Origin of the sequence: Roseobacter sp. HKCCA0434 (assembly GCF_032464675.1) — a bacterium.
In the GTDB taxonomy this organism is placed as follows: domain Bacteria; phylum Pseudomonadota; class Alphaproteobacteria; order Rhodobacterales; family Rhodobacteraceae; genus Pontivivens.
This window is the reverse complement of the sequence record NZ_JAWDKL010000008.1, coordinates 1-54,828: the sequence shown is the minus strand read 5'-3', so window position 1 is coordinate 54,828 and position 54,828 is coordinate 1. Positions and strand designations below refer to the sequence as shown.

At 68.3% G+C, this 54,828-nt stretch carries 58 protein-coding genes and 2 tRNA genes (1 of these 60 only partly in view); 32 read left to right on the top strand and 28 right to left on the bottom strand.

Going from position 1 to position 54,828, the window contains the following annotated elements; genetic code table 11:
- The 4 genes in view from RX333_RS07000 to RX333_RS06985 are tightly spaced (each overlapping or abutting the next) and all read left to right on the top strand, a layout consistent with a single transcriptional unit that may run on beyond the window.
- On the top strand, window positions 1–213 hold the final stretch of the coding sequence (locus tag RX333_RS07000) for a calcium-binding protein (RefSeq protein ID WP_316014210.1). The gene continues 225 nt to the left of window position 1, outside the view; 213 of the gene's 438 nt are visible here — the last part of the coding sequence; its start codon lies off the left edge, out of view; its stop codon occupies window positions 211–213.
- A complete protein-coding gene (locus RX333_RS06995) occupies window positions 210–854 on the top strand; it encodes an RNA polymerase sigma factor (protein ID WP_316014273.1) in 645 nt (214 codons plus the stop codon). Before RX333_RS07000 ends, RX333_RS06995 begins: the two co-directional genes overlap by 4 nt.
- The gene (locus tag RX333_RS06990) at window positions 851–1,225 is read left to right on the top strand and encodes a hypothetical protein (RefSeq protein WP_316014209.1); all 375 of its coding nucleotides are present in this window, start codon (window positions 851–853) and stop codon (window positions 1,223–1,225) included. The genes RX333_RS06995 and RX333_RS06990 overlap by 4 nt, the downstream gene beginning before the upstream one ends.
- Window positions 1,222–1,671 carry a periplasmic heavy metal sensor gene (locus tag RX333_RS06985; protein ID WP_316014208.1) on the top strand — a complete coding sequence of 150 codons (450 nt, stop codon included), beginning with the start codon at window positions 1,222–1,224 and terminating at the stop codon, window positions 1,669–1,671. Before RX333_RS06990 ends, RX333_RS06985 begins: the two co-directional genes overlap by 4 nt.
- Before the next feature lie 36 nt (window positions 1,672–1,707).
- On the opposite strand, the gene RX333_RS06980 is transcribed toward RX333_RS06985, so the two are convergent.
- Window positions 1,708–3,123, bottom strand: coding sequence for a diguanylate cyclase (locus RX333_RS06980; RefSeq protein ID WP_316014207.1), 1,416 nt, complete (start codon window positions 3,121–3,123; stop codon window positions 1,708–1,710).
- A gap of 188 nt (window positions 3,124–3,311) precedes the next feature.
- Between RX333_RS06980 and RX333_RS06975 the strand changes: the two genes are divergently transcribed.
- Both RX333_RS06975 and RX333_RS06970 read left to right on the top strand, forming a co-directional pair.
- Window positions 3,312–3,590, top strand: a complete 279-nt coding sequence (locus RX333_RS06975; RefSeq protein ID WP_316014206.1) for a DUF3572 domain-containing protein — start codon at window positions 3,312–3,314, stop codon at window positions 3,588–3,590.
- A complete protein-coding gene (locus RX333_RS06970) occupies window positions 3,587–4,267 on the top strand; it encodes a hypothetical protein (RefSeq protein WP_316014205.1) in 681 nt (226 codons plus the stop codon). The genes RX333_RS06975 and RX333_RS06970 overlap by 4 nt, the downstream gene beginning before the upstream one ends.
- Here the strand turns inward: RX333_RS06970 and RX333_RS06965 are convergent.
- The 4 genes from RX333_RS06965 to RX333_RS06950 are packed head-to-tail and all read right to left on the bottom strand — an operon-like array spanning window position 4,221 to window position 6,910.
- Window positions 4,221–4,859: an SOS response-associated peptidase gene (locus tag RX333_RS06965; RefSeq protein WP_316014204.1), complete on the bottom strand. Its 639-nt coding sequence runs from the start codon at window positions 4,857–4,859 to the stop codon at window positions 4,221–4,223. The genes RX333_RS06970 and RX333_RS06965 overlap by 47 nt on opposite strands.
- A 1-nt stretch (window position 4,860) precedes the next feature.
- Window positions 4,861–5,385, bottom strand: a complete 525-nt coding sequence (locus RX333_RS06960) for a gamma carbonic anhydrase family protein (protein ID WP_316014203.1) — start codon at window positions 5,383–5,385, stop codon at window positions 4,861–4,863.
- Window positions 5,385–6,044 carry a guanylate kinase gene (gene gmk / locus RX333_RS06955; RefSeq protein WP_316014202.1) on the bottom strand — a complete coding sequence of 220 codons (660 nt, stop codon included), beginning with the start codon at window positions 6,042–6,044 and terminating at the stop codon, window positions 5,385–5,387. Before gmk ends, RX333_RS06960 begins: the two co-directional genes overlap by 1 nt.
- A gap of 8 nt (window positions 6,045–6,052) precedes the next feature.
- Entirely contained in the window at window positions 6,053–6,910 is an 858-nt protein-coding gene (locus RX333_RS06950; protein WP_316014201.1) for a YicC/YloC family endoribonuclease, read from the bottom strand.
- A gap of 146 nt (window positions 6,911–7,056) precedes the next feature.
- On the opposite strand from RX333_RS06950, the gene RX333_RS06945 reads away from it, so the two are divergent.
- Window positions 7,057–7,707 carry a PAS domain-containing protein gene (locus RX333_RS06945; RefSeq protein ID WP_316014200.1) on the top strand — a complete coding sequence of 217 codons (651 nt, stop codon included), beginning with the start codon at window positions 7,057–7,059 and terminating at the stop codon, window positions 7,705–7,707.
- Between the two features lie 3 nt (window positions 7,708–7,710).
- Here RX333_RS06945 and serB read toward each other — a convergent pair whose 3' ends face one another.
- Window positions 7,711–8,556 carry a phosphoserine phosphatase SerB gene (gene serB, locus RX333_RS06940; protein ID WP_316014199.1) on the bottom strand — a complete coding sequence of 282 codons (846 nt, stop codon included), beginning with the start codon at window positions 8,554–8,556 and terminating at the stop codon, window positions 7,711–7,713.
- A gap of 70 nt (window positions 8,557–8,626) precedes the next feature.
- Window positions 8,627–9,994: a class II 3-deoxy-7-phosphoheptulonate synthase gene (locus RX333_RS06935; protein WP_316014198.1), complete on the bottom strand. Its 1,368-nt coding sequence runs from the start codon at window positions 9,992–9,994 to the stop codon at window positions 8,627–8,629.
- 201 nt (window positions 9,995–10,195) lie between these two features.
- Between RX333_RS06935 and RX333_RS06930 the strand changes: the two genes are divergently transcribed.
- Both RX333_RS06930 and RX333_RS06925 read left to right on the top strand, forming a co-directional pair.
- Window positions 10,196–11,167 carry a GlxA family transcriptional regulator gene (locus RX333_RS06930; protein ID WP_316014197.1) on the top strand — a complete coding sequence of 324 codons (972 nt, stop codon included), beginning with the start codon at window positions 10,196–10,198 and terminating at the stop codon, window positions 11,165–11,167.
- On the top strand, window positions 11,164–11,760 hold the full coding sequence (locus RX333_RS06925; RefSeq protein WP_316014196.1) for a pyridoxamine 5'-phosphate oxidase family protein: 597 nt from the start codon (window positions 11,164–11,166) through the stop codon (window positions 11,758–11,760). The genes RX333_RS06930 and RX333_RS06925 overlap by 4 nt, the downstream gene beginning before the upstream one ends.
- A gap of 266 nt (window positions 11,761–12,026) precedes the next feature.
- Here the strand turns inward: RX333_RS06925 and RX333_RS06920 are convergent, their stop codons facing one another.
- The 4 genes from RX333_RS06920 to RX333_RS06905 all read right to left on the bottom strand — a co-directional run bounded on the left by RX333_RS06920 (window position 12,027) and on the right by RX333_RS06905 (window position 14,064).
- Window positions 12,027–12,758 carry a hypothetical protein gene (locus tag RX333_RS06920; protein ID WP_316014195.1) on the bottom strand — a complete coding sequence of 244 codons (732 nt, stop codon included), beginning with the start codon at window positions 12,756–12,758 and terminating at the stop codon, window positions 12,027–12,029.
- Between the two features lie 246 nt (window positions 12,759–13,004).
- Window positions 13,005–13,081: transfer RNA gene (locus RX333_RS06915), tRNA-Pro, on the bottom strand.
- Window positions 13,082–13,124: 43 nt separating this feature from the next.
- Window positions 13,125–13,592 (bottom strand): DUF192 domain-containing protein, encoded by a 468-nt coding sequence (locus RX333_RS06910; RefSeq protein WP_316014194.1) that lies wholly within the window; start codon window positions 13,590–13,592, stop codon window positions 13,125–13,127.
- Complete coding sequence (locus RX333_RS06905) at window positions 13,579–14,064, bottom strand: cold shock domain-containing protein (RefSeq protein ID WP_316014193.1); 486 nt, start codon at window positions 14,062–14,064, stop codon at window positions 13,579–13,581. Before RX333_RS06905 ends, RX333_RS06910 begins: the two co-directional genes overlap by 14 nt.
- A 212-nt stretch (window positions 14,065–14,276) precedes the next feature.
- On the opposite strand from RX333_RS06905, the gene RX333_RS06900 reads away from it, so the two are divergent.
- Window positions 14,277–15,119 carry a hypothetical protein gene (locus RX333_RS06900; RefSeq protein ID WP_316014192.1) on the top strand — a complete coding sequence of 281 codons (843 nt, stop codon included), beginning with the start codon at window positions 14,277–14,279 and terminating at the stop codon, window positions 15,117–15,119.
- A 22-nt stretch (window positions 15,120–15,141) separates the two neighbouring features.
- On the opposite strand, the gene pdxH is transcribed toward RX333_RS06900, so the two are convergent.
- The gene (gene pdxH / locus RX333_RS06895; protein ID WP_316014191.1) at window positions 15,142–15,756 is read right to left on the bottom strand and encodes a pyridoxamine 5'-phosphate oxidase; all 615 of its coding nucleotides are present in this window, start codon (window positions 15,754–15,756) and stop codon (window positions 15,142–15,144) included.
- A 120-nt stretch (window positions 15,757–15,876) separates the two neighbouring features.
- Here pdxH and fabI point away from each other — a divergent pair, with 120 nt between their 5' ends.
- The 4 genes from fabI to RX333_RS06875 all read left to right on the top strand — a co-directional run bounded on the left by fabI (window position 15,877) and on the right by RX333_RS06875 (window position 19,060).
- Window positions 15,877–16,707: an enoyl-ACP reductase FabI gene (fabI, locus tag RX333_RS06890; protein WP_316014272.1), complete on the top strand. Its 831-nt coding sequence runs from the start codon at window positions 15,877–15,879 to the stop codon at window positions 16,705–16,707.
- 3 nt (window positions 16,708–16,710) lie between these two features.
- Window positions 16,711–17,217 carry a xanthine phosphoribosyltransferase gene (gpt, locus tag RX333_RS06885; RefSeq protein ID WP_316014190.1) on the top strand — a complete coding sequence of 169 codons (507 nt, stop codon included), beginning with the start codon at window positions 16,711–16,713 and terminating at the stop codon, window positions 17,215–17,217.
- Between the two features lie 2 nt (window positions 17,218–17,219).
- The gene (locus RX333_RS06880; protein ID WP_316014271.1) at window positions 17,220–17,678 is read left to right on the top strand and encodes a TerB family tellurite resistance protein; all 459 of its coding nucleotides are present in this window, start codon (window positions 17,220–17,222) and stop codon (window positions 17,676–17,678) included.
- Window positions 17,679–17,776: 98 nt separating this feature from the next.
- Window positions 17,777–19,060: an ABC transporter substrate-binding protein gene (locus RX333_RS06875; RefSeq protein ID WP_316014189.1), complete on the top strand. Its 1,284-nt coding sequence runs from the start codon at window positions 17,777–17,779 to the stop codon at window positions 19,058–19,060.
- A gap of 53 nt (window positions 19,061–19,113) precedes the next feature.
- Here the strand turns inward: RX333_RS06875 and choV are convergent, their stop codons facing one another.
- From choV to RX333_RS06855, 4 genes are all read right to left on the bottom strand, one after another.
- Window positions 19,114–20,142 carry a choline ABC transporter ATP-binding protein gene (gene choV / locus RX333_RS06870; RefSeq protein WP_316014188.1) on the bottom strand — a complete coding sequence of 343 codons (1,029 nt, stop codon included), beginning with the start codon at window positions 20,140–20,142 and terminating at the stop codon, window positions 19,114–19,116.
- Entirely contained in the window at window positions 20,139–20,975 is an 837-nt protein-coding gene (gene choW / locus RX333_RS06865) for a choline ABC transporter permease subunit (protein ID WP_316014187.1), read from the bottom strand. Before choW ends, choV begins: the two co-directional genes overlap by 4 nt.
- A 70-nt stretch (window positions 20,976–21,045) precedes the next feature.
- Window positions 21,046–21,975 (bottom strand): choline ABC transporter substrate-binding protein, encoded by a 930-nt coding sequence (gene choX / locus RX333_RS06860; RefSeq protein ID WP_316014186.1) that lies wholly within the window; start codon window positions 21,973–21,975, stop codon window positions 21,046–21,048.
- Between the two features lie 84 nt (window positions 21,976–22,059).
- Window positions 22,060–22,557, bottom strand: a complete 498-nt coding sequence (locus RX333_RS06855; protein ID WP_316014185.1) for a GNAT family N-acetyltransferase — start codon at window positions 22,555–22,557, stop codon at window positions 22,060–22,062.
- Between the two features lie 111 nt (window positions 22,558–22,668).
- On the opposite strand from RX333_RS06855, the gene RX333_RS06850 reads away from it, so the two are divergent.
- On the top strand, window positions 22,669–22,995 hold the full coding sequence (locus RX333_RS06850; protein WP_316014184.1) for a hypothetical protein: 327 nt from the start codon (window positions 22,669–22,671) through the stop codon (window positions 22,993–22,995).
- An 18-nt stretch (window positions 22,996–23,013) separates the two neighbouring features.
- Here RX333_RS06850 and RX333_RS06845 read toward each other — a convergent pair.
- Both RX333_RS06845 and RX333_RS06840 read right to left on the bottom strand, forming a co-directional pair.
- Window positions 23,014–23,089, bottom strand: a tRNA-Val gene (locus RX333_RS06845).
- A gap of 49 nt (window positions 23,090–23,138) precedes the next feature.
- On the bottom strand, window positions 23,139–23,801 hold the full coding sequence (locus RX333_RS06840; protein WP_316014183.1) for an HAD-IA family hydrolase: 663 nt from the start codon (window positions 23,799–23,801) through the stop codon (window positions 23,139–23,141).
- Window positions 23,802–23,927: 126 nt separating this feature from the next.
- Between RX333_RS06840 and glmU the strand changes: the two genes are divergently transcribed.
- From glmU to RX333_RS06820, 4 genes are read left to right on the top strand one after another with little or no spacing between them, the layout of a single operon-like run.
- Complete coding sequence (gene glmU, locus RX333_RS06835) at window positions 23,928–25,280, top strand: bifunctional UDP-N-acetylglucosamine diphosphorylase/glucosamine-1-phosphate N-acetyltransferase GlmU (protein WP_316014182.1); 1,353 nt, start codon at window positions 23,928–23,930, stop codon at window positions 25,278–25,280.
- Window positions 25,280–27,103, top strand: coding sequence for a glutamine--fructose-6-phosphate transaminase (isomerizing) (gene glmS / locus RX333_RS06830; RefSeq protein WP_316014181.1), 1,824 nt, complete (start codon window positions 25,280–25,282; stop codon window positions 27,101–27,103). The genes glmU and glmS overlap by 1 nt, the downstream gene beginning before the upstream one ends.
- A gap of 56 nt (window positions 27,104–27,159) precedes the next feature.
- Entirely contained in the window at window positions 27,160–27,651 is a 492-nt protein-coding gene (locus RX333_RS06825; protein WP_316014180.1) for a hypothetical protein, read from the top strand.
- Window positions 27,648–28,325: a DNA alkylation repair protein gene (locus RX333_RS06820; RefSeq protein ID WP_316014179.1), complete on the top strand. Its 678-nt coding sequence runs from the start codon at window positions 27,648–27,650 to the stop codon at window positions 28,323–28,325. The genes RX333_RS06825 and RX333_RS06820 overlap by 4 nt, the downstream gene beginning before the upstream one ends.
- A gap of 185 nt (window positions 28,326–28,510) precedes the next feature.
- On the opposite strand, the gene der is transcribed toward RX333_RS06820, so the two are convergent.
- The 3 genes from der to RX333_RS06805 form a co-directional block, all read right to left on the bottom strand.
- Window positions 28,511–29,932, bottom strand: a complete 1,422-nt coding sequence (gene der, locus RX333_RS06815; protein WP_316014178.1) for a ribosome biogenesis GTPase Der — start codon at window positions 29,930–29,932, stop codon at window positions 28,511–28,513.
- A gap of 92 nt (window positions 29,933–30,024) precedes the next feature.
- The gene (locus RX333_RS06810) at window positions 30,025–31,314 is read right to left on the bottom strand and encodes a PQQ-like beta-propeller repeat protein (protein WP_316014177.1); all 1,290 of its coding nucleotides are present in this window, start codon (window positions 31,312–31,314) and stop codon (window positions 30,025–30,027) included.
- Window positions 31,315–31,318: 4 nt separating this feature from the next.
- A complete protein-coding gene (locus RX333_RS06805; RefSeq protein WP_316014176.1) occupies window positions 31,319–31,990 on the bottom strand; it encodes a tetratricopeptide repeat protein in 672 nt (223 codons plus the stop codon).
- A 231-nt stretch (window positions 31,991–32,221) separates the two neighbouring features.
- On the opposite strand from RX333_RS06805, the gene RX333_RS06800 reads away from it, so the two are divergent.
- Both RX333_RS06800 and RX333_RS06795 read left to right on the top strand, forming a co-directional pair.
- Window positions 32,222–33,337 (top strand): efflux RND transporter periplasmic adaptor subunit, encoded by a 1,116-nt coding sequence (locus RX333_RS06800; protein WP_316014175.1) that lies wholly within the window; start codon window positions 32,222–32,224, stop codon window positions 33,335–33,337.
- A complete protein-coding gene (locus RX333_RS06795; protein ID WP_316014174.1) occupies window positions 33,334–36,933 on the top strand; it encodes an efflux RND transporter permease subunit in 3,600 nt (1,199 codons plus the stop codon). Before RX333_RS06800 ends, RX333_RS06795 begins: the two co-directional genes overlap by 4 nt.
- A gap of 77 nt (window positions 36,934–37,010) precedes the next feature.
- On the opposite strand, the gene RX333_RS06790 is transcribed toward RX333_RS06795, so the two are convergent.
- From RX333_RS06790 to RX333_RS06775, 4 genes are all read right to left on the bottom strand, one after another.
- Window positions 37,011–37,541 carry a peptidylprolyl isomerase gene (locus tag RX333_RS06790; RefSeq protein WP_410056057.1) on the bottom strand — a complete coding sequence of 177 codons (531 nt, stop codon included), beginning with the start codon at window positions 37,539–37,541 and terminating at the stop codon, window positions 37,011–37,013.
- Window positions 37,541–38,023, bottom strand: coding sequence for a peptidylprolyl isomerase (locus tag RX333_RS06785; RefSeq protein WP_410056056.1), 483 nt, complete (start codon window positions 38,021–38,023; stop codon window positions 37,541–37,543). Before RX333_RS06785 ends, RX333_RS06790 begins: the two co-directional genes overlap by 1 nt.
- Before the next feature lie 90 nt (window positions 38,024–38,113).
- Complete coding sequence (gene coaD, locus RX333_RS06780) at window positions 38,114–38,608, bottom strand: pantetheine-phosphate adenylyltransferase (protein WP_316014171.1); 495 nt, start codon at window positions 38,606–38,608, stop codon at window positions 38,114–38,116.
- A gap of 91 nt (window positions 38,609–38,699) precedes the next feature.
- Window positions 38,700–39,134: a CBS domain-containing protein gene (locus RX333_RS06775; protein ID WP_316014170.1), complete on the bottom strand. Its 435-nt coding sequence runs from the start codon at window positions 39,132–39,134 to the stop codon at window positions 38,700–38,702.
- A 126-nt stretch (window positions 39,135–39,260) separates the two neighbouring features.
- On the opposite strand from RX333_RS06775, the gene RX333_RS06770 reads away from it, so the two are divergent.
- The gene (locus RX333_RS06770; protein WP_316014169.1) at window positions 39,261–39,560 is read left to right on the top strand and encodes a hypothetical protein; all 300 of its coding nucleotides are present in this window, start codon (window positions 39,261–39,263) and stop codon (window positions 39,558–39,560) included.
- Window positions 39,561–39,591: 31 nt separating this feature from the next.
- Here RX333_RS06770 and uvrA read toward each other — a convergent pair whose 3' ends face one another.
- Window positions 39,592–42,468 carry an excinuclease ABC subunit UvrA gene (gene uvrA, locus RX333_RS06765; protein ID WP_316014168.1) on the bottom strand — a complete coding sequence of 959 codons (2,877 nt, stop codon included), beginning with the start codon at window positions 42,466–42,468 and terminating at the stop codon, window positions 39,592–39,594.
- A 267-nt stretch (window positions 42,469–42,735) separates the two neighbouring features.
- On the opposite strand from uvrA, the gene RX333_RS06760 reads away from it, so the two are divergent.
- From RX333_RS06760 to gluQRS, 9 genes are all read left to right on the top strand, one after another.
- Window positions 42,736–43,350 (top strand): rhodanese-like domain-containing protein, encoded by a 615-nt coding sequence (locus tag RX333_RS06760; RefSeq protein WP_316014167.1) that lies wholly within the window; start codon window positions 42,736–42,738, stop codon window positions 43,348–43,350.
- A gap of 4 nt (window positions 43,351–43,354) precedes the next feature.
- Complete coding sequence (locus RX333_RS06755) at window positions 43,355–44,185, top strand: LysM peptidoglycan-binding domain-containing protein (RefSeq protein WP_316014166.1); 831 nt, start codon at window positions 43,355–43,357, stop codon at window positions 44,183–44,185.
- A 108-nt stretch (window positions 44,186–44,293) separates the two neighbouring features.
- Window positions 44,294–44,803: a single-stranded DNA-binding protein gene (ssb, locus tag RX333_RS06750; RefSeq protein ID WP_316014165.1), complete on the top strand. Its 510-nt coding sequence runs from the start codon at window positions 44,294–44,296 to the stop codon at window positions 44,801–44,803.
- Window positions 44,804–44,898: 95 nt separating this feature from the next.
- Complete coding sequence (locus tag RX333_RS06745; RefSeq protein WP_316014164.1) at window positions 44,899–46,101, top strand: AI-2E family transporter; 1,203 nt, start codon at window positions 44,899–44,901, stop codon at window positions 46,099–46,101.
- 160 nt (window positions 46,102–46,261) lie between these two features.
- Window positions 46,262–48,937: a DNA gyrase subunit A gene (gyrA, locus tag RX333_RS06740; RefSeq protein ID WP_410056055.1), complete on the top strand. Its 2,676-nt coding sequence runs from the start codon at window positions 46,262–46,264 to the stop codon at window positions 48,935–48,937.
- Window positions 48,918–49,313 carry a DoxX family protein gene (locus RX333_RS06735; RefSeq protein WP_316014162.1) on the top strand — a complete coding sequence of 132 codons (396 nt, stop codon included), beginning with the start codon at window positions 48,918–48,920 and terminating at the stop codon, window positions 49,311–49,313. The genes gyrA and RX333_RS06735 overlap by 20 nt, the downstream gene beginning before the upstream one ends.
- A 66-nt stretch (window positions 49,314–49,379) precedes the next feature.
- Complete coding sequence (trmFO, locus tag RX333_RS06730) at window positions 49,380–50,753, top strand: methylenetetrahydrofolate--tRNA-(uracil(54)-C(5))-methyltransferase (FADH(2)-oxidizing) TrmFO (RefSeq protein WP_316014161.1); 1,374 nt, start codon at window positions 49,380–49,382, stop codon at window positions 50,751–50,753.
- Window positions 50,754–50,796: 43 nt separating this feature from the next.
- Window positions 50,797–51,402: a class I SAM-dependent DNA methyltransferase gene (locus RX333_RS06725; protein ID WP_316014160.1), complete on the top strand. Its 606-nt coding sequence runs from the start codon at window positions 50,797–50,799 to the stop codon at window positions 51,400–51,402.
- Window positions 51,383–52,252, top strand: a complete 870-nt coding sequence (gene gluQRS / locus RX333_RS06720; protein WP_316014159.1) for a tRNA glutamyl-Q(34) synthetase GluQRS — start codon at window positions 51,383–51,385, stop codon at window positions 52,250–52,252. Before RX333_RS06725 ends, gluQRS begins: the two co-directional genes overlap by 20 nt.
- A 24-nt stretch (window positions 52,253–52,276) precedes the next feature.
- On the opposite strand, the gene hisI is transcribed toward gluQRS, so the two are convergent.
- Window positions 52,277–52,639, bottom strand: a complete 363-nt coding sequence (gene hisI, locus RX333_RS06715; protein WP_316014158.1) for a phosphoribosyl-AMP cyclohydrolase — start codon at window positions 52,637–52,639, stop codon at window positions 52,277–52,279.
- A 67-nt stretch (window positions 52,640–52,706) separates the two neighbouring features.
- Here hisI and RX333_RS06710 point away from each other — a divergent pair, with 67 nt between their 5' ends.
- Window positions 52,707–53,171 (top strand): iron-sulfur cluster assembly scaffold protein, encoded by a 465-nt coding sequence (locus RX333_RS06710; RefSeq protein WP_316014157.1) that lies wholly within the window; start codon window positions 52,707–52,709, stop codon window positions 53,169–53,171.
- 317 nt (window positions 53,172–53,488) lie between these two features.
- Here the strand turns inward: RX333_RS06710 and recG are convergent.
- Window positions 53,489–54,828, bottom strand: a 1,340-nt coding sequence (gene recG / locus RX333_RS06705) for an ATP-dependent DNA helicase RecG (protein WP_316014156.1), incomplete at its 5' end; no start/stop codon positions are given.

Below are 54,828 nucleotides of genomic sequence, written 5' to 3'. Positions count from 1 at the left end.
CGCCGGGCCGAACGGGCCGCGCGGATGGTCGCGCGGGCGGATGCGGACGGCAGCGGCGGCATCAGCCTCGACGAGATGCCGGGCAGCGACCGGCGCGGGGACCGGTTCGAGCGGATCGACGCGAATGGCGATGGCGCGATCAGCCGTGAGGAGGCGGAGGAGGCCCGCGGGCATCGCCGCGGTCACCGCGATGGACGCCCCGGTCGCGGCTGACGCGCCGCACGACCGACTGGACGGACCGGCCCGCATGGCGCAGCCTGCGGGTCGGCCAATCGCGAGGCACGATGACCAAGGACGCCAGACTGGACGATGCCGACCTGATGGCGGGTTTCGCGGCGGGCGATCAGGCGGCGGCGCGCGAACTCGTCGCACGGCACCTGCCGCGGGCCCTGTCGGTGGCCTCGCGGATGCTCGGCGACGGGGCGGAGGCACAGGACGTGGCGCAGGAGGCAATGGTGAGACTGTTCCGCATCGCGACCGAGTGGCAGCCCGACCGGGCCCGCGTCGGGACCTGGCTCTACCGTGTCGTCTCGAACCTGGCCATAGACCGGCTGCGGTCCCGGCGGACCGAACCGCTCGACGCGGCGGACGAGCCGTCGGACGACGGTCCCGCCCCGGTGGACGGGTTGATGGCGCGGGACCGGGCCGCCGCCCTGCATCGGGGTCTGTCCCGCCTGCCCGAGCGGCAGCGGCTCGCCGTGACTCTGCGCCATATCGAGGAACTGCCCACCCCCGAGATCGCCGCGATCATGGACCTCTCGGTCGAGGCGGTGGAAAGTCTGCTGGCACGAGGCCGCCGCGCGTTGACACGTGAGCTCGCCCCGCACCGCGATGCGATAGGATTCGAAGGATGACGAAAGCTGACGACATCGGCAGCTCGCAGGATGACGGGCTCGACCTCTTCTTCGCGCAGGCGCGCGCCGCGCGGCCCGAACCTGGCGACGACCTCGTCGCGCGGGTTCTGGCCGAGGCGGGCGAGATCGGCGCGGAGCATGCGCGGAGGTCCGCACCGCCCGCGGCACCGCCTCGGTCACGGTGGCGCTGGCCGGCCTGGGCGGGGGATGTGCGGCTCGCCGGCGGCGCGCTCGCCGCGAGCCTGGCCTGCGGTCTCTGGATCGGCGCGACCGGGACGGTCGAGCTTCGGGGCTACGACGACCCCGTCGCGTCCGCCGACCTGCTGCCGGAACTCGAATACGCCTATCTCGATCTGGAGACCGCGCAATGACCTGGACCCGTATCGCGCTGATCGTCTCGCTGGCGGTCAATCTGCTGATCGTCGGCATCGTGGCGGGTGACCAGTTCCGCGACCGCGGTGCGCCGCGGATCCCGGTCACGCCGGACCTGCGCGCGACGATCGCCGCCTTGCCGCCGGCGATGCAGGACGACCTGCGCGCAGCCTTGCGCGAAGCGGTGCCCGACCGTCGAGAGATGGGGCGGGTGAGACGGCAGGAGGCGCGCGACTTCGCCCGCCTGATGCAGGCCGATGAGGTGGACCGCGCCGCGCTCGAGACCCTGCTCGCACGACGCAGCGCCGGGATGGACGCGATGCGCGCGCGCGTGCAGGAGCGACTGGTGGATGCGCTGGTCTCGCTCGACCGGGAGGAGCGGCTCGCCCTGCTCGATCGGCTTGCGCGGATGCGCGGCCCCCGAGACGGGCAAGAGGGCGGGTAGAGGTCGCTTGCACAGATCGGTGTGGCGGGTGCCGGATCACGCGGTGGGGGGCGCCTCCGCGTCCCAAGCGGTCCTGATGCAGTCGCGCCCGGCATCCTTGGCCCGGTAGAGCGCCAGATCGGCCTGGCGCATCAGGCTTTCGACCGTGTCCTCGCCGCGCTGCGCCACGGCGACACCGATCGACATCGAACACCGCACGGTTCGCCCCTGCCCGATGTCGTAGGCCGTTCCGGAGACCGCGACGCGGATACGCTCCGCCACCTCCATCGCGCCCGCCCGGTCCGCACCGGGAAGGGCCACGCAGAATTCCTCGCCCCCCAGCCGCACGACCACGTCGACACCCCGCACGTTTTCCTGCAGCCGCCTGGCGACCTGGTGCAGGACGCGATCCCCGGCCTCGTGCCCGTACCTGTCGTTCAGCGTCTTGAACCGGTCGAGGTCTAGGATCAGCACCGCGAGATCGGTGCCCTCCGCCTCCGCCTGGGCGAGCATGTTCTTGAGGTGGTGATCCGCGTAGCGACGGTTGTAGAGCCCGGTCAGCGGATCGATCGCCGCCATCCGAAGGCCGTCGCGCAGGTTGGAGCGCAACCGGTCGGAATAGAGCTTGCGCCGCAACTGGGTGCGCAGCCGCACGGTCATCTCGGTCGGATCGTGCGGGGCCACCAGATAGTCCCACGCACCCAGATCGAGCCCCTTCGCCGCCTGCCGCATGTTGACGTCCGCCATCGCCATTAGGATCGCCGAATGGCGCGTGGGCTGCCGTCGCGCAATGGTCGAGATGATCCGCAGCCCGTCGGAGCGAAGCCCACCACCGTGCTGCGGTGTCTCGTGGATCAGGAAGGCATCGGGGATATCGTCGGCCACGCGCCGGGCCACCTCCTGCTCGTCAATCGCGATGAGCGTCTGGACGGAGAGGTTGTCGCGGATCAGCGCGCTCCACCGGGTGCCGGTCTCCCGGTCGGGGGGCACGATCAGCACCGAATGGGCCGGGGTAAGATCAATATTGGTCAGCGTGGTCTCGTCCGGCTCCAGCCCCAATTCGCGCGTCGTCTCGGCCCGCAGCTGCAATTCGTCGATGACGAACTTCATCCGCATGAGGTTGCGCACGCGGGCGAACAGCGCGAGCTCGTGGATCGGCTTGACCAGGAAGTCATCGGCCCCGGCCTCGAGCGCGCGGATGCGGTCCGGCCCGTCCTCGACCGAGGTCATCATGATGATCGGCGTCAGGGCCGTCTGCGGATCGGACTTGAGCCGGCGGCACAGGTCGAACGCGTCCACGGTCGGCATCATGATGTCGATCAGCACCACCGAGGGGTGGTCCGTGCGGACGATGTCCACCGCCTCCTCGGCTGTGTCCGCCGTCAGAACGTCGTAATATGCCGATGCGAGCTTGGCGCGAATCATGGCGCGATTCGCGGCGATATCGTCGATCAGCAGAACCCGGCCGGACATCGGCCCTCCAGAATTACATCAAACATGATGAGTCGTGACTTCGTGACGACTCGAACTTACTTCCCGACGGATTACCTAGAGGTAAATAGAGGCAAGCTTGAGGCACTACAGAATTTACAATTATGAGAAGTCTTTCCTCGCCCTTGGGTTGAAATGCAATTTGGCATGAACTGGGCCGTTTCCCTATGATGAAAACCGATGCCGCCAAGGCCCTGGCGCAGGATGTCCTGCTGTGGCTCGCCGCCGACGAGGAGGCGCTGGTCGCCTTCCTCGGTTGGTCCGGCGCCGATCCCGCCGAGTTGCGCGCCAGGTCGGACGATCCCGATTTCCCCGGCTTCCTGCTCGACTTCCTCTTGCAGGACGAACGGGCGCTGGTCGCGTTCTGCGACCGGAACGGCCTCGCCTACGACATGCCGATGCGGGCGCGGGCCGCCCTGCCCGGTGGCGGCGACGTGCACTGGACATGAGCCTGCCGGACCTCACGCGCGAACAGCTCGATACGCTCGCGATCGACCGCGACCGCCCCCTGCTGGTGGTCGACGCGGACGAGGTGCTGGTGCACTTCCTGCGGCACTTCCGCGACTACGTGGACAATCGGGGTTGGCGGCTCGACCTCAGCGACTACCGGCTCGACAAGGCGTTGATCCGCCAGGGCGGGGAGGAGACGGCGAGCCGCGACGAGGGGCTCGCCCTGATCGACGCGTTCTTCGATGCGGAAGTGTCGAGGCAACAGATGATCCCCGGCGCGGCCGAGGCGCTGCGCAGCTTGTCGCGGCTTTCGCAGGTAGTGATCCTGACGAACCTGCCCCATCCGGCGCGGGCGGGACGGGTCGCCAACCTGTCCGGTCATGGCCTCGACTATCCGGTCGTGACCAACAGGGGCGGCAAGGGGCACGCGCTTTCGGAACTGGCCGCCCGCACGGATCGGGCGGTCGCCTTCGTCGACGACAGCGCCGTGCAGATCGAAAGCGTGGCACGGCATGCCCCCGCGGTCCGGCGCGTGCAGCTGATCGGATGCGACTGGGCGGCCCCCGCCCTGCCCCGCGCCCCGTCGGCCGAACTGTTCGCCTCGACCTGGGGCGACGCGGTGCCTTGGCTTACAGAAGCCTTGGACGCTCCGGCGGGGGTCCGCGGTCGGGGGTGACCTCCCACCAGCCATCGGGCGGCGGGCGCATCAGCGTGGCGGCGCCGTGGCCCGCCTCGCCGAGCCACAGGGCGTAATCCTCCGGCAGGATCGCGACCGGCAGGCGCGCGTGGATATGCGACAATGCCTCGGGCGCCGCACAGGTCACGATGGCGCAACTGGCGCGCGCGGCCCCCTCTTCATCGCACCAGACTTGCCAGATGCCCGCGAAGGCATGCAGCCCGCCCTCGGCTGGCGCCAGCCAGTGCACCCGCTTGCCGCGCCCCGGCACCGCCTGCCATTCGTAGAAGCCGGACATCGGGATCAGGCACCGCCGCTGACGGCAGGCTTCCGCGAAAGCCGGTTTCTGCGCGATGGTCTCGGACCGGGCGTTGATGATGAGCGGGCCGTCCTCGGGCCCCGCATACCAGTCGGGAACGAAACCCCAGCGCATCCGCCGGGCGGTCCGCTCCGCGCCGCCCAGCACCGTGGCGACCTCGGTGGTGGGGCGGATGTCGTCGGACGCCTCCAGCACCGCCGCCGCATCGCGATCGATTCCGTAGGCCTGCTGCGCCTCCGTCAGGGTGGGGTGCAGGGCGAACCGACCGCACATCTCAGTCGAGCGGGACGAGATCGGCGCGGAAGCGGCGCATGTTCTCGACGTAATGCGCGGCGGAGGCGGCGAGCATCTGCTCGCCGGCCGCGTCGATCTCGCGGACGATCTTGCCCGGTGCGCCCATGACCAGCGAGTTGTCCGGGATCTCCTTGCCTTCCGTGATCAGAGCGCCCGCTCCGATCAGGCAGTTGCGCCCGATCTTCGCGCCGTTGAGCACGGTCGCCCCCATGCCGATCAGGGAGTTGTCACCGATCGTGCAGCCATGCAGCATCGCCTTGTGCCCGATGGTGCAGCCGCGCCCGATGGTCAGCGGGAACCCCATGTCGGTGTGGAAAACGGCATTCTCCTGGACGTTCGTGTCCTCGCCCACCTCGATCCACTCGTTGTCGCCGCGCAGCACCGCGTTGAACCAGATGCCGACGCCGTCGAGCAGGCGGACCTTGCCGATGACCTGCGCGCCGGGCGCGACCCAGGTGTCGGGGGCGATGTCGGGGCGGGCGTCGCCGAGGGCGTAGACGGGCATCAGGTGATCTCCTTTATCTCGCCCGACATGATGCGCGCGCGCGCGGCGATATCGGGTCGGCGGGCACGGCGCAGGCGCTCGGCGGTCAGGATGGACTCCAACTCGCCATAACAAGTGTCCAGATCGTCGTTGATGAGGATGTAGTCGTATTCCGCCCAGTGGCTCATCTCGCGGCGCGCCTCGCGCATGCGTCGGGCGATGACCTCGGGCGCGTCCTGCGCGCGCTTGCGCAGGCGGACCTCCAGCTCCTCGATCGAGGGCGGCAGGATGAAGATCGAGATCGCGTCGCGTCCCATCGCGGAGTTGCGGATCTGCTGGCCACCCTGCCAGTCCACGTCGAACAGCACGTCGCGCCCTGCGTTGCAGGCCGAGCGGACGGGGCCGATCGGTGAGCCGTAGAGATTGCCGAAGACCTCGGCATGTTCCAGCATTTCGCCCGCCGCAATCATGCGCTCGAACTCGGCGCGGTCGCGGAAATAGTACTCGCGCCCGTCCTCCTCGCCCGGTCGCGGGGGCCGTGTGGTGGCGGAGATCGAGAAGGAGATGCCGTCATCCTGGCTCAGCAGCCTGCGCGACAGGGTGGACTTGCCCGCGCCCGAGGGCGAGGACAGGATCACCAGCATGCCCGTGCGGCCCGGTGCGGTGGCGGTCTGGGTCATGGCGGCCCTCACTCGACGTTCTGTACCTGCTCGCGCATCTGATCGATCGCGACCTTGAGATCAAGGGCGATCGCCGTCAGGGCCGTGTCGCCGGACTTGGAGGCGAGCGTGTTGGCCTCGCGGTTGAACTCCTGCATCAGGAAGTCGAGCTTGCGCCCCACGGGGCCGCCTGTCGCGACAAGCTCGCGCGCCGCGGCGACATGCGCATCGAGCCGGTCGAGTTCCTCCGTAACGTCCGCCTTGACGGCCAGCAACGCCAATTCCTGCTCCAGCCGGGCCGGGTCGGGCGCAGCCTGCATCACGGCTGCGACCCTGGCCGACAGCCCCACCGCCGTGCGTGTGGCGCGCGCCGTGGCGGTCTCGCGGGCTTGGGGCAGCAGCGCTTCGATCCGGTCGAGCGTATCGGTCAGTATCCGATCGAGCGCCGCGCCTTCCCGGCCGCGCGAGGCGACGAGATCGGCGACCAGACCGTCGATCTGCTTCGCGGCCTCGGCCACCCAGGCGGTATCCGGCCCGGACGCCTCGAACTGTCCGCGCAGGGCGAGGATATCCGTGGCGCGGATCGGGGCGAGATCGCGCCCCGCGCGGCGCGCAGCCTCCTCGACTACCGCGATCGCGGCGAGAGTCCGGTCCACCGCCGCGTCATCCGCCCCGGCCGCCTCCTGTCCCCGCGAATAGCGCAGCGAGATCGTGACCGCGCCACGCGCGACGGGGCCCTTTAGCGCCGTGCGCAGCGGCCCGTCGAGCGCATCGGCGGTATCGGGCAGACGCAGGCGCAGGTCGAGGCCGCGCGCGTTGACCGAGCGCGCCTCCCACACCCAGCTCATCGCCCCGTGAGAGCCGTCCCGCCGCGCGAATCCGGTCATCGAGCGCATCGTCTGTCCCCCACCTTCGTTAACCCTCATCGTTGAAAGATCGTCTAAAATGCGGTGAAAATGCTATCCGATGCCGGACGAGGTCACCACCCCGGCGGAAAGGAAGCGTATCGATGAGTGCACATGGGGACAAAAGCATGAGCGTTCGGCGACAGGAAATACTCGACGATCTCGCAATCTACTGGGAAGAGCTGCGCGCGGGCCGTCTCGCGCCACGGCGCAGCGATATCGACCCGGGCCGTTTCGGCCCGGCGCTCGAGCACATGTTCATCGTGGAGACGGTGGCAGGCGGGCCGATGCGCCTGCGGCTCGCGGGCGCGCAGCTTTGCGATGTGCTGGGCATGGAGGCGCGGGGGATGCCCGCGCACACCCTGTTCACCGAGGCAGCGCGTGGGCGGGCCGACGACCTTCTCGCGGAAGTGCTGGAGCATCCCGCTTGCATCGATCTCGCCCTGATCGCGCAGGGCGAGGACGAAGCCCGCATCGAGGGCGGCATGATGCTGCGTCCGCTCGCGGACGATTTCGGTGGGCTGACGCGGATCCTGGGCTGCCTGGTCATGGACGCGGCCCCCTTCTCCGGCCCGTTGCAGATGGAGATCGAGACCATCCGCATCGACACGCTCAGCGAGCGGCGGCGCAGGCACCAGCCCATGCATGGCTTTGCCGAGGCGCAGGCCTCGTTCTCGGGCCCGCACCTGCGCAGCGTGAACGGTGGATCGCCGAGGGGCGCGGACGAGCGCGCGCCGATCAGCCGCGCGCATCTCAGGGTCGTCAGCTCCCGCGACTGAGGGTCAGTCGCGGACCCAATCGCTCTGCGCGATGCCCTGCAGCATCAGCAGCGCCGTCAGGTCGGAGTAATCGAGCACCGCGTCTGCGCCATCGCGCAAGGCCGGTTTCGCCCGATAAGCCACACCCAGACCTGCCGCCGCCACCATCGCGAGGTCGTTTGCGCCATCCCCCACGGCGATGACATCCGCCGCCCCGAAGCCGCCTGCATCGGCCAGTTCCTCAAGGCTGTCGAGCTTCGCCTGACGCCCCAGGATCGGCGTGCCGACCTCGCCGGTCAGCCGGTCATTCTCGAAGATCAGCGTATTCGCCCGGTTGATCGCGAAGCCCGCCGCCGCCGCCACCCTCTCGGTGAAATAGGTGAACCCGCCCGAGACCAGCGCCGTCTGCGCGCCTCGTTCCGCCATCGTCCGCACCAAGATCCGCGCGCCGGGGTTCAGGGCGATCCGCTCGGCATAGCATTGTTCCAGCGCGTCGCGATGCAGGCCCTTTACCAGACCCACACGCTCCCGCAGCGCGGCCTCGAAATCGAGCTCGCCGCGCATGGCGCGCTCGGTGATATCGGCGACGCGCTCCTTCACGCCCGCGAAATCGGCGAGCTCGTCGATGCACTCGACCGGGATCATCGTACTGTCCATGTCCGCGATCAGCATCCGCTTCTCGCGGTTCTGGCTAGGCACGAAGTTCAGGTCCGCCCCCTCGACCGCCACGAAGATCGGCCCGGCGCAGGGGATCTCCACCCCCGTGGGGGCGAGCCTGCGCGGCTCCCCTGCTTCGGGGAGTTGCGCGGCCACATCGGCGGCAACCTGGTCGGCAATCTCGCGGGTCGAGGTCAGGACGGCGTGGAACATTCGAGGTCTCCGATACGGAAAGGCCCGGCCCCGCGCGAGGACCGGGCCTTGGTAGAGCGATGCGCCGCGATCAGACCGCGACGCGGTCCGCGCGCGGTGCATTCTCCAGCTCATGCGCGACGAGGAAGGCAAGCTCCAGCGACTGGCTGGCGTTGAGGCGCGGGTCGCAGGCCGTGTGGTAGCGGTCCGACAGGTCCTCGTCCGTCACGGCGCGCACGCCGCCGGTGCACTCGGTCACGTCCTGGCCGGTCATCTCGAAATGCACGCCGCCCGCATAGGTGCCCTCGGCCTTGTGGATCTCGAAGAACTCCCGCACCTCGGTCAGCACCGCGTCGAAGGGCCGGGTCTTGTAGCCCGAGGCCGACTTGATGGTGTTGCCGTGCATCGGGTCGCAGGACCAGACGACCTTGCGGCCCTCCCGCTCCACCGCGCGGATCAGGGCGGGCAGATGCTCGCCCACCTTGCCCGCGCCGAAGCGCGCGATCAGCGTCAGGCGGCCCGCATCGTTGTTCGGGTTCAGCCGGTCAATCAGGTCGATCAGCTCGTCCGGCTCCAGGCTCGGGCCGCATTTCAGGCCGATCGGGTTAATGACGCCGCGGCAGAACTCGACATGCGCGCCGTCGGGCTGGCGGGTGCGGTCGCCGATCCAGATCATGTGGCCCGATCCCGCGACCACCTGGCCGGAGGTCGAGTCGACGCGCGCCAGCGCCTCCTCGTATTCCAGCAGCAGCGCCTCGTGGCTGGTGTAGAAATCCACCCGGCCCAGCGCGTCCGTGTTGCCGGAGTTGACGCCCGCCGCCTCCATGAAGCTCAGCGCCTCGGAGATACGGTTGGCCATGTCGCGATACTCGGCCGCTTCCTCGCCGCCCGCGAAGCCCAGCGTCCACTCGTGCACGCGGTGCATGTCGGCGAAGCCGCCCTGGCTGAAGGCGCGCAGCAGGTTCAGCGTGCCCGCCGACTGCGTATAGGCCTGCAGCATCCGGTTGGGATCGGGGATCCGCGCCTCGGGCGTGAAGTCGATATCGTTGATGATGTCACCGCGATAGCTCGGCAACTCGACCCCGTTCTTGACCTCGGTGGGGGCGGAGCGGGGCTTGGCGAACTGGCCCGCCATGCGGCTGACCTTCACCACCGGCAGCTTCGCGCCGAAGGTCAGGACCATCGCCATCTGCAACAGCACCCGGTAGGTATCGCGGATCTGGTCTGCGGTGAACTGGCCGAACGCCTCGGCGCAATCGCCGCCCTGCAGTAGGAACGCCTCGCCGTTCGCGACCTTGGCGAGCTTCGCACGCAGCGCGCGCGCCTCGCCCGCGAAGACCAGCGGCGGATAGGTGGCGAGCTTTCCCTCCACCTCGGCCAGCGCCTCGGCGTTCACGTAATCGGGCATCTGGATGCGCGGCTTCGCGCGCCATCCGGCTTTGGTCCAGGTCGCAGACATCTCGCGTCTCACTCGTTTGCCAATCGGTCGGGGCCGTGTCCTAGCACGCCCGCGCGCGTGCTGACCAGACGGCAGCGCGGGCCGCGCATGATTTTTGCGCGGGACGTCTCGAATAGGCCACGAATGGTCGCGCTTTGCAGCTTGACGGACCTTCGGAATTGCGACGACGCTTGGATAGGAACCCAGCCGCAGCGAGGTGGAATGGATCGGGGTCAGGACAAACCGCAGGAATTCGTCTTCCTGCTCATGAACAACTACTCGCTCCTGTCCTTCGCCTGCGCGATCGAGCCGCTGCGCCTCGCCAACTGGGCAGCGGGGCAGGAGCTCTATAGCTGGTCGCTGATCGCCGAGGGGGGCGAGACGGTCCACTGCTCGAACGGTCAGGAGACGCTTGTGAACGGCGGCCTCGACGAGGTGGGACGCGATCAGACGCTGCTGGTCTGCGCCGGTACGGATGTGAAGGGGGCCACGACGAAGGGCATCCTGCAATACCTGCGGCGCGAGGCCCGCCGCGGCGTCGTGATCGGGGGCCTGTGCACCGCCACCTGGCCGATGGCCAAGGCCGGCCTGCTCGACGGAAAGCGCTGCACGATCCACTGGGACAACCGCGACAGCTTCGTCGAGGAGTTTCCCGAGGCCGACCTGAGCCAGGCGCTCTACACGATGGACGGCAATCGTCTGTCCTGCGCGGGGGGCTCGGCCTCCGCCGACCTGATGCTGCGGCTGATCTCCGACCGGCACGGTCAGGAACTCGCGAACCGCGTCGCCGACCAGATGATCTACACCACCATCCGAAACGACCGCGAGGAACAGCGCCTCTCGGTGCCGACCCGGATCGGTGTGCGGCACCCCAAGCTCGCCTCGGTCATCCACGCGATGGAGGAGAATATCGAGGAGCCGGTCAGCCCTGCCCGCCTGGCCGAAGACGTGGGCATGAGCACCCGCCAGCTGGAGCGGTTGTTTCGGCGGTATCTCAATCGTTCGCCGAAACGGTACTACATGGAATTGCGTTTGCAAAAGGCGAAAAACCTTTTGATGCAGACGGATATGACCGTCATCAACGTGGCGCTGGCCTGTGGGTTCACGTCGCCGTCGCATTTCTCCAAGTGCTACCGCGCACATTTCTCGACCACGCCTTACCGGGAGCGGGGGACGCAGGGGGCCACGGGTTGAAGCGGGTCGAAGACCTCGCGGCGCTCGAGGCGCTCTACCCGGAGGTCAACCCGCGGGCGGTGTCGAAGGTCGCGACGCGGATCACGCCCTGCTACGCGCGGTGGATCGATGCGTCCCGCTTCGCGATGATGGCGACGGTCGGCCCCGAGGGGACCGATTGCAGCCCGCGCGGGCACGACGGGCCCGTGGTGCGGATCGCGGATGCGCAGACCTTGCTGATGCCGGACTGGCGCGGAAACAACCGACTGGATTCGCTCAGAAATATCGTGGAGGGCGGGCGGATCAGCCTGACCTTCATGGTGCCGGGCAGCGAGAACGTGGTGCGGGTCAACGGCACGGCGATCCTGACCGATGACGCGGGGCTGCGGGAGGGGTTCGCGCGCAAGGGGCTGCGGCCCGCGACGGTGATCGTGATCACGGTGGGAGAGGTCTATTTCCAGTGCGCCAAGGCCATCATGCGCTCGCGCCTCTGGACCTCCGACCCGGTCGAGGTGCCGAGCGCGGGCGACTTCCTGCGGGAGGCGGATGCGGACTTCGACGGCGCGGAATACGACGCCGGATACGCGGATTATGCCCGCTCGCGGATGTGGTGAGGTCGCGCCCGATTCCCGTTTTGCAAGGCCATTTTCGCAGAATGCAGCGGTCTGCGATGCGTATGCACCCCGTATGGCATGCGTATGGCGACTGAATGGCTCGGGTATTGCGGTGATTGGGCGCGAAATCACTTGATTGAGAATGCGCGGTGATCGTCCGCTTTGCGGGACTTAGCTGCCATTCGTTGCGCTTGCTCCAATGTCAGCTATCGGAGTGAACTTGACCATTGAGCGTCGCAGTTTGGCGCTAATTCGCGGATTTCAGGCTACATCCGTATTGCTCCAGACAGCGGATGATCTTCGATATCCTGATAGCGATCTACGAGTGTGGAAAATAGATCATGCATCTGGCGAACGTGTTGATCAGGGTCGGATGACCCGACCAAGATTTTGGTGACGCGTGTCCCTTGCGAGGTTTCTGTGTGCTTGCTCCAGAAATAACGCACGGACGGGCCGAAACGTACGCCGTTGGCCAGCTCCATATACCCAGCGCCGCCATGCAGATCTTTCAAGCCCAGCTTCGCGCGCAGCCTCGTATTGCCATACTTGTGCATTTCAGGTTGTACAAAAGCGGTAAGTTCTTCCACTTTCATATCGGGAAAATCAGTGCTGTAAGCCGTTTTTTCGTCGGCAACTTCAGACCACTGGCTCATTTCCGAATGATTGACTGAGATTACATCATCTTCGAAACACACGTGAACTTCGGCGGACGTCTTTGCACTTGCGTAACGAAGCAGTCCTTTTTCGTTCTTCTGAAAGTCGCCCGCAAGGTAGTAAAGATATTCCCCCATGGGTTCGATCTCCCAAAGTAGGCCGTAATATGTCGCGGTTGTGGGGCGTGAGGACGAGACGTCAATCCACACTGGTAGGTTTGAAGTTTCGCCGATTTTCGGGATATCGACAGTAGGGTGGGCCTGAAGGTTCTCTATATGATCTCCGTCAGGCCTTACAGGCTTTGCTTTCGCCTTTTTTCTTCGGAACTTATGCCACCAGCTCATAGAGTCTCCTGCCAACCCTGATGTAAAAACCATCCCCAATTATATGGAACGGTGCCGTTCTTATGATAAGACGGTCTAGGGTTACGGTCTTGATGGCAAGGGGCAGGTGGACCTTCATGAATAGCGCAGCATCGGTCACCTTGGGCTCGAAGCGGACCTTCAGCCGACACACTATCAATGACACGCAAGTGATATGCCAAGCGCGGTACAGTAGCCCGCGCTGAAACAAGCAATGGTCCGAAAAACTGGTCGGAGCGGCGAGATTCGAACTCACGACCCCCTGTACCCAAAACAGGTGCGCTACCAGACTGCGCCACGCTCCGACCTTCCCGGCGGGATACCCTGCCCCCGCCGCTTTGGAAAGGGTCAATCGCAGGGCCAGGCAGCCTCGGACCCGAAGGCGGGGTGGCGGATCTCGGCGCCCTCGGTCAGGCCGAGCATAGTGGTCAGCTCGCCATTGACCTCCAGCACCGCGAAGATGTCGTCGGTCGCGGACAGGATCGGCGTCTCGTCGAGCGGTACGGCGCCGACATGGATGTCGCGCACCACGCCTGCGGTATCGATGAACAGCATGTCGAGCGGGATCAGCGTGTTGCGCATCCAGAAGCTGCGCTGCCGTGGTTCGTCCTCGTAGACGAAGAGCATGCCTTCGAGCTGCCCCATCTCCTCGACGAACATCAGGCCGCGCGCGCGTTCGGCGGCATCGTCGGCGATCTCGACGTCGAAGCTGGCGTGCAGCCCGTCCTGCCGGATGTCGAGCCGGTCCTCCCGGCACTGGCCGAGCGCCGGTCCGGCGAGGATCATCGCCGCCAGAAGGGCCTTACGAAACGACACTGTCCCAGTCGCGCACATACATCACCATCCGTCCCCGCGGGCCGTCGCCGATATGGGCGGCGACCGCCTCGTTGCTTTGCAGGTCACTTAGGCCGCAGCGGCGCAACGTCTCCATGTGGACGAACACGTCCTCGTCATCGCCGTAGACGTTGAGGAAGCCGAAGCCCTTGACCCGGTCGAACCATTTGACGCGGGCGGGCTGGTATTCAACCTCCGCCGCCGTGGGGATCGGCTCGATCTCGATGCCGCCGAGGCCCGCCGCCGGATCCTCCGCCGAGAGGACGGCGCAGGCCTGGCGGCCCTTCTCCGTCTGCTCGACCTCGACGGTGATGGCGAGCCCCTCGACGAGATCGCGCAGGCCCGCGGCCTTGAGCACGCTGGCGTGGATCATCACGTCCCCCGCGCCATCTTCCGCCACCAGAAAGCCGAATCCGCGCGTGGTGTCGTACCACTTGACCTGTCCCGTAATCATACGCTTCCGTCTTTTTCTTGTCCGTCCTGCCCCTGGCTGTCGCCGTGGCGGGCGGATGCCCCTCCGAAAGTGCGGCGCGCGTGGTGCGGCGCGCCGACTGTGGCCGGGACTGACGCAAACGTGGTGGAAATGCGACGGTCCGGTTGTGAAAAAGGATAGATATCGCCGTGAAGCCGTGTCAAGCAACCCACCGGACCGGGGCAGGAGCGAAGATGAGCAGGCGTTCAACCGTGTCATATCGGCAACCCGTGCGGGGCCGCGCCCTGGTGCTGGCGGTGCTGCTGGCGGGGTGCGCCGCGCCCGCGCCTGTCGGGCCGCTGCCCGATGCGGACGGGGTGCAGAGGCGATTCCTGCTGACGCCGGGCGAGACGGAGCTGGTCAGCGCGTCGCCGGACGACATCCCGCAGATCGTCGAGCTCGCCACACGCCGCAGCCCCGGCGAGATCGCGGAGCGGCGGCGGACGGAGGAGATCCGGCTCGACCAGCTGGCCTATTTCTTCCGCTCGCCCGACGGGCAGGCCTATCTGCTGGAGACCGGGCCCAAGGCGCTGGTACGCGGGGCGCCTGCCGAAAGCTGCCCGGTGCAGGTCTCGATCCGCTCGGACGGCGACGATCCGCGAGCGCGCGGCGCGATCGGGGAGGCGTTGGCGCAGTGCCATGCGGACCTCGCGGCGCTCGGGGCCGATCCCGATTGCGGGTGCCGGTTGCTGGCGCATGACGTGATCCTGCGGGCCGATCCGGCGGAGTTCGAATATGCGATCGACCTGCCCACGCGGCTGTTCCGGGGCGGGCGGCTCGATCCCGTGACCTATTTCGCGCGGGCCGAGTTGAACGATGCGGGCGAGCGGCTGGTGATCGTGGAGTCGGGCGACACGGAGATCGTGCGGCTGCTCTATACCGATCCGGGTGCACGCAGCGCCGGGGCGCGTTTTCCCGACGGCACGACGGTGGAGGCCGTGCGCGATCCGGTGGGGTTCGACCGGGGTCGGTTGCGCGAGAGCTTCACTCTCACCGATCCGCAAGGCGCGCGGCTGCGGGTGATCGTCGGCCCCTGAGCCGTTCGCGACGGCGCGCGGCTCAGGGATTGAGGCGGGTCACGCTCCAGTCGCCTTGCGGGTCCTCACGTGTCCAGCGGAAGCGGTCGTGCAGGCGGAAGGCGCCGTCGGCCCAGAACTCGATCTCGACGGGGCGGATGCGGATGCCGCCCCAGAAGGGCGGGCGATCGGGGTTCGCGCCCTTTTGCAGGCCCACCTTCGCAACCTTGGCCATCAGGCTGGCACGGCTGTCGAGCGGACGGGACTGATCGGAGGCCCAGGCGCCGATCCGGCTCTGCAATGCGCGGGACTTGTAATAGGCGTCGGCCTGCGGGCCGTCCTCCCGCTCGGTCAGGCCGCGCACGCGGATCTGGCGGCGCAGGCTCTTCCAGTGCAGGACGAAGGCCGCCTTGCCGGTGGCCGCGATCTCCTGCCCCTTGGCGCTGTCGTAATTGGTGTAGAAGACGAAGGCGTCGGCCTCGATCTCCTTGAGCAACACCATGCGCACATTGGGCAGGCCGTCCGCGTCCGCGGTGGCGAGCGCGATGGCATTCGCGTCGTTCGGCTCCGCCCCTTCGGCCTCGGTGAGCCAGGCGCGGGCCAATGCGAAGGGGTCGTCTCCCGCAAAAATGCCGTCCCGGCCCTGGCTTTCGTCCATATTCGTCGCTCCCCGCTACGAACTGCCCTTGTTTCGACAAAATCTTGATGGTGGCAGGTCTTTGACGTAAAGCGGAGCAACCTGAACAACAAGAGCGGAGCGACGGGCCACATGGCGGATATGTCGGGACTGATGAGTGGCAAGCGGGGCCTGATCATGGGCGTCGCAAACGACAAGTCCATCGCCTGGGGCATCGCCCGCGCGCTGCACGAGGCGGGGGCGGAGATGGCCTTCACCTATCAGGGCGATGCACTCGGCAAGCGGGTCAAGCCGCTGGCGGACTCGGTCGGCTCCCAGATCGTGCTGCCCTGCGACGTGACCGATGCGGCAAGCATGGACGCGGTGTTCGAGACGCTGAAGGACCAGTGGGGCAGCCTCGACTTCGTGGTGCACGCCATCGGCTTCGCCGACAAGAACGAGCTGCGCGGCCGTTATGTCGACACCTCGCCCGGCAATTTCCGCATGGCGATGGAGATCAGCGTCTATTCCTTCACCGCGATCCTGCAGCGGGCGGAGAAGATGATGAACGAGGGCGGCTCGGCCCTGACGCTGACCTATTACGGGGCGGAGAAGGTCATGCCGCATTACAACGTGATGGGGGTGGCGAAGGCCGGGCTGGAGGCGAGCGTCAAGTACCTCGCCACCGACCTTGGCCCCAAGGGCATCCGCGTGAACGCGCTGAGCGCCGGGCCGATCAAGACGCTGGCGGCCAGCGGCATCGGCGATTTCCGCTATATCCTGAAGTGGAACGAGCTGAATGCGCCTTTGCGGCGCAACGTGACGACGGGGGATGTGGGCAAGTCCGCGCTCTACCTGCTGTCGGACCTGTCCTCGGGCGTGACGGGCGAGAACCACCATGTCGACAGCGGCTACCACGTCGTCGGCATGAAGGCGGAGGATGCGCCCGATATCGATGTGACCGTCGGCCGCAAGCCTGCGGCGGAGGGCTGAGACATGGCCGATCGTCTGCCGCACGAAAAGGGCTTCCACATCTCCTGGGACCAGATCCATCGCGACAGCCGGGCACTGGCCTGGCGGCTGGAGAATGACGGCCCCGGTGCCGGGGGCAAGTGGCGCGCCGTCGTCGCGATCACCCGCGGCGGCATGGCGCCCGCGATGATCGTGGCGCGGGAGCTCGACATCCGCACGGTCGACACGATCAGCGTGAAGTCCTACGCCCACCAGGATCAGGGGAGCGCGCAGGTGCTCAAGACCCCGGATGCGGAGATGATGGGCGATGGCGAGGGCGTGCTGATCGTCGACGACCTCGTCGATACCGGCAAGACGCTGGAACTGGTGCGGGAGATGTATCCCAAGGCGCATTTCGCGACCGTCTATGCCAAGCCCAAGGGCGAGCCGATGGTCGACACCTTCATCACCGGGGTGAGCCAGGATACCTGGATCTTCTTCCCCTGGGACATGGCACTGCAATATGTCGAACCCTACAGGGGGACCGATTGAGCCTGTTCGCCAATCTGTTCGGCCGGTTGACCGGTGCGGCGGAGGGTGAGGCACTCGCCCCCGCGGACGCGCGGCTCGCCATCGCGGCGCTGCTGGTGCGCGTGGCGCGCGCCGATGACGAGTACGAGGCGGCGGAGATCGCGCGGATCGACGCGGTGCTGGCGCGTCGTTTCGGGCTGTCGGCGAACGAGGCCGCCACCCTGCGTCACGAGGCCGAGCAGGTGGAGGCCGAGGCGAGCGACACCGTGCGCTTCACCCGGATAATCAAGGATGCCGTTCCTTACGAGGAGCGCGGCGCCGTGATCGAGGCGATGTGGTACGTGGCGCTGGCCGACGACATGCGGCACGAGGACGAGAACGCCTTGCTGCGGCTGACGGCCAATCTGCTCGGCGTCACGGATCCCGACAGCGCGATGGCCCGACAGCGCGCGATGCGCGCGCGAGAGGACGAGCGGGACTGACGTAACGTCCGCTCGCTGCGTGACCCGCCGTCAGACTGGCATCCGCGGCCGCACTGATCCTTACCTGATCGCTAACAAAGCGACACGGGGAGGGTGTTATGCGCACGATTGTTCTGGCCACAACCATGACGGTACTAGCTTTGCCGCTTTTCGCGCAAAGCGTCAAGATCGGGCTGCTCAGCTCGCATGAGAGCGAGGTGGCCCCCATCTCGCAGAGCTTCCATGACGGGTTGCAGGACTGGTTCACCCTGCTCAACGAACGCGATGGCGGCATCGACGGTGTGCCGATCGAGATCGCGCAATGCGAGACGCGCTACACGCTCGAAGGGCACATGCAGTGCTATGGCGAGCTGGCCGCACAGGGCATCGTCGCGGCGATCCCCTCCTCCACCGCCGGGGCCTATGCGATGAACCAGATGGCGTTCGAGGTGAACGTGCCGGTTCTGAATGGCGGTCTGGGGCAGACGGCGGTGGCGGACGGGGCGCTGTTCCCCTGGTCCTTCGCGATGCCGGCCAACTACTATCAGGCGGCCTCGGCGATGATCGAGCAGTTCCGCAGCGAGCTCGACGGACTGGAGGGCAAGCGGATCGCCTATGTCTATCATGACAGCCCGTTCGGCGAGGAGGCGATCCCGCTGATGCAGGCGATGGCGGAGGCGGAGGGCTTCACGCTCGACCTCTATCCGGTGACGCCTCCGGGCGACGATCAGGTCGCGATCTGGGGGCCGATCGCGCAGACCCGGCCCGACCGGGTGATCCTGTGGACGGTCGGGCGCATGACGGCGGTCAGCATCGGCACGGCGGCGGCGGTGAACTACCCGCGCGAGCAGATGATGGGCATCTGGTGGACGACGCTGGAGGCGATGATGCGCCAGATCGGCGACGCGGCGGACGGGATGCGCGCGATGTCGATGTCGGGCGTCGGCACCGATGTCGCGGCCTATAATGAGTTGAACGAGCTGGTCTATTTCGGCGGGCTGGGTCACGGCACGATGAACAATATCGGCGATATCGACTACAATCGCGGGCTGACCACCGGCTTCTACCTGGCCGAAGCGGCGCGGCGTGGCCTTCAGGCCGGGGGGGGCACCCTGACGGCCGAGGGGATGCGCAGCGCACTGGAGACGCTCGACGTCACGGACGCGCAGATCGAGGCCGCGGGGCTGGGCGAGCTGGCCGCGCCGCTGGCGTTGAGCTGCGCGAACCATTCCGGCTACGGTCTGTTGCAGGTCATCGCCTATGAGGCGCAATGGCGGCGGTGGGTCAACGATGGCGACTATGTCGCCGCCGATCCGCAGCGGGTCGCGGGCGCGGTTTCGCGCGCCGCCGACGGCTTCGCGCAGGCCTCGGGGATCCCGCGGCGCGATTGCGGCTCGTCCTGAGGGGGGCATGGGCATCGCGCGGCGAGCTTGCCGCGCGATGACCGGTCCGGGGTCTAGCCGGTCACGCCGGGCGACAAGGCGTCGAGCACCGCACCTTGCGTAACCTGACCCAAGATCGCGCCGTCCTCGACCACGTCGAGGGCGGCGTTTTCGCGCAGGGCGGCGATCACGGTGTCGAGCGGGGCGTCAGCCTCGATCCGGGCGGTGCCGCCGCCCTGCCCCGGCACCATCACGGTACGCGCGGTCAGCACGCCGAGCGGGTTCATGTGGGCGACGAAATCGGCCACGTACTCGTTGGCCGGATCGGCGTGGATCTGCTGCGGGGTGCCCGCCTGCACGATGCGCCCGCCTTCCATGATCGCGATACGGTCGCCCAGCTTGAACGCCTCGTCGAGATCGTGGCTGACGAAGAGGATCGTGCGCTGCAGGCGGCCCTGAAGCTCCAGCAACTCGTCCTGCAATCGCGTGCGGATCAGCGGGTCGAGGGCGGAGAACGGCTCGTCCATCAGGAGGATCGGCGCTTCGGTGGCGAAGGCGCGGGCGAGGCCGACGCGCTGCTGCATGCCGCCCGACAGGTCGCCCACCTTGCGGTCCGCCCAGTCGGAGAGGCCGACGAGGTCGAGCTGGTGCATCACCTTCTCGCGCCGCTTGGTGCGGCCCATGCCCGACAGTTCCAGCCCCAGGCCGACATTCTCGGCCACCGTGCGCCAGGGCAGCAGGCCGAATTGCTGGAACACCATCGCCACGCGGTCGGTGCGGATGCGGCGCAGCTCCTTGCGGCTGGCGCGGGTGACGTCGACCATGCGGTTGCCGTCGTTGACATGGACCGCGCCGCGCACGACCGGGTTGAGGCCGTTGACCGCGCGCAGGAGCGTCGACTTGCCCGAGCCCGACAGGCCCATCAGCACCAGGATCTCGCCCGCGCGCACGTTGAGGGAGCAGTCGTGGACGCCGAGGACCTGCCCGGTTTCAGACTGCACCTCGGCGCGGGTGCGGCCCTCGTCCATCAGCGGCAGCGCGCTTTGCGGCCGATCGCCGAAGACGATGTTCACATTCTCGAAGGAGACGGCGATGGCGGTCATTTCCGGCCTCTCACGCGCAGCATCCGGTCGAGCATGATCGCCACGACCACGATGATGAAACCGCTCTCGAAGCCCAGTGCGGTATCGACGCGGTTGAGCGCGCGCACCACCGGCACGCCGAGGCCGTCGGCCCCGACCAGAGCCGCGATCACCACCATCGAGAGCGACAGCATGATCGTCTGGTTGAGACCGGCCATGATCTGCGGGATGGCATAGGGCAGCTCGACCTTGCGCAGCTTCTGCCGCGGGGTGGCGCCGAACGCGTCCGCCGCCTCCAGCAGCGCGGGCGGGGTGGAGCTGATGCCCAGATGGGTCAGGCGGATCGGGGCGGGCAGCACGAAGATCACGGTCGCGAACAGGCCCGGCACCATGCCGATGCCGAAGAAGACGATGGCCGGGATCAGGTAGACGAAGGTGGGCAGCGTCTGCATCAGGTCGAGCACGGGCCGCATCGCGGCATAGAGCCGGGGCCGGTGGGCCGCGGCGATGCCGATGGGCACGCCGATGGCCATGCACACGACACAGGCCGACAGGACGAGGGTGAGGCTCTCCGTCATCTCTTCCCAATAGCCCTGGTTGAGGATGAACAGGAAGCCGAGGAACACGAGCAGGCAGGTCTGCCAGCGGCGCTGCAGCGCCCAGGTCAGCGCGGTGAAGAGCGCGATGACGATCAGTGGGTGCGGGGTCTGGAACAGCCAGAGCATGCCGTCGATCACGGCCTCCAGCCCGTCGGAGAGGCTGTCGAAGAACCACGCGCCATTGGTCTGGAGCCAGTCGAAGGCGATTTCCGCCGTGTCGCCCACGGGGATCTTGTGTTCGGTCAGCCAGTCCACGCGGCCCTCCTGAATAAGGATGGGCGGCGCGGGATGGCCCCCGCGCCGCCCGATGCGTCACGTCGGACGATCAGCCTTCTATCGCGGCCATCACGGCGGCCTTCGCATCCGCGTCGCCATCGAGCGTGGTCACGCCGTCGAGCCAGCCGTCGAGCACGTCCGGGTTGGCGGCGAGCCAGGCGCGCGCGGCGTCCTGAGGCTCCTCGCCCTCGTCGAGGATGGCGGCCATGATCTCGTTTTCCATCTCCAGCGAGAATTCGAGATTGTTGAGGAGCTGGCCGACATTGGGGCATTCCTCGACATAGCCCGCGCGGGTGTTGGTCATGACTTCCGCGCCGCCGAGATTCGGGCCGAAATACTCGTCGCCGCCGGTCAGGTAGGTCATCTCGAAATTGGCGTTCATCGGGTGCGGCTCCCACCCCAGGAAGATCACCGGCTCCTCGCGGCGGACGGAGCGTTCGACCTGCGCGAGCATCCCCTGCTCGGAGCTTTCGGCGACCTCGAACTCGGAGAGGCCGAACGCGTCCGCCTCGATCATGTCGAGGATCAGGCGGTTGCCGTCATTGCCCGGCTCGATGCCGTAGATCGTCTGGTCGAGCGCGTCGGCATTGGCCGCGATGTCGGCGAAGTCCGCGATGCCGAGCTCGGCCCCCGCGGCATTGGTGGCCAGCGTGTATTTCGCGCCCGTCAGGTTGGTGCGCACCGTGTCGACGGTGCCGGCCTCGCGGTAGGGGGCGATGTCGGCTTCCATCGTCGGCATCCAGTTGCCGAGGAACACGTCGATGTCGCCGGCAGCGAGGGAGGTGTAGGTCACGGGCACCGACAGGATGCGGGTGTCGGTCTCGTAGCCCAGCGCCTCCAGCACCACTGACGCGGTGGCGGTGGTCGCGGTGATGTCGGTCCAGCCGACATCGGAGAAGGTCACGCTTTCGCACTGGGCGGCGGCCTGGGTGCCGATCGCGGCGAGGGCGAGGGCGGAGAGGGTCGTCTTGAGGCGCATTGTCGGGCTCCTGTTCTTGACTGATGGGTCAAGTATCGTGCGATGCGGCCAGACGGCAACCCCCTGTCCCGCGATTGCGTGGGATCAGGTCGGGGCGTCGCGCAGGCGGGCCATCATGTGATTGTCGATCAGGCGGCCGTCGCGCAGGGCGTCGCGCCGCTTGGTCCCCTCGATCTCGAAGCCGAAGCGGCGGTAGAGCGCGAGGGCGGGCGCGTTGTCGGTGTTCACCTCCAGCTCCAGCCGCGTCAGGCCCAGCCAGTTGTCGGCGAGGTCGATGAGCGCGGAAAGAAGCGCCGTTCCGACGCCCTGCCCGACATGGTCGTCATGGACGGCGACATAGAGACCCGCGACATGGGCGCGCCGGTCCTTGCCCCGGATTAGGGCGGCGTCGCCGATCAGGGTGCCCCCTCGTTCGGCGACCAGCAGGTGAACGCCCGCGGGCGCATCGAGGCGGCGGGCGGCCTCGGCCTCGCCGACATGGGGAAGGCGCATCGTGCCGTGGCGGACGCCCGGCAGGCTCAGGAGCGTCGCGAGCGCGGCGGCATCGTCGGGTCGTGGCGCGCGGATGACGAGGTCGATCATGGGTTTCCCGTGCTCGGATGTGCGCAACATCGCAGACCCGCGCCGCCGTCGCCAAGGATATTGTTCGCGAAGCCGCTTTCACAGATGCTGGCAAGAGCGAAGGAGACCTGCATGACCGACATCAAACTCGACGAGACCCCGAACCGCGTGAAGATCGTGTGGGGGCTCTACCTTCTATCCTTCGCACTGGGCGTCACGTCGATCATCGGGGTGATCCTCGCCTATATGTGGCGCGGCGACGCGTCGGGATCGGCGATGGCCAGTCATTTCCGTCGGCAGATCCGGGTGTTCTGGATCGCCTTCGCCGTCAGCGTGCTCGGCTTCGTGCTGACCATCGTCGGCATCGGCTTCCTGATCCTGCTGGGCGCCGCGATCTATTTCGGAGTGATGAGCGTAATCGGGCTGATCAAGGCCTTCGACGGGAAGCCGTGGCCGTGAGCATCGTGCTGGGGGAAATGGTGGGACGTACTGGATTCGAACCAGTGACCCCAGCGATGTGAACACTGTGCTCTACCAACTGAGCTAACGTCCCGGGTCGGGGAGCGATTTCGCACCTATCCCGCAGGCCGTCAAGCGCGAAATCAGCGCGGGACCAGCCGGTCGAGCAGATCGGGCAGGTCGTCGTAGTGGTCGAGGATGGCGTCGGGCTGAAGCTCGGCGATCCCCTGCCCCATCGGGCCGAAGCCGACGAGCACGACGGGCACGTTCGCGTTGCGCGCCGTGTCACGGTCGGTGGTGGTGTCGCCCATCAGGACGGTGCGTTTCGCATCGCCCCCCGCGCGTCGCACCGTCTCGAACAGGTGCTCGGGATCGGGTTTCTTCACCTCCAGCGTGTCCGCGCCCAGCATGGCGGCGAAGCGGTCGCGGATGGCGAGGCGGGCGAGCAACGTTTCGGCCAGACCCTCGGGCTTGTTGGTGCAGATGCCCAGCGCCCAGCCCTCCTGCGCCAGCCGGTCGAGCGTCGCCTCGACGCCGGGGTACAGACGGGTATGGGTGTCGATATTGTTGCCGTAATGGTCGAGCAGGGTCTGGTATTCCTCGTCCACCACCACGTCCGACAGCGCGAGGCGCGAGACACCCAGTTCCAGCATTGCCCGCCCGCCGCGAAACGCAGTCAGCGCGTCGCGCTCCGCGTGCAGCGGGGCCGCGTGACCGCGGCCCGTGAAGCACGCATTGGCCGCCGCGATCAGATCCGCGCTGGTATCTGCGAGCGTTCCGTCTAGATCGAAGATCGCGGTGCGCATTGGGGCCTCCGAAGGCAGCAGGGATGACCGATGCAACCGTCTGAAACGAAAGCTGACCGGCGGGGCGCTTCCCGGCCCCGGACCGCGCTGATATAAGCCCGGCACCACGAAGGGACCACCGAATACATGAGCATTGCCGCAATTCTTCTCGCCGCGGGTCAAGGGACGCGCATGCAGTCCGACCTGCCGAAAGTCCTCCACAAGATCGCGGGCGCGCCGATGATCGTGCACGCGATGTCGAGTGCGGACGCGCTGGGCCCCGAGCGGGTGATCGTCGTCACGGGCCACGGCGGCGAGGCGGTCGAGGCCGCCGTCGCCGACTGGCGCGAGGATGTGGCCTTCGCCCAGCAGACCGAGCAACTGGGCACCGCGCATGCGGTGAAGGCGGCGGCGGAGGCGCTGGATGGCTTCGCGGGCGACGCGGTCGTGCTTTACGGCGACACGCCCTTCATCCGGGGCGAGACGCTGGAGGCGATGCGAGGCGCGCGCCGCGACGGTGCGGCGGTGGTCGTCCTGGGCTTCGAGGCAGCGGAGCCGGGGGGCTACGGGCGGCTCGTCACCGGCCCGGAGGGGCTGGAGGCGATCGTCGAGGCCAAGGAGGCGACGCCGGATCAGCTTGCCATCACGCTCTGCAATTCCGGGGTGGTCATGGCCGACGCGGCCCTGCTGATGGATCTCGTGGGGGCGGTCGGCAACGACAACGCCAAGGGTGAATATTACCTGACCGACATCGTGGGCCTCGCCCGCGATCGCGGCCTCGCCTGCGCCGCCGTGACCTGCGAGGAGGCGGAGACGCTGGGCGTGAACTCCCGCCCCGACCTCGCGGTGGCCGAGCGGGTGTTCCAGGACCGCCGCCGGGCCGAGGCGATGGAGGGGGGCGTGACCCTGACCGCACCCGAGACCGTGCATTTCGCCTTCGACACCCATATCGGGCGGGACGTGGAGATCGCGCCGAACGTCGTCTTCGGCCCCGGTGTGACGGTGGAGACGGGGGCGGTGATCCGCGCCTTCTGCCATCTGGAGGGTTGCCACGTCTCGAACGGCGCGGAGATCGGGCCCTATGCCCGCCTGCGCCCCGGAGCCGAGATCGGCGAGAAGGCGCGGGTCGGCAATTTCGTCGAGGTGAAGAACGCGGACGTGCACGAGGGCGCGAAGATCAACCACCTCACTTACGTGGGCGACGCCGAGATCGGCAAGCGCGCCAATATCGGCGCGGGCACCATCACCTGCAACTATGACGGCGTGTTCAAGCATCGCACGGTGATCGGCGAGGGTGCCTTCATCGGCTCGAACTCGGCACTGGTCGCGCCGGTCACGATCGCCGATGGCGGCTACGTCGCCTCCGGCTCGGTCGTGACGGAGAATGTCGGCCCCGGCGATCTGGCGATCGGGCGGGCACGGCAGGTCAACAAGCAGGGGCTGGGCGCGCGCATGGTGGCGCGGCTCAAGGCCCTCAAGGCATCGAAGGGACAAGGCTGATGTGCGGCATTATCGGAATCCTCGGCAATCACGCGGTGGCGCCCTCGATGGTCGAGGCGCTGCGGCGGCTGGAATATCGCGGCTATGACAGCGCGGGCATCGCGACGGTGCACGAGGGCAAGCTCGAACGCCGCCGCGCGGTGGGCAAGCTGGGGGCGCTCGCCGATCTGCTGGTGGACGATCCCATCAAGGGCCGCAGCGGCATCGGCCACACCCGCTGGGCGACGCATGGCGCGCCGACGGTGGAGAACGCGCACCCGCACCGCTCCGGCCCCGTGGCTGTGGTGCATAACGGCATCATCGAGAACTTCCGCGAGCTGCGGGGCGAGCTGGAGGCGGAGGGCGTCACCTTCTCGACCGAGACGGACACGGAAGTGATCGCGCATCTGTGCGCGCGCGAGCTCGCCAACGGCCACAACGCCCGCGCCGCCGCCGTGGCGACGCTGATCCGGCTGGAGGGGGCCTTTGCCCTGTGCTTCCTGTTCGAGGGCGAGGAGGACCTGATCGTCGCCGCCCGCCGCGGCTCGCCGCTGGCCATCGGACATGGCGACGGCGAGATGTTCGTGGGCTCGGACGCACTGGCGCTGGCCCCGTTCACGCAGGAGGTCACCTATCTCGATGACGGGGACCACGTCTTCGTCACCCGCGACAATATCGAGATCTTCGACGCCGAGGGCGCGCCGGTGGAGCGCGCGCGCAAGCGCGTCTCGCTCGGCAACATGGTGGCGGAGAAGGGCGAGCATCGCCACTTCATGTCCAAGGAGGTGCACGAGCAGCCGGACGTGATCTCCTACGCACTGCAGCACTACGCCAATGCGGGCCGCGACCGGATCGAGGGACCGGCGGCGGATGTGGATTTCGAGGGCGTCGAGCGCATCCTGATGGTCGCCTGCGGCACGGCCTTCTATGCCTGCCAGGTCGCGAAATACTGGGTCGAGCAGATCGCGGGCATCCCGGTGGAGATCGACATCGCCTCCGAGTTCCGCTACCGCAACCCGCCCTTGCGCGACAGCGACATGGCGCTGTTCGTGTCCCAGTCCGGCGAGACGGCGGACACGCTCGCCGCACTCGAATATTGCAAGGGGCGCGCGGGGCGGATCGTGTCGGTGGTCAACGCGATGGAAAGCTCGATCGCGCGTGCCTCGGACGTGGCGCTGCCGATCCATGCGGGCGTCGAGGTCGGGGTCGCCTCGACCAAGGCGTTCACCTGCCAGTTGACGGTGCTGCTGGCGCTGGCCATCCGCGCCGCGCGCGCGACCGGCGCGATGGACGAGGGCGCCGAGGCGCAGCTGGTCGGGCGGATGCACGAGCTGCCGCGGCTGGTGAACGCGGCCATCCAGACCGAGGAGCAGATCGCCGAGATCAGCCAATGGCTCGCCAAGGCCCGCGACATCCTGTTCCTGGGGCGCGGCCTCATGTACCCGCTGGCGCTGGAAGGCGCGCTGAAACTCAAGGAAATCAGCTATATCCACGCCGAGGGCTATGCCAGCGGCGAGCTGAAGCACGGGCCGATCGCGCTGATCGACGAGAGCGTGCCGGTCATCGTGTTCGCCCCGCGCGACGCACTGTTCGAGAAGCTGGTCAGCAACATGCAGGAGGTCATGGCCCGCGGCGGGCGTGTGCTGCTGGTGACGGATGCCGAAGGCGCGGAGATCGCGCGTGAGGGCACGGCGGAGGTGCTGGTGATGCCGACCGTCGATCCGCGCCTGGCACCGCTCGTTTATGCTGTTCCTGCGCAGCTAATCGCGTATCATACCGCGGTGATGAAGGGCACGGATGTCGACCAGCCGAGAAATCTGGCGAAATCCGTGACCGTTGAGTAAAGGTTCGCGCGACCGGCGGAAGACCGGCGCGTGCTGAGCACTACGAGGAGACAGCAATGAAACGCATCGTCGCGGGCGCAGGCCTGCTGGGCGTCCTGGCCGCTTGCGAGCCGCAGCCGGACGTCGCCGCCATCCCGGCATCCCAACTGAACCGGGACGGGTGTTACACGGTCGATCTCTATGACGATCCCTATCGCCGCAACGAGATTCAGCCCGCCAAGCAGGGGCTGCCGCGCGACTGGAACCGTTACCTCGGCACCTGGGGCAACGGCGCATGGAACGGCGGTCAGTGCCACGAGATCCACGTGACCGAGGTCTATCAGGACGGCTCGGTCGTGGTGATCGACACCACCGCGCCCTTCCGCGACCTGCGTGCGGAAAGCCACCGGCGGGCGGCGCGCATCGACCGTCAGGGGCGCCTGGTGGTGCCCAGCACGGTCGGGGCGACGGTTTATGTCTTCAACGATCGCGGTCAGCTGCGCGGCACCCGGTTCCGCAACGATGGCGATGTCGACCAGGTGATCCTGACCGCGCAGTCCGCCGGGTGACACCCGACGCGGCGCTCGCGGCGCTGGCCGCCCGTGGCGAGAGCGCGCGGGCGGTGCAGATGGCCGAGTATCACAAGGTGGAGCGGCGCTATCTCGGCCTCGGCAACGATCAGGTCGAGGGTCTGGTGCGCGGCTGGCGCGCCGATCTCGACCGGGACGGGCGGGTGTCGCTGGCGGCGGGGCTTTGGGACAGCGACGTCTTCGAGGCGCGGATCGCGGCGGCCAAGCTGCTGACGCAGGCGCGGATCCGGCCCGACGACGCTCCGGTCTGGGCGGAGCTCGTCCGGTGGGTCGGGCAGCTCGACAGCTGGGCGATCGCCGACGCGGTCGCGAAGCCGGTCGAGCGACGGTTGCAGGCCGATCCGGCCCGGTTCGCCGAACTGGAAAGCTGGGTGGATCATCCGAACCTGTGGACCCGGCGCGCGGCGCTGGTTTCCACCCTGCATTGGGCCAAGGGGCGGCACCCGGATGCGGCGCATCTGGCCGCGCGGGGACGCGTGATCGGCTGGATGGAGCGGCTGGTGCCGGACCACGACTGGTTCATCCAGAAGGCCATCGGCTGGTGGCTGCGCACGCTGTCGAAGCATGATCCCGAGGCGGTGCGGGCGTTCCTGGAGCGGCATGGGCCGGACTTGCGCGCCGTGGCGCGGAAGGAAGGCGGGAAGTATCTTTAGAACGCTGGCCTACCGCCGCGGATCGTCGGGCCGCGGTGCGGCGATCCGCGGCCCGAGCATGGCACTTCATGCGAGCCAAGTCCGTGTGACCTGACTGAATCGCGCCTTCATCAGCCAAATCGCCGTGCCGGGGGGCGGCCCGGCGATGCGCGGCGGCCTCCGGCCTTGATTCCGCGCGTTAGAGGTCAGCGGTCGTCTTTGTACCCGCCCCGCTTGCGCAGCTTGGTCGCGCGGTGGGTCTTGCGGTCCGCGTAGGGGTTGTCGCGCTTGCGCAGTTCCAGCCGGATCGGCGTGCCGGGCATGTCGAAATCGCGGCGCAGCCCGTTGACCAGGAACCGCTTGTAGGCGGTCGGCAGATCCTCGGGCAGCGAGCAGAAGGCGATGAAGGTCGGCGGCCGGGTCTTGGCCTGCGTCATGTAGCGCAGGCGGATGCGCCGTCCGCCCGGAGCGGGGGGCGGGTGGCTGGCCACCATGTCGGCCAGCCACTGGTTGAGCTTGCCGGTGGACACGCGTCGGTTCCACACGTCATGTGCGGAGACGATCGCGGCCTGCAGCCGGTCGAGACCCCGCCCCGTCAGCGCCGACACCGTGACGAGCGGCGCGCCCGAAAGCTGCGGCAGCAAGCGGTCGAGCTGTTCGCGCATCGATTTCAGCTTCTCGGCGCGATGCTCCTCAGCATCCCACTTGTTCGCGGCGAAGACGACGGCGCGGCCCTCGCGCTCGGCCAGATCGGCGATGCGCAGGTCCTGGGTCTCGAACGGGATCGAGGTGTCGAGCACCACGACCACCACCTCGGCGAACTTGACCGCGCGCAGGCCGTCGGACACGGACAGCTTCTCCAGCTTTTCCTGAACCTTGGCGCGCTTGCGCATCCCGGCGGTGTCGAAGATGCGGAAGGCGCGCCCCTCCCAATCGGTCGAGACGGCGATGGAGTCGCGGGTGATCCCGGCCTCGGGGCCGGTCAGCAGGCGGTCCTCGCCGATGATCTTGTTGATCAGGGTGGACTTGCCCGCGTTGGGGCGGCCCACGACGGCGATCTGGAGAGGGCGGTCGGGGGCCTCTTCGCCTTCTTCGACGTCGAGATCGGTGACGGCCTCGCGCGCTTCGAACTGGTCGGCCCAAGGCTCCAGTGCTGCGCGCAGGTCGTCCATGCCCTCGCCATGCTCGGCGGAGAGCGCGATGGGCTCGCCCAGGCCGAGGTTGTAGGCTTCGTAATAGCCGGCATCGCCCGCATTGCCCTCGGCCTTGTTGGCAGCGACGATGACGCGGCCCTGCGCCTGCTTGCGAAGGATGTCGGCGAAGACGAGGTCCTGGCGCGTGACGCCGGTGCGCGCGTCTATCAGGAACAGGCACAGGTCCGCCTCGGCCACCGCGCGCTCGGTCAGCGCACGCATCCGGCCCGGCAGGCTGTCGTCGCGCGCCTCCTCCAGACCGGCGGTGTCCATGACGGTGAAACGCAGCTGTCCGAGCCGCGCGGCCCCTTCGCGCAGGTCGCGGGTGACGCCGGGCTGGTCGTCGACCAGCGCGAGCCGCTTGCCCACCAGCCGGTTGAACAGCGTGGACTTGCCGACATTGGGGCGACCGACGATGGCGAGCGTGAAGGACATGGCACCTGACTCCTGCGAAGGCTGCGCCTTACGCCCTTTCGCCCCGGAACGGAAGCCCCCTCGGCGGAAGGCCCCCTCAGCAGACGACCCGCTCAGCGAAAGGCGACGAGCGCCCCCTCGTTGGACAGGACGTAGAGCGTGCCGTCGATCACCGCCGGGGCGGCGGCCACCCCGCGCGAGATGTCGAGGCGGCCCAGCGCCGCGCCGGTCGCGGGATCGAACACCTCCACCCCGTCATGGCCGTTCGCGACGAAGAGCCGCCCGCCCGCGATCACCGGGCCGGTATAGCGCGCGGCGAGGTCGCGGTCGCGCGGATTGCGCTCGGCCAGCTGGCGGCGCCAAACGACGGCGCCGCTGGCGCGGTCGAGGCGGATCAGCTCGGCCTGGTCGGTCACGGCGAAGATCGCCTGCCCCACGACCAGCGGCGCGTCCTGCGCGCCGTCGCCATGCGTCCAGTTGCGCCGCCCCGAGCGCGGGTCGATCGAGACGATGGTGCCCGACTGGTTGCCCGCGATCACGTCCGTTTCGGCGAAGACCGGATCGCCCGTCACGTCGCCGATAGAGGAGCGGGCGAGGCCACGACGGCCCGTGCTCATCGCCGCGGCCCAGGCGCGGCGGCCGTTGCGGGCGAAGGCGCCCACCAGCTCACCCGAGGAGAAGGGCAGGATCACCAGCTGACCGTCGGTCGCGGCCTGCGCGCCGCCAAGAACGCCCGCGTCGCCGCGCGCGCCGGTCAGCCGCCACAGAAGCTGGCCCGTGCCCGCGTCGAAGGCGCGGGCGACGTCGTCGCGACCCACGGCGATCACGCGCGGACCGAACACGGTCGGCGGCGCGCGGAAGGGCGCGCCCACCTGCTGTTGCCACTGGATCGCGCCGGATGCAGCGTCGAGCGCGAAGATCTCGCCGAAGCCGGTGGTGACGAAGACCTTGCCCTCGCCCAGCGCGACCCCGCCGCCGAACCCGTCCTCGGCCCGGTCGCCCTCGGGGACCAGCGAGCGCGACCAGAGCCGCGCGCCGGAGGGCGAGGTCGCCGTGACCGTCGCCTGCGAATCGAGCGTGTAGATGGCGGCGGTGTTGCCGACCGGGCCGGACGTGATCTGCGCGTCCGGCCGCGACGGCGCGCCGATCGACGCGGAGAAGGCCCGCGACAGCTGCGCGCCCAGCGCGGGATGCGGGATCGCGTGGGTCGGCATCCCGCCCTCATGCGTCCAGGCCCGGTTCCGCATCGGCGCGGGCAGACCCGTCGCCGGGGCGGTGATGTCGGCCTGGGCGGCGGGGCGGACGGCGATGCGTTCGCCGGGAACGATCTCCTCCCGATCGAAGAAGCCGCAGCCGGACAGCGACAGGGCGAAGGCGGCGAGGGCGATGTGGCGCAGCGTCATGGCATCAGTTCTCCGAATTCGGTGTGACGAGCGCCCCGGCCCCCGGCGTGCCCCCGGTGGCGAGGATCATCTGCCCCACCCGGTCGCGCAGGGCGGCGGTCGTCAGCGGATCCTCGAGCGCGAAGCGGAAATCCTCGTGCGCCGCGTCGACATCGCCCGCGGCGAGATGCGCGAGGCCACGTTGTTCGAGCGCCAGCGGCACCATCGGGCCGTCCTCGGCGATGACCGGATCGAGAAGCGCGATCGCGTCCTCCGGGGGCGGGACGGCGCCGGGCAGCGCGACGCGGCGCAGGGTGGCGAGCGCCACGTAGGTGGCGGGCGTGTCGGGATCCTCGATCATCGCGTCCAGCAGGGACGCGGCCTCGGCGGCCTCCCCCGCCTCGGACAGGGCGGTCGCCTCGGCCAGCGTGACGATGGCGGTGGACTCCTCGATCCCGGCGAGCGTTTCGGCCCGCGCGGCGGGATCCTCCTCGGCCAGGGCGGTATCCAGGGCTGCCCCCCGCTCGCGGGCCGCCGTGGTGTCGCGGGCCTCGCGCCACTCGTTCCAGGCGGCGCCGCCCACGATCAGCAGCACGGCCAGCACCGCGATCCAGCCGTACCGGCGCGCGTAGGTGTAGAGCCGGTCGCGGCGGACCTCTTCGCTGACTTCGTCGATAAAGGAATCGGTCTCGCTCACCGCTCAAGCCTCGTTCTGTCGCAATCTGGCGCGGACACTAGCCGAGCGGCGGGCGGGGTGCAAAGCCTGACCGCGCGCCAGGGTGGTCCGATCTGCCGCGGCGGACGTATCAGCCGGTGAAATTGCATCGAATGCGGAATGGGAGAGGGGTTGCGCTTGTGCGACGGCGGAAATCCGCTAAGTAAAGTGACACCCGTTCTCTTAACTCCGCAGACCCGATCGGAGATCGCGATGAGACTGCTGCCCCTGCTGACTGCCGCGCTGGTCTGTGCCGCGCTCTATATCGTGGTGATGGAGCGGGCCTGGCTGGTCTCGATCCTGCCTGAGCGGGCCGAGGCGGCGGAGGCCGCGCCCGTCGAGGAGCCGGAGGCCGCACCGACGGTGCCACAGGGGACCGGTGCCGTTGCGGTGGTCGCGCTGCGCTCGCAGGAGCAGGATGTCGAGAGCGGCATCGTCCTGCGCGGACGGACGGAGGCCGCGCGGCGGCTCGACGTGAAGGCGGAGACAACGGGGCAGATCGTCAGCCAGCGTCTGCGCAAGGGACAGTCCGTTGAGGAAGGCGACGTGCTGTGCCGCCTCGACCCCGCCACGCGCGAGGCGACGGTGGCGCAGGCGCGTGCGGCGCTGCTCGAGGCGCAGGCCAACGAGACCGCCGCCGCCCAGCTGGCCGAACGCGGGCTCGCCGCCGAGAACACCGCCATCTCGCGCCGCGCGCAGCTGGAGGCCGCGACCTCCGCGCTCGAACAGGCGGAGCGGGAGGTGGAGCGGCTGACGATCACCGCGCCCTTCTCTGGCATCCTGGAGAACGACACGGCGGAGCTGGGCCAGCTGATGCAGCCCGGCACGACCTGCGCGACGATCCTGGATCTGAGCGAGATCCGCCTCGTCGGCTTCGCCTCCGAACGCGATATCGGGCGCATCCGCACCGGCGCGATGGCGGGCGGGCGGCTGATCTCGGGCGAGGAGGTGGTCGGCGAGGTCGCCTTCGTCGGACGCTCCGCCGATCCGCTGACGCGGACCTTCCGGGTCGAGGTCTCGATTCCCAATCCCGACGGCACGCTGCGCGACGGCTCGACCGCCGAGATCCTGATCGCGCTCGACGGGGTTCGGGCGCATCTGCTGCCGCAGACCGCGCTGACGCTAGACGATGCGGGCACGCTGGGGGTGCGGCTGGTGGTGGAGGATGCCGCCCGCTTCGCGCCGGTGGAAGTCATCCGCGACGGGGCCGACGGCGTCTGGGTCGCGGGCCTGCCCGCCGAGGCGGACGTGATCGTCGTCGGGCAGGAATTCGTCAGCGACGGGCGCGCCGTGACGGCGACCTACCGGACCGAGGGGGCCACGCAATGACCGGCATGGTGGACTGGGCCGCGTCGCGGGCGCGGATGATCTTCGCCTTCATCGCCATGTCGCTGGCGGCGGGGCTGATGGCCTATATCGGTCTGCCCAAGGAGGGCGAGCCCGACATCGACATTCCCGTGCTGGTCGTCACCGCCCCCCTGCCCGGCGTCAGCGCCGAGGATGCGGAGACGCTGCTGGTCCAGCCGCTGGAGAACGAGCTGCGCGACCTCGACGGCCTCGCCGACATGTCGGCCACGGCGGCCGAGAGCGTCGGCATCGTCGTGCTGGAATTCGAGTTCGGCTGGGACAAGGCCGCCACGCTGGCCGAGGTTCGCGACAAGGTCGATCAGGCGCAGGGCGAATTCCCCGCCGCCGCCGAGGAGCCGACGATCAGCGAGATCAACTTCTCGGAATTCCCGATCCTCGTGGTCAGCCTGTCCGGCGACGTGCCCGAACGCACGCTCTTGCGGGTCGCCAAGGATCTGCAGACCGAGGTAGAGGCCCTGCCACAGGTGCTGGAGGCGGGCCTGGCCGGGCATCGCGACGAGATGCTGGAGGTCACGATCGACCCGCTGCGGCTGGAGGCGTACAACGTCACCGCGCAGGAATTGCTGGCGGTCGTCACCAACAACAACCAGCTGGTGAACGCGGGCGCGGTCGACAGCGGCACCGCCTCGTTTAGCGTGAAGGTCCCGTCGAGCTTCGACGGGCCGGAGGATGTCTATGCCCTGCCCGTCAAGGTGAACGGCGACCGGGTCATCACGCTGGGCGACCTCGCCGATATCCGCCTGACCTTCGAGGATGCGCAAGGGACCGCGCGCTACAACGGCGACACGACGGTCGCGTTGCAGGTGGTCAAGCGCAAGGGCGTCAACCTGATCGATACGGTCGCGCTGGTGCGCCAGACGGTGGCCGAGCAGACGGCGCTGTGGCCGCAGGAATTGCGGGAGGCGGTGCGGGTCGACTTCTCGATGGACGAGTCGACCAATGTGGCGGACATGGTCAGCCAGCTGGAGGCCTCGGTCCTGACGGCCATCGCGCTGGTGATGATCGTGATGCTGGCCGCACTGGGGATGCGGTCGTCGCTGCTGGTCGGCTTCGCCATCCCGACCTCGTTCCTGCTGACCTTCGCGCTGCTCAGCGTTCTGGGGCTGACGATCTCCAACATCGTGATGTTCGGGTTGATCCTCGCCGTGGGGATGCTGGTCGACGGGGCAATCGTGGTGGTGGAATACGCGGACAAGCGCATCCAGGACGGCGAGGGGCCGATGCAGGCCTACGCCAACTCGGCCAAGCGGATGTTCTGGCCCATCGTCTCCTCCACCGCGACGACACTCTGCGCCTTCCTGCCGATGCTGTTCTGGCCCGGTGTGCCGGGGGAGTTCATGGGGATGCTGCCGGTCACGCTGATCTTCGTGCTGTCCGCCGCACTGGTCGTGTCGCTGATCTACCTGCCGGTCGTCGGCGGCGTCGCGGGCCGTGTGACGCGCGGGATGGAAAACGGCGCGAGGGGGCTGCGGGCCAGCGTGCACTGGACGCTGCGGATCGTGCTGTTCCTGCTGGTGGCCGCGGCGCTGGTCGCGGCGATCGCGGGGCTGGCGCTGGTGCCGGTCGGCGCGCCGGTCTTCGCCTGCGCGGTGGCGGCCACGCTCGCCTTCATGGCGCTGTCGGTGGTGGGTGCTTCGCTGAAGCCGCAAGGCCGCCCGAGGGCGCCGCGGGCGGGCTATCGCCGCACGGCCTTCGGCTGGTTCACGCGGCTCAACACCATGAACCCGATCACGCCGGTCATCAGCATCGTCGCCGTCGGGGCCTTCGTCTTCCTGACCTTCACGGTCTGGTTCCCGGCCTCGGGCACGCAGGTCGAGTTCTTCGTCGAGCAGGAGCCGGAGCGCGCCGTCGCCTATGTCCGCGCGCGCGGCAATCTGAGCCTGGAGGAGAAGGACCGCCTCGTCGCGCAGGTCGAGGACGTCATCATGGGCACCGAGGGGGTCGAGTCGATCTTCGCCTTCGCGGGCTCGGGCGGGCTGAACCAGAACACCGGCGGGGCGAGCGCGCCCAAGGATGCGATCGGGCAGGTGCAGATCGAGCTCGACCCCTGGGGCACGCGGCGCGACGGCAACGTGATCCTCGACGAGATCAACGCGCGGCTCGCCGCCATTCCCGGCGTGATCGCCGAGATTTCCGAGGCCGCGATGGGCCCCGCGCAGGGCAAGCCGGTGCATCTGCGGCTGAGCGGCAACGATTGGGACGATCTGCAGGCGGCGACGCGCCTCGTGCGCGACCGCTTCGCCGAGACGGACGGGCTGGTCGACATCGAGGACACGCTGCCCCTGCCCGGCATCGACTGGCAGATCGACGTCGATGTCGTGGCGGCGGGGCGCTATGGCGCGGATGTCGCGACGGTGGGCGCGATGGTGCAGCTTGTCACGCGGGGCATCCTGCTCGACACCATGCGGGTCGACAGCTCGGACGAGGAGATCGAGATTCGCGTCCGCTTCCCCGAGGAGGAGCGGCTGCTCTCCACGCTCGACAGCCTGAAGGTGCGCACGGCGGACGGGCTGGTGCCGCTGTCGAACTTCGTCACGCGCCGGCCAGTGCCGAAGCTGGCGGAGATCACGCGCTTCAACTCCGAACGCTATTTCGACGTGAAGGCGAACGTGGCCGCCGGGCTGGTCGCCCTGCGCGACGGCGAGGGCGCGGTCATCGACGTGTTGAGCGCGGCGGAGGCGGAGGCCTACACCCCGGCGGAGGGCGAGACGCTGACGCCGTTCAACCCGAACGAACGCATCGCGGCCCTGACCGGGTGGCTGGAGACGGACCCCCTGCCCGCCACGGTCGGCTGGGTCTGGACCGGCGATCAGGAGGAGCAGGCCGAAAGCCAGGCCTTCCTGATGACGGCCTTCGCGGGCGCGCTGGGGCTGATGTTCGTGATCCTGCTGGCGCAGTTCAACTCGCTCTACAACTCGGTGGTCGTGCTGCTGGCTGTGGTGATGTCGGTGGCGGGGTCGCTGTGGGGCATGATCCTGATGGACCAGAACTTCTCGATCATCATGACGGGCACCGGGATCGTCGCGCTGGCGGGGATCGTGGTGAACAACAACATCGTGCTGATCGACACCTACCAGGAATACGCGAGATACATGCCGCGGCTGGAAGCGATCGCGCGCACCGCGCAGGACCGGCTGCGCCCGGTGATGCTGACCACGGTGACGACGATGGCGGGTCTCGCGCCGATGGCGCTGGGGATCAATCTCGACTTCGGCGCGGGGGGCTACACGGTCGATGCGCCGACCGCCCTGTGGTGGAAGCAGCTGGCGACGGCGGTGGTCTTCGGCCTCGGCATCGCGACGGTGCTAACGCTGGTCTTCACGCCCGCGATGCTGGCCGTGCGGGTCTGGATCGGGGTGATGGCGCGCGGGCTGGTGCGGTTCCTGCGCGGGCACCTGCTGGGCAATGCGCGCATCCATGACGAGATCGAGGTGGAGCGGACGCGGCGGCGGATGCAGCGCATGAGTGGCCCGCGCGCCTGGGAGTGGGACGCGGATCGCGACGATTACCATGACCCGTTCCGCCCGACCGAGGCGAGACCGCTGGCGGCGGAGTAGCCACGGCCCGTAAAGGAAAACGGCCCGCCCTTTACAGGCGGGCCGTTTCGCGTTTCACGGAGCCATTGGCGCCGAAATCAATCCTCGATGCGGGCCGAGACGATGCGGTCGGGATCGGCCACGGTGCCGCCCTGCCCGCTGCCGCGGGTGATGCCGTCGACGATCTCCATGCCTTCGGTCACTTCGCCGATCACGGTGTACTGGCCGTTGAGATGCGGCGCGGGCGCGAACATGATGAAGAACTGGGAGTTGGCCGAGTCCGGATCGGCGGTGCGGGCCATGCCGACCACGCCGCGCTCGAAGGAGATGTCCGAGAACTCCGCCGGCAGGTCGTCATAGTCCGAACCGCCGGTGCCCGCGGGGCAGGTGGCATCCGCCACGCCGCAGCCCACGTCGCCGGTCTGGGCCATGAAGCCCTCGATTACGCGGTGGAAGGCGACGCCGTCATAGGCGCCCTCGCCCGCCAGGGTCGAGATGCGCTCGACATGAAGGGGTGCGGCCTCCTCGGCCAGATCGATGCGGATCTCGCCCGCCTCCATCTCCAGCACCAGGTCCTGCGCGGCGAGCGGGGTCGCGGCGAATGCGGCGATCAGTGCGATACGCGCGATCATGCGGCATCTCCCATGCGGACCTTGATCATGCGGTCGGGGTCGGTGACGGCGCCGGACTGGCCCGCGCCACGCTTGATCTTGTCGACATGCTCCATCCCGCTCGTCACCTGGCCGAACACGGTGTACTGGCCGTTCAGGAACGAGCCTTCCTGGAACATGATGAAGAATTGCGAATTGGCGGAATTCGGGTTCTGCGCCCGTGCCATGCCCAGCGTCCCACGCTCGAACGGCACCTTGGAGAACTCGGCCGGAAGGTCGGGCATGTCGGAGCCGCCGGTGCCCGCGCGGCGTGCGTCGCCGCCTTCCTTGCCATGTTCCACGTCGCCGGTCTGCGCCATGAAACCGTCGATCACCCGGTGGAAGGCGACGCCGTCATAGGCGCCTTGCTCGACCAGCGTGCGAATGCGCTCGACATGCTTGGGCGCGATGTCGGGGTTGAGCTGGCAGACGACGTCGCCGTCCTTCAGCGTGATGGTCATGGTGTTCTCGTCGGCCATGCAAGACTCCTCGCGTTTGCGGTTCGTCCCCTATGTAGGACCACGCGGGCGCGAGGGCCAGTCACGCGGGCGTCAGCCGTGCAGGCGTTCCTTCAAAGCGCGCGCCACGTCCGGCGGCACGAACGAGGAGATGTCACCCTCCAGACGGCAGATCTCCTTGACCAGCCGCGAAGCGATGGCCTGGTGATGCGCGTCGGCCATCAGGAACACGGTCTCGATCTCGTCATCCATGGCGCGGTTCATGCCGACCATCTGGAACTCGTACTCGAAGTCGGAGACGGCGCGCAGGCCGCGCACGATCATGCTTGCACCGACGTCGCGGGCACAGTGGATCAACAGGTTCTCGAACGGATGCACGATCAATTCGCATCCCATCCGTTCCGCCAGGCCCTTCGTCTCGCCCACGATCATCGCGACCCGTTCGTCGAGCGAGAACAGCGGGCCCTTGTCGCGGTTGATCGCCACGCCGATCACCAGCCGGTCGGCCAGCGTCATGGCGCGGCGGATCACGTCGAGATGGCCCAGCGTCAGCGGATCGAAGGTGCCGGGATAGAGAGCGGTGCGCATGTGAGGCCTCCGGTCGGGGTCGCGTTTCGCGCACGCAACAATATTACGCGCGCGCGGTCAACCATTCGTGATCGCGCGCGTGGGTCGGGCGTCAGTAGCCGCGGATCATGTCGGCCAAGGCGGAGTTCTCGTTCTCCACCTCGCCCAGGCGCGCCTTGACCACGTCGCCGATCGACACGACGCCGATCAGCGCCTCGCCGTCGAGCACCGGCATGTGCCGGAACCGGCCCGAGGTCATGCGGGCCAGCACCTCGACCGCATTGTCGTCGGTTTTGCACGACTGGACCTTGGCGGTCATGATGTCCATGACGCTGTCGGACAGGGCCGCGGCCCCCCGCGCGCCGACCTCGCGCACGATATCGCGTTCGGACAGGATGCCGCGGATCGACTTGCCCTCGTCATCCGATACGATCAACGCGCCGATCTTGCGACGCGACAGGACCTTGGTGGCCTCGTTGACCGATGCGTCGGAGGTGATGGTCTCCACCCCGCCTTGTTTGCCGGAAAGAATGTGCTGGACGAGCATGATCGACCCCCTTGTTTCTTCCGACTGTGACGCACGGAGCGATCCCACGTCAAGAATCCGTGCGGGGACGGATCGAAACGCCTGCGGGCGCGTTGAAAAGCCATGGTGTTTCGCAACTGGACATATGTGCTGACGTTTCTCGCGTCCTGTCTTCCCCTCGCCCCGGCGCTGGGGCAGCACGATTGCGAGCCGCCGCAGCTCGACACGAAATCGGGCTGCATCTGGCCCGAGCAGCTGGGCCTCGTCATCCGCGAGGGAGAACCGCTGGTGGGTAGCGCAATCCTGCGCATCGTGCCGCCCGAAACGCTCGGCCGTGACCCGGTCGACGGGGCCACGTATTACCGCGTGGCCAGCAGCAATCTGGTGCTGTTGCTCGAAGGGCCGCAGCTGATCGTGCGCGAGATCTTCTACGACGACGACCACTGATATACGAAACTGACCGCGGCGCGGGCGTCGGTCACTCGGCGGCCAGCGGTCGCTTGCCCAGCATGTCGCGCAGATAGCGCCCGGTATGGCTCGCCTCGCTCTGCGCCACCTGCTCGGGCGTGCCGGTCGCGACGATCTGCCCGCCGCCATCGCCGCCCTCGGGGCCGATATCGATGATCCAGTCGGCGCATTTGATGACGTCGAGATTGTGCTCGATCACCACCACGGAATTGCCTTGATCCACGAGCTCCTGGATCACCTCCAGCAGCTTGTTCACGTCCTCGAAATGCAGGCCGGTGGTCGGCTCGTCGAGGATGTAGAGCGTGCGGCCCGTGGCGCGCTTGCTCAGCTCCTTGGACAGCTTCACCCGCTGCGCCTCGCCGCCCGACAGGGTGGTGGAGGACTGCCCGACCTTGATGTAGCCGAGGCCCACGCGCTTGAGCGTCTCCATCTTGTCGCGGATGGCGGGCACGGCCTGGAACAGCTCCGCCGCGTCCTCGATGGTCATGTCGAGCACGTCGGCGATGGAGTGGCCCTTGAACTTCACCTCCAGCGTCTCGCGATTGTAGCGCGCGCCGTCGCAGGTCTCGCAAGTGACGTAGACATCGGGCAGGAAGTGCATCTCGATCTTGATGACCCCGTCGCCCTGGCAGGCCTCGCAGCGCCCGCCCTTCACGTTGAAGGAGAAGCGGCCGGGCTTGTATCCGCGGGTCTTCGCCTCTGGCAGGCCCGCGAACCAGTCGCGGATCGGGGTGAAGGCGCCGGTATAGGTCGCGGGGTTGGAACGCGGCGTGCGCCCGATGGGCGATTGGTCGATGTCGATGACCTTGTCCAGATGCTCCAGCCCCTTGATGGTCTGGCACGGCGCGGGCGTCTGGCGCGCGCCGTTCAGCCGCATCGAGGCGGTCTTGAACAGCGTCTCGATGGTCAGAGTGGACTTGCCGCCGCCCGACACGCCGGTGACGCAGCACAGCGTGCCGAGCGGGTATTCCGCCGTCACGTCCTTGAGGTTGTTGCCGGTGGCGCCCACGACCTTGACCGACTTGCCGCTGCCCTTGCGCCGCTCGGCGGGCACCGCGATCTCGCGCTTGCCGGTCAGGTACTGACCGGTGATCGAATTCTCGCTCGCCGCGATCTCGGCCGGGGTGCCGTGGGCGATGATCTGCCCGCCATGCACGCCCGCGCCGGGGCCGATGTCGAGAACGTAGTCCGCCTCGCGGATCGCCTCCTCGTCATGCTCGACCACGATCACGGTATTGCCCGCGTCTCGCAGGTTCTTGAGGGTGGTCAGCAGGCGATCATTGTCGCGCTGGTGCAGGCCGATGGACGGCTCGTCGAGCACGTAGAGCACGCCGGTCAGGCCGCTGCCGATCTGGCTGGCGAGCCGGATGCGCTGGCTCTCGCCGCCCGACAGCGTGCCGGAATTGCGACTGAGCGTCAGGTAGTCGAGGCCGACATTGACGAGGAAGCCCAGCCGCTCGCGGATCTCCTTGAAGATCGCGCGGGCGATCTCCTGCCGCTGCTTGCTGAGCGTGCCGGGGGCCTTCTCGATCCAGTCGAGCGCGTCGCGGATCGACAGCTCGACCACCTGCCCGACATGGCAGCCGTCGATCTTGACCGCCAGCGCCTCGGGCTTCAGCCGGTAGCCGTCGCAGGCCCCGCAGGCCCGGTTGTTCTGGTAGCGCTCCATCTCCTCGCGCGACCAGCTCGAATCCGTCTCGCGGTAGCGGCGTTCGAGATTGGGAACGACCCCCTCGAACACGCGGGAGATCTCGTAGACCCGGCCGCCCTCGTCATAGCGGAACTTGATCTTCTCCTCGCCCGATCCGTGCAGGATCAGCTGCTTCACATGGGCGGGCAGCTTCGACCACGGCGCGTTCTTGTCGAATTCGTAATGCTTGGCGAGCGCGTCGATGGTCTGGCGGAAATAGGGGGATTTCGACTTGGACCACGGCGCCACCGCGCCCTTGTAGAGGCTCAAGCCCTCATCCGGCACGATCAGCCGCTCGTCGAAGAACAGCTCCACTCCCAGCCCGTCGCAGACCGGGCAGGCCCCGAAGGGCGCGTTGAACGAGAACAGCCGTGGCTCGATCTCGGGAATGGTGAAGCCGGAGACCGGGCAGGCGAAATTTTCGGAGAAGGTGATGCGATCCGGCTCGGGCGTGTTGCCCGCGTCGTCGGCGCGCGGCGCGGTCTCCAGCACGGCGATGCCGTCGGCGAGGTCGAGCGCGGTGCGGAAGCTGTCGGCCAGCCGCGTCTCCATCCCCTCGCGCACCACGATCCGGTCCACGACCACGTCGATATTGTGGCGGAACTTCTTGTCTAGGGTCGGCGGCTCGTCCAGCTCGTGGAACTCCCCGTTCACCTTCACGCGCTGGAAGCCCTGCTTCTTCAGCTCGGCGAATTCCTTGCGATACTCGCCCTTGCGGTCGCGGATGATGGGGGCGAGCAGGTAGGCGCGGGTCCCCTCCTCCATCGCCATGACGCGGTCCACCATCTCCGACACCTGCTGCGCCTCGATGGGCAGGCCGGTGGCGGGCGAATAGGGCACGCCGACGCGTGCGAACAGAAGCCGCATGTAGTCGTAGATCTCGGTCACGGTGCCGACTGTGGAGCGCGGGTTCTTGCTCGTCGTCTTCTGCTCGATCGAGATCGCGGGGCTGAGGCCGCTGATATGGTCCACGTCCGGCTTCTGCATCATGTCGAGGAATTGCCGCGCATAGGCACTGAGCGACTCGACATAGCGGCGCTGCCCCTCGGCATAGATCGTGTCGAAAGCCAGCGAGGACTTGCCCGAGCCCGACAGCCCGGTGATCACGATCAGCTCGTCGCGCGGCAGGTCGACATCCACCGACTTGAGGTTGTGCTCCCGCGCGCCGCGAATCGAGATCGTCTTGAGATCGGCCATGTCGTCAGCTCCTCCGCCGGGTCAGGCGCATCATGTAGGTGCGCACACGCCGTTTACCACGGAACAGGACGAGAACAAGCACCTGATCGCCGCTAGGTTGTCGCGCAAACGCGCTGTTCGACCAAGGGGCGATAGGTTCTGTTAACGCAACCGGTAGTGGGGTAAACTCAACCTATGGGGGCACTGCTTTGTCGGGATCGCACCTGCGCGAGACCGGCCTCAATTCGGGAGAGCGAAATGAAAATCGGGTTCGGAAGGCTTGCCGCCTTGGCAACCTTGGTCATCGGAACCGGCGCTCAGGCGCAGGACGTCTTCATCACGCAGGACATGCCGTGGTACGAGGCGGAGGTTGGCGACAGCTTCGTGATGATCGAGCGCAACCAGGATACCGAGGCGCGCATCGTCGACGATTTCGCCCGGACCTCGCGCCCCTGCCCGCCCTTCTGCATCCAGCCCTTCCAGGTGGCCGAAGGCGTCACCACGGTCGGTGAGCTGGAGCTGATCGCCTTCATCGAGGAGTACGTGGTGCCGGGCAACGGCCTGCTGATCGACAGCCGTCTGACCGACTGGTTCGACGGCGGCACCATTCCGGGCGCGGTGAACCTGCCGTTCAACCTGTTCACGCCGTCCAACGAGAACCCGTTCCTCGATCCGCTGCTGCGGCAGTTCGGCGGACAGCTGCGCTCGAATGGCACCTGGGATTTCGCCGAGGCGCGCGAGCTGATGATGTTCTGCAACGGCCCCTGGTGCGGGCAGAGCCCGACGGCCATCCGCAACCTGCTGGAGCTGGGCTATCCGGCCGAGAAGCTGCGCTACTACCGCGGCGGCATGCAGAACTGGCTGATGCTGGGCCTGACCGTCGAAGTGCCGGCGACGGGGTGAGGCCATGTTCAGACATATCGCAACCGCCACCGCCTGCCTGATCGTCGCGCTGCCGGCCGGCGCGGCCCCGCGGGCCCTGCAATCCGCAACGCCGGGTGCCGAGCTGCACCTCGCCCAGGCCACCGCCAGCGAGGAGCGCCGCCTCGCCGCCTATGCCGAGCGCGTGCTGCGCGCCGTGGCCGAGCTCGCGGCCGAGGATCTCAGGGCCGAACAGGGCGTCAGCCTGTCGGACGGCGCCACCACCAACCTGCGCAGCGCGGCCGAGCGCCTGCTCGATGCCGGGCGCGATGCCGGGCTCGACGCGGAGGAGATCGCGGACCTGCTGATGGACGTCTACCGCGACCGCTATGTCGGGCCGATCCCGGTCGCCCTGTCGGACGGGGACGGCGCGCTCGACGCCGTCTCGCTGCTGCGCGGCGTGATCGGGCGCACGCGTGTGGCCGAACAGCGCTCCGTCGACACCGACTACCTCGCCATGCTGCAATCCGAGGGGGCGCGAACCCGCGCCACGACCGAGACGGTCGAGGTGGCGCTGGCCGCCCCCGCAGCGGTGGAGGAGACCACCGAGGAGGTCGATATCGCCGCACAGGAGTCCGGGCTGCCCGAGCTGACGGCGGTGGAGCAGGAAACCTTCGGCGATCTGCGCGACCGCATCACCTGGGACGGCGATGCCGGACAGATCCGGGTGGAGCCGGGCGACACGCTGGGCGTCATCGCCAACGCGATCTACGGCGACGCGCTGGCTTACCGGCGGATCTACGAGGCGAACCGCGCCAACATGGCCAACCCCAACCAACTGCGGGTCGGCACCGTGCTGACCGTTCCGCGCCCCTGAAAGACCGGGGCTGGGCCGATCGGGCCCTGCCCCCCGTTTACGGCTTGTTCACCGCGGCGGGACAAGCCTAGTCTGCCCATCCAGTGAATCAGTGCACGGAGACGGACCATGGCAGGCAGCGTCAACAAGGTCATCCTGATCGGCAATCTCGGCCGCGACCCCGAAACGCGGTCTTTCCAGAACGGCGGCAAGGTGTGCAACCTGCGCATCGCCACCTCCGAGACGTGGCGCGACAAGAACTCGGGCGAGCGACGCGAGCGGACGGAATGGCACAGCGTCGCCATCTTTTCCGAACCGCTGGTCCGCGTGGCCGAGCAATACCTGCGCAAAGGCTCGAAGGTCTATATCGAGGGTCAGCTGGAAACCCGCAAATGGCAGGACCAGTCCGGCCAGGACCGCTATTCGACCGAGGTCGTCCTGCGGCCCTACACCTCCACGCTGACCATGCTCGACGGTCGCGGAGAAGGCGGCGGCGGCGGTGGCGGTGACTACGGCGGCGGCGGCGGCTCCTATGGCGGCGGCAATGGCGGCTCCTACGGCGGCGGCGGGCGCGGCTCGGGCGGCGGCTCGCAGGACGGGGGCTACGGCTCGGACATGGATGACGACATCCCGTTCTGACGCCGCGGTTTTTCGCGTGACGCCGCTACCCTGCGGTTGATAGCCGCAGTCATCCATCTACCTTCGTCACGAGGACCGGAGGGGGATCAGATCGGATGGCGAACGACGCACAGGCCAGTGGCTCGCAGGGCGTGGAAGATGAGCATGCCCAGGCTCAGATGGGCCCGGCCGCGGCGATGCCGATCCGGTTGCCAAGCGTCTTCATGTGGTCGGTCGGGATCGTCGCGCTGATCCTCGCCATCGGGGCGCTGGCCGCCGCGCGCGCCTTCCTCATCCCGGTGATGTTCGCGGCCCTGCTGGCGCTGGTCTTCCGGCCCGTGCGTCGCGGGCTCAACAAGATCGGGCTGTCGAACGGCGCCGCCGCCTTCGTCATCACCGCCCTGCTGATGCTCGCCATCGCCGGTCTCTTTGCCGGGCTGGCGCAGCCGGTCTCGAAATGGATTGCGGACGCTCCGCGCATCACCGCGCAGATCGAGACCAAGCTCGAAAGCCTGCAGGGCACGGTCGAGGCGGTCAGCGAGGCCGCCCGCCAGATCGACGACCTCGCCGATGGCAACGAGGAGGAGGTCGAGACGCCCGGCACCGTGCGGCAACCGCAGCAGATGGAGATCGAGGTCAGCGAGAACGATGGCGGCATCCTCTCGCGCATCGCCGCGACCGCGCCGCTGGTGGTGGGGCAGATCGTCTTCACGCTGGCGCTGCTGTTCTTCGTGCTCGCCTCGGGCGATCTGTTCCAGCAGCGCATGGTCGAGGCGATGCCGCGCTTTCGCGACAAGCGCAAGGCGGTGCGCATCGCCGCCGATATCGAGCGGCGCGTGGGCTACTACCTGTTCACCATCACGCTGGTGAATGCCGCGCTGGGCGTCGCGATCGGGCTCGCCATGTGGGCCTTCGGGATGCCCGATCCGCTGCTGTTCGGCGTCGTGGCCTTCGTCTTGAACTTCATGCCCTATATCGGCGCGATCATCGGCACGGTCAGTGCGCTCGCCGTCGGCATCGTGGCCCTGCCCGACATCTGGCTCGCCGTCTTCGCGGCAGGGGCTTACATGATGCTGACCACGATCGAGGGGCAGTTCATCACCCCCTATTTCGTCGGACGCTCGCTGAAGCTGAATCCGGTCGTGGTGTTCCTGTCGGTCGCGTTCTGGGCCTGGCTCTGGTCGGTCGTCGGCATGATCGTCGCGGTGCCGATCCTGGTCGTGATGCGGGTGTTTTCCGAGCACATCCCGGCGCTCAACGCCTTCGGCAGTTTCCTCGCTGCGGAGGATGCGGAAAAACCCATCGAACCGGACAAATAAGCCCTCCGAACGCGGGCCTTCGCGTTGCCTTCACCGCCCCGTTGTCGCATAAGTTACACAACATCTAGCGACAGCGCGACGGCAGGAGCACGAGTTGAGCGACAGCCCCGAAACACCCGAAGACGACGAGCCCGCCACCCCGTCCTATGACGGCCCCTCGATCACCATCGAGGAGGAGATGAAGCGCTCCTTCCTCGACTATTCGATGAGCGTCATCATCTCGCGCGCCATCCCCGACGTGCGCGACGGGCTGAAGCCGGTGCACCGGCGCATCCTCTACGCGATGCACGAGACGGGCAACACCGCCGACAAGGGCTACCGCAAGTCGGCGCGCCCCGTCGGCGACGTGATCGGTAAGTACCACCCGCACGGCGACACCGCGATCTATGACGCGCTGGTGCGCATGGCGCAGGATTTCTCGATGCGGCTCCCGCTGCTCGACGGTCAGGGCAACTTCGGCTCGATGGACGGGGATGCGCCCGCGGCGATGCGCTATACCGAGGTGCGCATGGCACCGCCCGCCGACGCGATGCTGGCCGATATCGACAAGGACACGGTCGACTTCCAGCCCAACTACGACGGCAAGGACGAGGAGCCGACGGTCCTGCCCGCGCGCTACCCCAACCTGCTGGTCAACGGGGCCGAGGGGATCGCGGTCGGCATGGCGACCCGCATCCCGCCGCACAATCTGGGCGAGGTGCTCGATGCCGCGACCGCGCTGATCGACGACCCAGACCTCAGCTCCGAGGCACTGATGGAGCACGTGCCCGCCCCCGATTTCCCCACGGGCGGCATCATCATCGGGCGCTCCGGCGCGCGGAAGGCCTATCTGGAGGGACGCGGCTCTGTCGTGATCCGCGCCCGCACCAAGGTCGAGGAGATCCGCAAGGACCGCTACGCCATCGTCGTGACCGAGATCCCCTACCAGGTGAACAAGTCCACGATGATCGAGCGCATCGCGGAACTCGCGCGCGACCGGAAGATCGAGGGCATCGCCCATGTCCAGGACGAGAGCGACCGCTTCGGCGTGCGCGTCGTGATCGAGCTGAAGCGCGACGCGACGGCGGATGTGGTGCTCAACCAGCTCTACCGCTTCACGCCGATGCAGACGAGCTTCGGCGCGAACATGCTGGCGCTGAATTCCGGCCGGCCCGAGCAGCTGACCCTGCGTGGCTTCCTCAAGGCCTTCGTCGATTTTCGCGAGGAGGTCGTCGCCCGACGCACCGCGCACGAGCTGATGAAGGCGCGCGAGCGGGCCCATATCCTGTCCGGCCTGGCCGTCGCGGTCGAGAACGTGGACGAGGTGGTCGCGACCATCCGCGCCTCCGCCGACCGGGGCGAGGCGCGCGAGAAGCTGATGACCCGCCGCTGGCCCGCCGAGAGCATCGCGGACTATATTCGCCTGATCGACGATCCCAGCCACACGATGAACGATGACGGCACCTACAACCTGTCGCTGGAACAGGCCAACGCCATCCTCGAACTGCGCCTGCAGCGCCTGACCGCGCTGGGGGTGAAGGAGATCACGGACGAGCTGGAAGTGCTCGCCGGAAAGATCGCCGACTATCTCGACATCCTTCGCAGCCGCGACCGGATCATGGCCATCATCCGCGACGAGATCGCCGAGGTGCGCGAGAAATACGCGACCCCGCGCCGCTCCGAGATCGCCGATTATGTCGGCGACATGGAGGACGAGGACCTGATCGAGCCGGCCGAGATGGTCGTGACCATCACCAATGGCGGCTACATCAAGCGCACCCCGCTCGACGAATACCGCGCGCAGAAGCGTGGCGGGAAGGGCGTCGGCGGCATGAACATGAAGGACGAGGATTTCGTCACGACCCTGTTCGTCGCCAACACCCACACGGCCATCCTGTTCTTCACCACCGATGGCATGGTCTACCAGCTCAAGACCTGGCGGCTGCCCTTGGGCGGGCGCAACGCGCGGGGCAAGGCGCTGGTCAACATCCTGCCGATCGAGCCGGGCACCGGCATCGCCGCGACCATGCCCGTCGACCGGGACGAGGCCGACTGGGGCGATTTGCAGGTGGTCTTCGCCACCTCGGCGGGCGACGTGCGGCGCAACCGCCTGTCCGACTTCACCAATATCATGCGCAACGGCAAGATCGCCATCCGCCTGCCCGATGACGGCACGCGCCTCGTCAACGCCCGCATCTGCGGCGAGGAGGATGACGTGATGCTGATGACCGCGTCCGGCAGGGCCATCCGCTTCCCCTCCACCGCGGTGCGCGTCTTCAACTCCCGCACCTCCACGGGCGTGCGCGGCATCAAGCTCGGCACCGAGGACCGCGTCGTCTCCATGTCCGTGATCCGGCATTTCGAGGCCGATCCGGCGGAGCGCGCCGCCTATCTCAAGATGCGCCGCGCCGTCGCCGGCCAGACCGAGGAAGAAGCGGGCGACGAGGACGACGTGGCACCGGGTGCCATCAGCCCCGAGCGGTATGCCGAGATGTCGGCGGCCGAGGACCTGATCCTGACGCTGACCGAGAACGGCGCGGGCAAGCTTTCGTCCTCGCACGACTACCCGGTGCGCGGACGCGGCGGCCAGGGCGTCATGGCGATGGACAAGGCGATGCGCGGCGGCGAGCTGATCGCCTCCTTCCCCGTCGATCTTGACGACCAGATCATGCTGGCCACCAATACCGGCCAGTCGATCCGCACGCCGGTCTCGGACATCTCCTTCCGCTCCCGCTCGGCCGGTGGCGTGCGCGTCTTCAACACCCGCGAGGGCGAGAAGGTGGTGAGCGTCGCGTGGATCGCCGATCAGGGTGACGAGGGCGACGACCCGGTGGCCGATGCGCCCGAGCCGGTCTGAGACGGGGCTGTCTGACTGGACCGCCTTCGCGGGCCGGGTTCTGCTCGGCCTGCTCTTCGTGGCAGGCACGGCGCAGAAACTGGTCGACCCCGCCCCGGCGGCGGAGCTGCTGACCGGGCGCGGTCTGCCGGGCTGGCTGGTCTGGCCCGCCACCGCCTTCAACGCGCTCGGCGCGCTCTGCCTGATCGCGGGTCTGTGGCTGCGCCCGATTGCGGCGGCGCTCGCGGCCTACTGCATGGTCACGAGCCTCTTTCACCTGATCCCCGACGATCCGTGGCAGATGAGCATCTTCGTCAAGAATTGGGCCATCGCGGGCGGGCTGCTGGTGCTGGCGGCACAGGGCGGCGGGCGCATCGCCCTCGACCGGCGGGCCTGAGTATTTCCGCCAATCCGAAAGCCTCGCTCCTTTTCAAACCGGGCCGGAGCGCGTAGATCGCGGGGCATGACACACCCCATTCACATCGTCGGCGGCGGCATGGCCGGATGCGAGGCCGCCTGGCAGGCCGCCGAGCTCGGCGTTCCGGTCGTGCTGCACGAGATGCGCCCGACCGTCGAGACCTTCGCCCACCAGACCGAGGGGCTGGCGGAGCTCGTCTGCTCCAACTCCTTCCGCTCGGACGATGACGAGAGCAACGCGGTGGGCCTTCTGCACTGGGAGATGCGGCAGGCGGGCGGGCTGATCATCTCGACCGGCGATCGCCATGCCCTGCCCGCGGGTGGCGCGCTGGCCGTGGACCGCGACGCATTCTCCGACGAGATCACGGCAAAGATCGAGGGCCACCCGCTGATCGAGATCGCGCGCGGCGAGGTGGCGGGCCTGCCGCCCGAGGAGTGGGGCTCGACCATCGTGGCCACCGGCCCGCTGACCTCTCCCGCGCTGGCCGAGGCACTGCGCGCGCTGTCGGGCGAGGAAAGCCTCGCCTTCTTCGACGCCATCGCCCCCATCGTCCATGCCGACAGCATCGACCTGAGCAAGGCGTGGTTCCAGTCCCGTTACGACAAGGGCGAGACGGAGGAGGAGCGCACCGCCTATCTCAACTGCCCGATGGACGAGGCGCAATACGAGGCCTTCATCGACGCGCTGCTCGCCGCGCCCAAGACCGAGTTCAAGGAGTGGGAGCGCGACACCCCCTATTTCGACGCCTGCCTGCCGATCGAGGTGATGGCCGAACGCGGGCGCGAGACCCTGCGCTGGGGACCCATGAAGCCGGTTGGCCTGACCAATCCGCACCAGCCGGACGTGAAGGCGCATGCCGTGGTGCAGCTGCGCCGGGAAAATGCGCTCGGCACGCTCTACAACATCGTCGGCTTCCAGACGAAGATGAAATACGGCGCGCAGACGGATGTGTTCCGATCCATTCCGGGGCTGGAGAACGCCGAGTTCGCGCGGCTCGGCGGCATGCACCGCAACACCTTCCTGAACTCGCCGCGCCTGCTCGACGGCCGGATGCGGATGCGCGCACGCCCCGATCTGCGCTTCGCAGGCCAGGTCACGGGGGTGGAGGGCTATGTCGAGTCGGCGGCGATGGGCCTCCTGGCCGGACGCCTCGCCGCCTACGAGGCGCTGGGGATCGAAATCGCCACGCCGCCGCAGACCACAGCCATCGGCGCGCTGCTCGGCCACATCACCGGCGGGGCGGAGGCGGAGACCTTCCAGCCGATGAACGTGAATTTCGGCCTGTTCCCGCCGCTCGACGCGCCGAAGAAGGGCCGCCGGGGCAAGAAGGACCGCAAGATCGCCTATACGGAGCGGGCCAAGGCCGACTGGCAGGCCTGGCTCGCCGCCCTGCCCGCGCGCGAAACCGTAACGGCTTGAGAAGCCTGCCCCATCCGGTATCCTGACCGTCAGGAGGACCCGGATGACGCAACGCTTCTTGGACAAGGCCTATCGCGACGACACGGACATGGACCGGCTCTATTCCGATTGGGCCGAGAGCTACGACGCGGAACTGGAGGCGAGCGGCTACGCCTCGCCCCGCCGTTGCGCCGAGGCGCTGGCTGCCTGCGATGCGCCGACGGACGGCACCGTGCTCGATTTCGGCTGCGGCACGGGCCTGTCGGGGGGCGCGCTGAAACGCGCCGGGTTCGAGACGCTCGACGGCTGCGACGTGAACGCGGACATGCTCGCCAAGGCGCGGGAGCGGGGGATCTACCGGAACCTGCACGAGATCGCACCGGGCTCCGACGGCCTGCCGGGACCGACGCCGGACAGCATCGCCGCCATCGGCGTCATCGCGCCGGGACATGCGCCGCCCGAGACCATCGATCTGCTGCTCGGCGCCCTGCCCTCGGGCGGACGGCTGGTCTTCTCGCTCAACGACCACGCGCTCGCCGCCCGCAGCTTCGAGGCCCGCATCGGTGCCTGGACCGACAGCGGCTCGGCCCGCTGCCTGTTCCGCGAACACGGCCCCCACATCCCGGCCGAGGATCTGGGCGCGACGGTCTATGTCCTCCAGAAGGGTTGAGCGCTTCGCCCCCTCCCCCACCGGGCCGCTGCATCTGGGCCACGCTTTCAGCGCCCTGACCGCGGCGCGCGGGGCCGACAGGTTCCTGCTGCGCATGGAAGACATCGACACTGCCCGCAGCCGCCCGGACTGGGAGGCGGCGATCGAGCAGGACCTGCACTGGCTCGACCTCGACTGGGAGCGGCCCGTACTGCGTCAATCGGAGCGTCTGCCCCTCTACCGCGACGCCGTCGCGCGCCTGACGGCGGCGGGCCTGACCTATGCTTGCACCTGTACGCGCGGCGACATCCGCGCCGCACTCAGCGCTCCGCAGGAGGGCGCGCCGGTGACGGGGCCGGACGGGCTGGTCTATCCGGGCACCTGCCGCCGGGCCGGGCACCCCGAGGAGGCCAACGCAATCCGCCTCGACATGGCTGCCGCCATCGCTGCCCTGGGCGGCGACGAGGCCGTGCGGCGCCTGACCTTCACCGAACTCGACGAGGGCCCGGAGGGTCAGACGGGGTGCATCCCGCTCGACCCCGACGCGCTGCGCACCGGGGTGGGCGACATCGTGCTGGCGCGCCGCGATATCGGCACCTCATATCACGTCGCGGTCGTCGTGGACGACGCCGCGCAAGCCATCACCCATGTCACCCGTGGGCGCGATCTGTTCGAGGCGACGCCGATCCACCGCATCCTTCAGGCGCTGCTGGACCTGCCGACCCCGCTCTACCGCCACCACCGCCTGATCCGAGACGCTGACGGCAAGCGGCTGGCCAAGCGCGACGACGCCCGTGCGCTGTCCCTGCTGCGCGCGCAGGGCTGGACGCCCGCCGACATCCGCCGCGCCATCGGCCTTTCGGATTCGTAGAAATATCCCCGTCGGCGGCGGCCGTCAGGCGATCGGGTCGGAGGTGATGACCTCCCGCCCGTCCCGGATCGCGGTGTAGAAGCAGGACCGCCGGTTCGTGTGGCAGGCCGGTCCCTCCTGCCGCACGGTCATCAGCAGGCAGTCGCGGTCGCAATCCACCCGCATCTCGATCAGCGTCTGGACGTGGCCCGAGGTCTCCCCCTTGCGCCAGAAGGCCTGACGCGAGCGGCTCCAGTAGCAGACGCGCCCGGTGGCGAGCGTCTCGGCCACCGTCTCCCGCGTCATCCACGCCATCATCAGCACCTCGCCGCCCTCGTCCTGCGCGATGGCCGGGATCAGTCCGTCGGCGGTGTAGCGCAGGGTGGCGGGATCGAATGTCGCGGTCATGGGCGGGCCTCTTTCCTGTACCGTGCAGTCAGCCTATCTAAGAGGCCAACGGCAGAAAGGCGAGAGCATGAGCGACCGCGACGACGAGATGATGAAGCTCTATTCCCAGCGCATCCTGGCGCTGGCGGCCGACATCCCGCATCACGAACGGCTCGACGCGCCCGACGCGACGGTGACGAAACGCTCGCCGCTCTGCGGCTCCACCGTCACGGTGGATGTCGATGTCGAGGACGGGCGGATCACCCGCTTCGGGCAGGACGTGAAGGCCTGCGCGCTCGGCCAGGCCTCGGCTGCGGTCTTCGCCGCGCAGGCCGAGGGTCTGACGCTGGAGGAGGCGCGCGCCGGGCGCGACGCCCTGCGCGCCATGCTCAAGGACGAAGGCCCGGTGCCCTCCGCGCCCTTCGACGGCTACGCGGCGCTGGAACCGGCCCGCGCCTATCGCAACCGCCACGCCTCGATCCTCCTGGTGCCCGACGCAACCGTCGCGGCGCTCGAACAGCTTGCAGACGAAAAAATCGCCGCGACACCCTGAGGGCGCGCGGCGAGTTGGGTCGAGACCGCCCGATCCGGCGCGGCAGGGACATGCGGCGGCGGTGGCAGGCGGGCCGGTCTCGGGGCAGAAAGCGGGCCGATGCTCCGTCAGAACATCAGCGCGCTGACAATCATCACACAGATGGCGGCGAGGCCGATCGCATCGCCGACGATTTCCGTTCCGTGCGTGCGGGCGGTGTTCAGCATGCGGGGGATCATCGCGGCCTCCTGTGTTCCGTGTTGCCTTAACGTTCTCTTAAGAGCCGAGTCGGGTCAAGACAAAACTGGAACATTTGCGAACGTCGCGCGAATTTCCGCTTAGCCGACGGTCAGCAGCCGGATCGCCCGGTCCTGCTCCATCAGGTAGAGCATCGTGCGCACGGCCTCTCCCCGCTCGCCCGCCAGCTCCGGGTCGCGGTCGAGCAGCAGCCGCGCCTCCTTCTGCGCCAGCGCCAGAAGTGCGGTCTGCCGCTCCAGATCGGCGATGCGGAACCGGGGCAAGCCCGACTGCGCGGTGCCCAGCACGTCGCCCGCCCCGCGCAGGCGCAGGTCCTCGTCGGCGATGCGAAAGCCGTCTTCGGTCTCGCGCATGATCTCCAGCCGCGCGCGCGCCGTGTCGCCCAGCGGTGGCTGGTACATCAAGAGGCAGGTCGATTTCTCCGCCCCGCGCCCGACGCGCCCGCGCAGTTGGTGCAACTGCGCCAAACCAAATCGTTCCGCCTGCTCGATCACCATGATCGAGGCGGCGGGCACGTTCACCCCGACCTCGATCACCGTGGTCGCGACCAGCACGCGCGTGCGACCGGCCACGAAATCGGCCATCGCCGCGTCCTTCTCCGCCGGAGGAAGGCGACCATGCACCAGCCCGACGACCCCCTCGCCCAGTGCGAGGCGCAGCGCACGGAACCGCTCCTCGGCGGCGGCCATCTCGACCACCTCGCTCTCCTCGACCAGCGGGCAGACCCAATAGGCCTGCCGCCCCTCGGCGATGGCGGCGCGCAGCCGCGTGACGACCTGCTCCATCCGCTCGGAGGAGACCAGCGCCGTCTCCACCGGCTTGCGGCCCGGCGGCTTCTCGTCGAGCACGCTGAGATCCATGTCGCCATATTGCGCGAGGCTCAGCGAGCGCGGTATCGGCGTCGCCGTCATCACGAGGATATCGACCGCCCGCCCCTTCTCCCCCAGGCTCATCCGCTCGCGCACGCCGAAACGGTGCTGCTCGTCGATGATGGCGAGGCGCAGGTCGGCGAAGGTCACGTCCGACTGGAACAGCGCGTGCGTGCCGACGAGGATGTGGATGCGCCCCTCGGCAAGTGCGGCCAGCTTCTCCTGCCGGACCGGCCCCTTGTCGCGCCCCGTCAGGATGTCGAGCCGGATGCCCTGCCCCTCGGCCAGCGGGGCCAGCGCCTCCAGATGCTGGCGGGCGAGGATCTCCGTCGGGGCCATCAGCGCGGCCTGCCCGCCCGCCTCCACCGCCGCCAGCATGGCGAGCAGCGCGACCAGCGTCTTGCCCGCCCCCACGTCGCCTTGCAGCAGGCGATTCATGCGGATCGGCGCGGCCATGTCGCCGGTGATCTCGGCCACCGCGCGGGTCTGCGCCCCGGTCGGCGCGTAGGGCAGCGCCGCCAGCACCTGCGCCCGCAGCCTGCCGTCCCCCT

Bases quoted from the DNA above. Each gene is read 5' to 3' on its own strand.
- gluQRS (WP_316014159.1), top strand. From the start codon at position 51,383: ATGTCCTCCAGAAGGGTTGAGCGCTTCGCCCCCTCCCCCACCGGGCCG.
- RX333_RS06825 (WP_316014180.1), top strand. From the start codon at position 27,160: ATGAAACGCATCGTCGCGGGCGCAGGCCTGCTGGGCGTCCTGGCCGCT.
- RX333_RS06905 (WP_316014193.1), bottom strand. From the start codon at position 14,064: ATGATTACGGGACAGGTCAAGTGGTACGACACCACGCGCGGATTCGGC.
- serB (WP_316014199.1), bottom strand. From the start codon at position 8,556: ATGTTCCACGCCGTCCTGACCTCGACCCGCGAGATTGCCGACCAGGTT.
- choV (WP_316014188.1), bottom strand. From the start codon at position 20,142: ATGACCGCCATCGCCGTCTCCTTCGAGAATGTGAACATCGTCTTCGGC.
- gmk (WP_316014202.1), bottom strand. From the start codon at position 6,044: ATGACCCAGACCGCCACCGCACCGGGCCGCACGGGCATGCTGGTGATC.
- fabI (WP_316014272.1), top strand. From the start codon at position 15,877: ATGTCGGGACTGATGAGTGGCAAGCGGGGCCTGATCATGGGCGTCGCA.
- RX333_RS06985 (WP_316014208.1), top strand. From the start codon at position 1,222: ATGACCTGGACCCGTATCGCGCTGATCGTCTCGCTGGCGGTCAATCTG.
- RX333_RS06710 (WP_316014157.1), top strand. From the start codon at position 52,707: ATGAGCGACCGCGACGACGAGATGATGAAGCTCTATTCCCAGCGCATC.
- RX333_RS06930 (WP_316014197.1), top strand. From the start codon at position 10,196: ATGGATCGGGGTCAGGACAAACCGCAGGAATTCGTCTTCCTGCTCATG.
- RX333_RS06950 (WP_316014201.1), bottom strand. From the start codon at position 6,910: ATGACCGGATTCGCGCGGCGGGACGGCTCTCACGGGGCGATGAGCTGG.
- RX333_RS06920 (WP_316014195.1), bottom strand. From the start codon at position 12,758: ATGAGCTGGTGGCATAAGTTCCGAAGAAAAAAGGCGAAAGCAAAGCCT.
- glmS (WP_316014181.1), top strand. From the start codon at position 25,280: ATGTGCGGCATTATCGGAATCCTCGGCAATCACGCGGTGGCGCCCTCG.
- RX333_RS06775 (WP_316014170.1), bottom strand. From the start codon at position 39,134: ATGCTCGTCCAGCACATTCTTTCCGGCAAACAAGGCGGGGTGGAGACC.
- RX333_RS06855 (WP_316014185.1), bottom strand. From the start codon at position 22,557: ATGATCGACCTCGTCATCCGCGCGCCACGACCCGACGATGCCGCCGCG.
- RX333_RS06725 (WP_316014160.1), top strand. From the start codon at position 50,797: ATGACGCAACGCTTCTTGGACAAGGCCTATCGCGACGACACGGACATG.
- trmFO (WP_316014161.1), top strand. From the start codon at position 49,380: ATGACACACCCCATTCACATCGTCGGCGGCGGCATGGCCGGATGCGAG.
- RX333_RS06965 (WP_316014204.1), bottom strand. From the start codon at position 4,859: ATGTGCGGTCGGTTCGCCCTGCACCCCACCCTGACGGAGGCGCAGCAG.
- RX333_RS06975 (WP_316014206.1), top strand. From the start codon at position 3,312: ATGAAAACCGATGCCGCCAAGGCCCTGGCGCAGGATGTCCTGCTGTGG.
- RX333_RS06875 (WP_316014189.1), top strand. From the start codon at position 17,777: ATGCGCACGATTGTTCTGGCCACAACCATGACGGTACTAGCTTTGCCG.
- pdxH (WP_316014191.1), bottom strand. From the start codon at position 15,756: ATGGACGAAAGCCAGGGCCGGGACGGCATTTTTGCGGGAGACGACCCC.
- RX333_RS06810 (WP_316014177.1), bottom strand. From the start codon at position 31,314: ATGACGCTGCGCCACATCGCCCTCGCCGCCTTCGCCCTGTCGCTGTCC.
- uvrA (WP_316014168.1), bottom strand. From the start codon at position 42,468: ATGGCCGATCTCAAGACGATCTCGATTCGCGGCGCGCGGGAGCACAAC.
- RX333_RS06795 (WP_316014174.1), top strand. From the start codon at position 33,334: ATGACCGGCATGGTGGACTGGGCCGCGTCGCGGGCGCGGATGATCTTC.
- choX (WP_316014186.1), bottom strand. From the start codon at position 21,975: ATGCGCCTCAAGACGACCCTCTCCGCCCTCGCCCTCGCCGCGATCGGC.
- RX333_RS06945 (WP_316014200.1), top strand. From the start codon at position 7,057: ATGAGCGTTCGGCGACAGGAAATACTCGACGATCTCGCAATCTACTGG.
- RX333_RS06850 (WP_316014184.1), top strand. From the start codon at position 22,669: ATGACCGACATCAAACTCGACGAGACCCCGAACCGCGTGAAGATCGTG.
- RX333_RS06755 (WP_316014166.1), top strand. From the start codon at position 43,355: ATGTTCAGACATATCGCAACCGCCACCGCCTGCCTGATCGTCGCGCTG.
- RX333_RS06900 (WP_316014192.1), top strand. From the start codon at position 14,277: ATGAGCAGGCGTTCAACCGTGTCATATCGGCAACCCGTGCGGGGCCGC.
- RX333_RS06785 (WP_410056056.1), bottom strand. From the start codon at position 38,023: ATGACCATCACGCTGAAGGACGGCGACGTCGTCTGCCAGCTCAACCCC.
- glmU (WP_316014182.1), top strand. From the start codon at position 23,928: ATGAGCATTGCCGCAATTCTTCTCGCCGCGGGTCAAGGGACGCGCATG.
- RX333_RS06745 (WP_316014164.1), top strand. From the start codon at position 44,899: ATGGCGAACGACGCACAGGCCAGTGGCTCGCAGGGCGTGGAAGATGAG.
- hisI (WP_316014158.1), bottom strand. From the start codon at position 52,639: ATGACCGCGACATTCGATCCCGCCACCCTGCGCTACACCGCCGACGGA.
- RX333_RS06960 (WP_316014203.1), bottom strand. From the start codon at position 5,385: ATGCCCGTCTACGCCCTCGGCGACGCCCGCCCCGACATCGCCCCCGAC.
- RX333_RS06980 (WP_316014207.1), bottom strand. From the start codon at position 3,123: ATGTCCGGCCGGGTTCTGCTGATCGACGATATCGCCGCGAATCGCGCC.
- RX333_RS06840 (WP_316014183.1), bottom strand. From the start codon at position 23,801: ATGCGCACCGCGATCTTCGATCTAGACGGAACGCTCGCAGATACCAGC.
- RX333_RS06935 (WP_316014198.1), bottom strand. From the start codon at position 9,994: ATGTCTGCGACCTGGACCAAAGCCGGATGGCGCGCGAAGCCGCGCATC.
- RX333_RS06970 (WP_316014205.1), top strand. From the start codon at position 3,587: ATGAGCCTGCCGGACCTCACGCGCGAACAGCTCGATACGCTCGCGATC.
- RX333_RS06990 (WP_316014209.1), top strand. From the start codon at position 851: ATGACGAAAGCTGACGACATCGGCAGCTCGCAGGATGACGGGCTCGAC.
- coaD (WP_316014171.1), bottom strand. From the start codon at position 38,608: ATGCGCACCGCTCTCTATCCCGGCACCTTCGATCCGCTGACGCTGGGC.
- gpt (WP_316014190.1), top strand. From the start codon at position 16,711: ATGGCCGATCGTCTGCCGCACGAAAAGGGCTTCCACATCTCCTGGGAC.
- RX333_RS06800 (WP_316014175.1), top strand. From the start codon at position 32,222: ATGAGACTGCTGCCCCTGCTGACTGCCGCGCTGGTCTGTGCCGCGCTC.
- RX333_RS06735 (WP_316014162.1), top strand. From the start codon at position 48,918: ATGCGCCCGAGCCGGTCTGAGACGGGGCTGTCTGACTGGACCGCCTTC.
- der (WP_316014178.1), bottom strand. From the start codon at position 29,932: ATGTCCTTCACGCTCGCCATCGTCGGTCGCCCCAATGTCGGCAAGTCC.
- ssb (WP_316014165.1), top strand. From the start codon at position 44,294: ATGGCAGGCAGCGTCAACAAGGTCATCCTGATCGGCAATCTCGGCCGC.